Source organism: Neobacillus mesonae, assembly GCF_001636315.1.
Taxonomy (GTDB): Bacteria; Bacillota; Bacilli; order Bacillales; family Cytobacillaceae; genus Neobacillus; species Neobacillus mesonae.
Window position 1 is genome coordinate 1,276,374 of record NZ_KV440949.1, and the last position, 57,671, is coordinate 1,334,044.

The following is a 57,671-nucleotide window of genomic DNA, read 5'->3' on the forward strand; positions in this document are numbered from 1 at the left end:
AAGGGCTTAGCAGGACACCAAAATACATGTAGTCACCTTCTATCCTCATTTTAATATTGCTCCTGAAATGGACCGCTTTGTAAAACAAGCCCAAAGAATTCCTGAAATTCAGGGATATCCTCTTCTTGTATTCCAAGCTTTTCCGCCCAGTGATGCTCGCTAAAGGTATCATCCTGGCAGAGCAGTACCATCTTTCCTGTCTGAATCGAAGTTACCATCGCTTTTCCGAAAAAATGTTCTGAATAGCCAATCGCTAAATCATAGCGATGATTATTTGAAATAAGACAAAAGTAGTGCAGCAGCTGACGCTCTTTCTGCTCGGATAAAATTTCAAGTTTCATTCATTTATACCCCCTTATTTGATTAATATTTCAGCCAGCCTCTCAGTCTTGAAGCTTCAGCTAACTTCCCAATTCCTTCAATATAAGCTGCAATTTTCATATTGACATTGTACTTTTTCGCTGTGTTATAAACATTTTCAAAGCTTGCATTCATTTTTTCTTTCAGACGAGCATCGACTTCCTGCTCTGTCCAATAGAAGCCTTGATTATTCTGGCACCACTCGAAGTAAGAGACCACTACTCCACCGGAATTGGCTAAAATATCAGGAACAACCAAAATGTCCCGTTTATCCAGTATTTTTAACGCATCCTTTGTCGTAGGGCCATTTGCCGCTTCAATGATTATTTGGCAATTTATTCTCTCGGCATTATATTTGTGGATTACCCCGGAAATCGCTGCAGGAATTAAAACATCACATTCTCTTTCTAATAACTCTTGATTCGTAATGGAGTTGTCAAAACGGTTGGATACGATGCCATAGGAGTCTCTATTTTCCAACAGGTATGGAATATCCAGACCCTTCTCATCATATAAACCACCCAATACATCGCCAATGCCAATGACCTTAGCCCCTAAATCATATAAATATTTAGCAAGATAGCTGCCGACATTACCAAAGCCTTGGATGATAATCCGGGTATCTTTTAAAGACATTTTTCGTAAATCACAAACTCGCTGTAATGTATACAATACGCCTTTAGAGGTTGCTGTCTCCCTGCCTTTAGAGCCGCCAAGGGCTATCGGCTTGCCAGTAATGAACCCAGGTGAATCAAATTCACGAATGTGATCATATTCGTCAAGCATCCAGGCCATAATTTGCGAGTTCGTATACATATCCGGAGCGGGGATATCCTTAGTCGGTCCGACAATTTGACTTACTGCTCGCACATATCCCCTGCTCAACCTTTCCAGCTCGTCCTGGCTCATCTTTCGCGGATCGCAAATAATCCCGCCTTTTGCCCCGCCATAAGGTAAATCCGTGATGCCGCATTTTAGGCTCATCCAGCCCGCCAAGGCCTTTACCTCATCCGCTGTTACATCAGGATGAAAGCGAATGCCTCCTTTAGTCGGCCCCGCAGCGTCATTATGCTGGGCACGAAACCCTTGAAAAACTTCAGTTTGACCATTATCCATTCGGACAGGGATGCTGACCTCCAAAAATCTCATTGGTTTCTTTAGAAATTCAAATACCTGCTTTGGATAATTCATGATTTCAACGGCTTCCCTCAGCGTCTCCTGAAATTCAACGAGCGCGTTATCCTTCTCTGTTAAAATCTCTTCCTTTTTGACATCTAATGAATGAATAGTCATGATTAACACCTCAATTTTGAATTGTTATAAAGATATTAAGCAATTTCCGTGCCAACATAGAAAAGCGTTAATTGACTACATTTTTTAGGACTTTTCCACCAAATATTGCATAACTGAATAAAAACCCTATGTAAAAATGACTTTATTATGCAAATTTGAATAATTTCAGACTGCAAAAAAAACGCATTCCATTGAATGCGCTTTCTATTTTATCAAGATAATTTCTATCCAACTTCTTCAAAATGGAAATCTGATATTTTAGTTTTAAGGATTTTCGTTTGAAAAACCATGTAAAGGAGCCCAATCACAATCCAGGCAATGCCGCCAATCAGAGCGTCCAAATGCAAATTGGACCACAAAACTCCTGTTAAGCCTGTACCAATTACTGGCATAATAAGATAAGAAAAAAGTTCTTTGCCCGTTTTATACCTTTTTAAGCGGAACACAAAGTGTGCAATGACCGACAAATTAACAAATGTAAAGGCAATCAAGGCCCCGAAATTAATGATGGAAGTGACCAGCTCTAAGCTTGGGGTAATAGCTAGTAACGAAATAATCCCAACTAAGACAACATTAAAGGCGGGAGTTCTAAATTTTGGGTGTACATAACCGAACAGTTTTCGCGGCAGCATCCCATTTCTCCCCATTACATATAGAAGCCTTGATACACTTGAATGGGATGCTAATCCCGATGCAGCAGTAGCGGCAAAAGCACCGGCAATCAGAAACAGCTTAAACAGGGTGCCGCCAACATATAAGCCGATTTCAGGCAGGGTATCGTCCGTTACCTTGAAGTTTGAAATATCCGGGAAAAGAGCCTGCGCGAAAAACCCTGTAACAAAAAAGATCGCTCCGCCAATAAAAACTGTTAGCATAATGGCTTTTGGCATTATTTTTTGATCTACAGCTTCCTCTGCGTACATTGTAACGGCATCAAAGCCAATAAACGAGAAGCAAACCACCGTCGCCCCCGTTAATACAGCCCCTAATTGAACATTGGCGTGAAAAAGCGGCTCCGTTGTAAAAATCGTTCCTTGTCCCATCCCCTGCGACAGCTTAATAAAGGCTAGGACAATGAAAACTACAATCAAAATAATTGCAAACAAAACAAGCATTGAATTTAAACTTGATGTTTTTCCGATCCCCCAAATATTCACCAAAGTAATAATCGCAACATAACTAAGGACCCACACCCAGGCGGGAACACCTGGAAATATCGACTCCATATAGAGCCGAATAATTAAGGCATTAACCATTGGAAGCAGGATATAGTCAAGCAATGCGGCCCACCCGACGATAAAGCCGAGGTGCGGGCTCATTGTCTCTCTTGTATAAGTATAAGCCGATCCGGCGCTAGGAAAAACCTGCACCATTTTCCCGTAACTAAATGCTGTAAAAAGCATAACGGTTAACGCTGTAATATACGCCAGCGGAACCACACCATTGGTTTCTTTGGATACAATCCCAAAAGTATCAAATGCTATGGTAGGTGTCATATAACCTAATCCAAGACCAACAATTGCCCATAGGCCTAGTGAACGTTTAAGGGTAACATTCTCCAAATAGTATCAACTCTCCTTTTTTGAAAATTCAATATATACTCTTGCAAGTTTTGTGCCATGGTAAAAAAAGGAGGAGAAGCAATTTAACTTCTCCTTCATGCTTGTTATAGTGATGTATTTCGATCGGCATCCTCGAAAGCAAAATCAGCCGTTTTGATTTTAAAAAATTTTGTTTGAAATAACAGATAGAAAAATCCGATAATGACCCAAACAATGCCGCCGATAAGGGCATCAGCCTGCAGGTTAGCCCAAAGAATCCCCGTGGAAGCGGCTCCAAGAATGGGCATAACTAAGTAGGAAAAAAGATCTTTCCCGGTTTTATATCTTTTCTGACGGAAGATAAAATACGCAATAACAGACAAGTTAACAAATGTAAAGGCAATCAAGGCACCGAAGTTGATAAATGAAGAGATTAATTCTAAGCTCGGAGCAATGGCAAGCAGGGAAACAACCCCTACAAGGATGACATTAAATGCCGGGGTCCGAAATTTTGGATGTACATATCCGAAAAGCCGCTTTGGCAGTACGCCGTTACGCCCCATTACATATAACAGACGGGATACACTGGCATGTGAAGCAAGACCCGATGCAACCGTAGCAGCAAAAGCGCCGGCAAGGAAAATAAGTTGAAAAAGTGTTCCTCCTACATATAAGCCAATTTCAGGTAGCGTATCGTCAGTCACTTTAAAACCTGAAATATCTGGAAATAACGCCTGAGCAAAATAACCTGCCACAAAGAAAATGGCCCCGCCGATAAAGACCGTTAACATAATGGCCCGCGGCAATGTTTTTTTGTCAACAGCTTCTTCAGCATACATTGTTACCGCATCAAAGCCAATAAAGGAGAAACAAACCACTGTTGCCCCTGTTAAGACTGCACCAAGCTGAACATTGGAATGAAAAAGCGGATCCGTTGTAAAGATTGTTCCTTGTCCCATCCCTTGAGAAAGCTTAATAAACGCTAGGACAATAAATGCGCCAATTAACACTATTTCAAATACGACGAGTAGGGAATTTAAATTTGATGTTTTCCCCATACTCCATACGTTAATAGCAGTAACTGCTGCAACGTATGTAACAACCCAAATCCATGCCGGGACACTAGGAAATACTGAAACCATATAAATCCTAATAATCAAAGCATTAACCATTGGCAGTAGAATATAATCGAGCAATGCCGCCCAACCGACTAAAAAGCCAAGATGCGGATTCATCGTTTCCCTTGTATAGGTGTACGCTGAGCCTGCACTCGGAAAAACCTGTACCATTTTTCCATAGCTTATTGCCGTAAACAACATAACCATCAGTGCTGTAAGGTATGCTAGCGGAACAACTCCATTTGTTTCTTCTGAGACAATTCCAAAAGTATCGAATACGATGGTTGGTGTCATATAACCTAATCCAAGACCAACAATTGCCCATAACCCTAAAGACCGTTTTAGCGTAGTATTGCCCAAATTTATCAGCCTCCTATTCTTAAAATCAACAATGTAACCCCTTACATTACATCTATAATAAAAAAACGTTTTTCTAAGCTTCCTCCTCTCTTCATAATTAATTAAATAACTATTTAAAATAGTTGCAATTTTCGTACCAATATTACTTAGCCATTATTTTAAGGACATTGCAAAAAAACTCAAGCATGGATTATGTATTTTTGCATAACTTACTCCGATTTGCATAAATCTTTAAGCAAACAAAAAAGCAGCGATCACATCATATTCGCTGCTTTTTTCTGTATAAATATTTTCATTTTTACAAAGCCTATTTTTAATCCATTATTTTGCAAAGACATGGTTCCCAATTTTTACGGTAACCTGGCGTGTTGCCACCCACTTACTTACTGAAGTCTTTGGGTTATAGAAAAATAGGGATCCGTTGCCTTGGCCTCTAAATGCAAGTGCTTCATTTACTGCTTGTTTAGAAACTGCATCAGCTGATTTATTGATGGCGCCATTCATCACTGGTGTAAACGCATAGTGACCGCCGGATTTTTCATAGATTACGCCACGAACTGTGTTTGGAAAATCAGCGCTTGCTACGCGGTTTAAAATAACCGTTGCTACCGCTACTTTTCCAGCATATGGTTCACCTTCAGCTTCCGCACGTACAAGGCGTGCCATTAAGTCTTTTTCAGCCGCTGTAACTGAAGAATTAGGGATTACTAGAGTTTTACCTGCATTTAGATATGAACTTGTTGCCTTGTTTGCTTGCATTAATGATTTAACCGGTACCCCAAATTTTACCGCGAGTTTCCAGTACGTTTCACCATATTGAACTTTATGAGTAGTAGTCGCAGCTTCTGTTATACCATTTAACGTAAATGCTGACATTGATAAAATTAACCCTGCTGAGATTAATAGTTTTTTAAATTTATTCATTTGATAACCTCCTAGTTTCGTTCGTCTCTCTACATTCAAGGCTATCAGTTGTAACATACTTATTCATTAGCCAAAAAGTGGCAAGTATAAAAAAGATAGATTCATAGTTAATATGATAATGTTTATCCAACCCTTGGAATTTTTCTCCTCTATCATTTTAATTCCGATGTTTTCCCACCTAAGGATAATTAAGGATACTTTATTACAATTTGTTTCAACGGTGTAACACAGGGTCTGTAATATAATGGATGTAACCTTCACTAAATTGTCATGTATTTCATTGAATGGAGGAAGGATATTCATCAAATATTTGGTAATTATATATAGAGAAAACGAAAAGGAGGTTTCTTTAAGATGAACAATCAGTTAGTCAATGTTCTAAATAAGCAAATCGCCAATTGGTCTGTCCTGTATATGAAATTACATAACTACCACTGGTACGTTAAAGGTGAACAATTCTTTACTCTTCATGCTAAATTCGAGGAATTTTATAATGAGGCCGGAACTCATGTGGATGAATTAGCTGAACGCCTGCTGGCAATCGGCGGCAATCCGGTTGCTACAATGAAGGAATGTTTAGAAATTTCGTCTATTCAGGAAGCTACTAGCACAGAAGCTGCAACTGAAATGGTTCAGTCTGTCATCAATGATTTCTCAATTATCATTGGGGAATTAAAGGAAGGCATGAGCCTGGCCGATGAACAAAATGATGAAACGACAGGTGACATGCTGCTTGCCATCCACTCCAGCTTAGAAAAGCATGTTTGGATGCTGACAGCGTTTCTTGGAAAAGCAATATAATAGAAGAAAAGCATTTTAAGGCCCAGCTATTCCCAGTTGGGCTTTTTTGCTTAGCTTGAAACAAATTAGAATAATTATTAAAAAGGTTTGACTTTTAAATAGTAATTATATTATTATTAATAATAAGAAAAGGATTAGGAGGTTTTCATAATGGCCAACCCAGAAATTATTGTGTATAGCAGTACAGGCTGTCCTTATTGTGAAAAAGTTAAAACCTATTTAAAGGAACATGGGTTTGAATATGAAGAGCGTAACGCTTCTATACATAAAGAATATTTTGACCAACTAAAAGAACGAAAAATTTATGGCACCCCCGCAACATTTATTAATGGAAAGCTTGTGTTAGGATTCCAGGAGAAAAAGTTTATCAAGCTGCTCGGACTTTCAGAGGCTGAAGCTAAACCGGCAGCAGCTGCCCCTCAGCAGGAAAGCAACGAAGAAAATGCCAATTCAATTTTTAAACCGGTAACGGATCGAGTCCTTGAAGAAGTATTTGACTTTGTAACAATTGGCGGCGGCCCAGCCGGAGCATCCGCAGCTGTTTATGCGGCCCGCGGCAAAATGAAAACTCTTGTTATTGATAAAGCGCCAAAAGCCGGCACACTTGCCATTACTCATAAAATCGCCAACTATCCAGGTGTCCGTGAAGAGCTGACCGGGCTAGAACTGTTAACAAGAATGCAGGCTCAAGCAAAGGATTTCGGGGCAGAATTTATACGCTCCAATGTTCTTTCGGTCGATTTTTCTGATGAGATCAAAAAGATTGAAGTCGCCGAAGGAACAATTAAAGCGAAGAGTGTCTTTATTGCCGTCGGGGCAAAAGCGCCATCCAGCAAAATTAAAGGCGAAGAAGAATTCACCGGGCGGGGTGTAAGCTATTGTTCTACCTGTGATGCTGCTTTCTATCAGGATCAAGTTGTTGTTGTAATGGGGGACAATGAAGAAGCGGTTCATGAAGCAGAAACACTAGCAAAGTATTGTAAAACGGTAAAATTATTAATCCCTGTTGTTAAATTAAAAGGCGATGTTGATCTTTCCGGTTTAGAAGCTAAACCAAATGTTGAAATTTATAAGCGCCATCGCATCAGGGATATTCAAGGGACAGACAGCGTTGAGAAAATCGTCGTTCTAAATGATAAAAGGGAAGAAGAAATTTGGGCTGTTGATGGTGTATTCCTTTACCTTGGCGGCTTGAAACCAGGAACAGACTTCTTAAAAGATGCTGTAAAGCGTGATGAAGAAGGCTATGTTGCGGTTGATGAAAATCTTCGGACAAGCGTAGACGGGGTTTTTGCCGGCGGTGACGCCCGTAGAACATTGGTAAAACAGGCTGTTATTTCTGCAGCGGACGGTGCAATTGCCGCCCTTGGTGCAGAACAGCATGTCAATAAACGAAAAACACTGCGTCCACAGTATAGTTAAATTTGAAGAGCTTCCCTGTTTGGGGGAAGCTCTTTTTTTATGCAACAATTGAGGAGAAGTATCCGACAGTTGGCACGTTCTATCCGACAATTAGCGAGCGCTATCCGACAGTTGGCCGTTCTATCCGACAATTAGCGAGCGCTATCCGACAGTTAAACACAACACCCCTTATCCAATATTCCTTGCATTTTCCTTTTTAGGACTCTTAACCTGCTCTAGCTTCGACCAGTTAATCGTATTTTCAAGCACCACTGAGAGGATAATTCCCATTAACAATCCGCTGCTTATGAGCGGCCGGACAAGCATTGGAATAGAACCAAACATTTCCGCGGGAATATTCATGATAGCCATCCCTAATAAGACAGGTGCAGCAATTCGATAGATTGTTTTTTGCGAAAAACGGATCCCCTCTAAATTATTGAGGGCCCCGCTAAATAATTGCAAATAGGCAACGAATAGCACCGCATCCCCGACACTGATCGGCAGCGTTGAAAATAGATGACTAAGAGATGGTACCAGACCAAGAATCATAAACATCGCAGCGCCAATAATCATCGGCAAACGCTCAAAGATAAGTGTTGATTGTAAAAATCCTAACGAGGACACATATGGTGCATATGGAACCATTCCGAATATGCCCGAAACGACTGAATTTAATCCAGTTAGAACAAATGATTTACGATATTGCTTATCTGTAGTTGTCGTTCGAAGCAGCGGCTCCACCCCTTTAACTGATGCGATTGTATTCGTCGTGTTCACTAATCCTGTGAGTACCGCCATAATAATAAGACCTAGGCTGAAGGTTGGCTTTCCCCATGGAAATGGGTTAAAGAGTTTCGTTGTAACATGTTCGTCAGCTGCCTCGGCAGGGAAAAATAATACGTAAATAATCCAGCCCGTAACTATTCCAATTAGAATCGAAAAGTTTCGAATTGCTTTTGGTCCCTTTATATTAAGCCATACTGTTAACACGATTAGGAAAATCGATAAACCTGCTGTTGGAATATGTATTTCATCACTTGTCGTCAGCCCTAGCATCCCTTTAGTAAAAATAATGATTAATTGGCTGGCGAGTAAAAAGAAGACGGTACTCATTACAACAGGAGTAAATAAACGCCTCAATACATTCCCGATTCCAAGCGCCCCTAGGATCGTGAGGAGAATACCCGAAAGGATAATCCCCACGGCAAGCCCGCCGCCAAGTTCCGATACACTAATCCCTGCTGCCGAAGCCGATGCACTTAGGCTTAAGATGGCGCCCCACCATAATCCAGATTGTCCTTCCATCAGCGGGTACCGATGGCCAAAAACGGCCTGGAGAATACAAGCTGCTCCGGTAAAAATAAATGACCTTTGCAAAGCGCTCGCAACTTCAATAGATGATAAATCAAATGCATCTCCGATTGTCAGCGGGATCACCACGGTATTAGCAAACATGAAAAACAGCCATTGAAGCCCCGCTAATAACTGGGTTGTTTTTGATAATGGATTCATTGCCTCTCCTCTCTTTTTTATAGTTATTTTTGTTTTCTACGTTACACTATTTGTTTAGCGTTTTAAAGGGAAAAATTTACTCTTCTTCTATTCTTGAAACAAAAATACCACAGCACCTTTTGGTCTGTGGTATTTTACGGAAAGAGTCTATTCCTTATGACTGCGAGCCAACGCTGCCATACAAATTGTGATAATAGCAAATGCAACAAAGGCGAGCAATGGAATGGTTATAAAACCGAGCCAGTTAATATAGTCCTTTGAGCACGGAACTCCTGTCGTGCACATTTCAAACTGTTTTAACGCAGGCACCTTTTGCAGCAATGTATGGTAGCCGCTGATCAGCAGACCAATGATAGATACTGGCAGGGCATACTTATAAATCCCGGTGTCATTGCGGTAAACTGCTATTCCTAAGATAATCGCAAGCGGGTACATAAAGATGCGCTGGTACCAGCACAGTGTACATGGGATAAAATGCATGACCTCGCTAAAGTACAGGCTTCCAAGTGTTGCAATAATCGCGGCAATCCAGGAGAGCAGCAGTGATTTGTTCATTCTACTTCTCCTTCGCCGCTTTTTCTACCATTTCCTTCAAGTCATCCATCGTTTTTCCTGTGAACATCTTGCCGTTTACAAACATTGTCGGTGTTCCAGTTACACCAAGTTTTCCGGCGTAATCCATATCCTTTTGCCAAGCATCCATAGATTTTTGTTCCTTAAAGTTTTTCACTACCTTCTCAACATCTTTCTCGCTGGCCATTTCTTTTAGCGTATCAGTTAAGAATTGTTCGGTAAAAATATCTTGCTTTTCAGCTTTGGTGTCTTCCGGCTGTTTTTGATAGAGCAATTCATGGAATTTCCAGAACGTTTCGTTTCCCAGCTCTTGAAAAACCGATTCGGCAAATTGGGCTGAACGTTTGGAATCAATATTAATAAATGAATCATTCATAAAATAAAACTTTGCTTTCCCTGTATCCACAAGCTCTTTTTGAATCATAGGGACAACATTATGGGCAAAGTCTTTACAAATCGGACATTTGTAATCCCCAAATTCAATAATCGACACCGGTGCGTTCTCGTCACCAAGAAACGGCTGATTCGAGTAATCAATATCATTAGTTTTCGTCGTTGCCTTATCCTTCTTATCGGATTGATTACTTAAAAAAATAAAGGCCAACAAACAAACAGCCACTAAACCAATCATCCAAAAAACAAATTTAGATGAGGATTTTGCTGCTTGCTTCGTGTTTTTCTTCTTATTTGCCATGATCAAACTCCTTTTAAAAAACTTATATACAATGAGCCATAAAAATTTTGTCTCAGATAGTTTAAATATTACCTATCTCCGAAAATATTGCAAATAAAAGGGTTTCTTTCCTAACAAAAAAACGCTTCTTTAAACACTGTTCTTCTAAAAACTTAATTAAAATACCCGATTTGCCAAAAGTAACAAATCGGGTATTTTATTAATGTAAATTTCTAATTTCAAGTCTTGAATTTGAAAATCAATTGTTGCTTAACCAGGCATCTGCCCAGTCAGCATGGTCGTTTCCGTTACCGTTTCCAGCATCCCCGACAACTAACTTCAATTCTTTTTTACCAGAGATATCAACATCTACAAATTTTGCAGGAGTATAATAATTCATTATCCCACTGTCAAATACCTTATTCCCATCAAGAAACACCTGGAAAACAACTGTTCCGCCTTTACCACTAGCTTCCTGATCGATTCCTACATACGAATTAAACCGTTTATAATTTATGTTTGATATATCATAGGTAATCTCAGATTTTGCATGAGTTCCTATACCCTTTTTATAGAAAACCAGCCCACTTGGTCCTAACAATGAAAGTGGATTCCCATCAATACTTTTATCCTTCTGAATCTGTGCCCAGCCTACAGTAGCTTTTACCCATGGAATATCACTAAGATAGACACCGCCAACAACCACCTGAACTTTGGACGAAGCAACTTTGGTATCCCCTATTAATACTGAAACTCCAATTTCGCCCATTCCTTGGTAATCATTAGGCGTAGTAACCTCAAAAGATAAGGTCTCCTCTTGTCCTCCAAGTAAATCAAATGCCTTATTCAATGGTTGAGCCTTCCATCCCTCAGGTAGTTCCAATTCTATACTCCCTGGTACCATAGTTTCATTTAGTTCGTTTTGAATCTTTACATTTATTTTTGTAGAGCCACTTGTTCCATTAATTGAATCCGGATCGGCTTTTGCCGAAATAATAGAAACTGCAGGTGTTATTTTTATTTCATTGGAGTCAATTAATGTTCCACTATCGGTTTTGATGCCAGCCATAATCGAATAGTTTTTTGATACCGTATTGTTTGGAACATTCAACAAAGCCTCCACAGAACGAGTTTCACCGGGTTCAATAGTTTCAAAAGCTACCTTCATAGGTTCAACTTTCCAACCTTCGGGAACTGTAAATTCAATCTCACCTGGAGAGGACGGTACAGAACCAGGGTTTGTTAAATTCACTTTGACTTTAGTTGTACTTCCAGCTGTTAAACTACTAGGAGACTCCAGTTGAATATTGATCAAAGATTCAATTATATAGGTTTTCCCTGGTTGGGTTTTAAAAGTAATTGTGTCACCATCCTTGATAAATTTCATTTTTTTATGATCCCCGACCCTTATTACTGAAATTGGAGAGTTAAACATAGGGCTTTTTAATTTTGCTTCATTACCGTCATCAGATGATAACTTTACTTGGGTTGGCTTACCGTTTTTCCATGTGGCATCCACTGTAAATGCCCCCCGTGCTCTAAGCCCTTTATAAGAACCATCTTTCCATGCTCTAGGGAGGGCAGGCAATAGATGAATAGAGTCAGCATGGCTTTGAATTAACATTTCAGCAATTCCTGATGTTGCGCCAAAATTTCCATCTATCTGAAACGGAGGATGGGTATCAAACAAGTTTGTCAATGTGCTTCCAGTAAGTTGTCCCTGGAGAATTTTATAGGCATGATCTCCATCTAACAAACGTGCCCATAGATTAATTTTGTTTGCCTTACTCCAGCCGGTCCCTTCGTCACCACGATGATTTAAGGTTACTTTTGCGGCCTCTAACCACTCAGGTGTGTTGTGATTTATCATTGTTCCTGGATAAAGAGCTACAAGCTGGGACACATGACGATGTTGTTCAGCAGGATCGTCTATATCATCTTTCCACTCTTGAACCTGACCATATCGGCCAATCTGAATAGGAGCAAATAGCCGGTCCCTTTGTGCTATTAGTTGTTGTCGGAATTCCTTATCTGTATGCAAAATCTCACTAGCCTCGATTACATTTGAAAACAACTCATATACCAACTGCTGATCAAATGCACATCCATCAGAAATACCTCCTATTTCTGGAGACCAGCATGGTGAAACCACTAACTTTTTATTTTCATCCTCCACTAAAAATTTACTATGAAATTCTGCTGCTTCTTTAATTACTGGATAAATCTTTTCTTTTAAGTATTTTTCATCATCAGTAAACTTATAATGATCCCAAAGATTTTGAGAAATAAAGGCGTTTGCACTTGGTGCCCAGCCCCAGCCGAGGCCCCAGCCTGGAGCAGTAAATCCGAATGGATTATTCATTGTATTAACTGTCCATCCTCCGCCTGTAACCCCAAAGTGTTTTTCTGCCGAAACCCTTCCAGGTTCTCTTAACGAATCAACATAATCCACTAATGGAATTGCCGTTTCTGAAAGATTGGTTACTTCTGCGGGCCAATAATTCATTTGTAAATTGATGTTAAAATGATAATCGCTATCCCAAGGAGGTGTATTTGAATTATTCCATACTCCTTGTAAGTTAGCAGGGAGCGAGCCAGGTCTAGAGGATGCAATTAGCAAATACCTCCCGTATTGAAAGAACAATTCTTCCAGATACTTGTCATTTGTTTTACCGTAATTTGCTAATAATTCATTTGTTGGAATCTGCGGCTCTTTTCCACCCAAATCAAGGGCTACGCGATTAAACAATGCATGATAATCTTTGATATGAGTAGACTTCAATTGATCATACGACTTTTCAGATGCAGTTGCGATAATTTCCTCTACCTTTTTATTAGGATCTTCTCCTTTGTAATCGGGATATCTATTTTCATAATCGGTAGCCGCCGTCATAATTATTGTAAGAGCGTCAGCATTTGTCACTTTAATTTTGTTATTTTCTGGAGTTAGCGTGCCTCCTTCGTTTAGAACTTTAAACTTTGCTTCATAAACCATTCCGTTATTAGCTACTTGACCACGGATTGTAATCGTATTATCGGCTGCGGTAACAGTACCTTGCTGTGAGCTGGTTGGTCTTACATCAAGAGTAAGTTTTCCCAGCTCACTGGCAGTTAGACGCATAACCATGACATGGTCTGGATAGCTTGCAAAATATTCTCGTTTATAGTCAACATTCTCATAGGTATAAGCTACATGAGCCATACCATCATTAAGATTTAAATCCCTGCGATAATTTGAAAACGAGGCATTACTTGGCAAAGCAAAATCTAAATAAATGTCGCCAAAATTCTGGTAGTCACCAAATCCCTTTTGTAAGCCTGTAAGAAATTGAGAAGATTCCCTTTCAGCTCCGCCTTTATCACCTTTCGCTAACTTTTCTCGAATACTAGCTAAATGGTCAGCAGCGCCTTCACGATTACCATATGTGTAGTCACTAGAACTATTCGGACCGCCAGTCCAAAGAGTTTTTTCGTTGAATTGAATACGTTCTTGTTTTACACCGCCAAATACCATTCCACCCATATACCCATTTCCTATCGGCAATGCTTGGGTTTCCCAGTTAACAGCAGGTTCACGATACCAGAGTGTAAGGTCCTTAGTGGATTGATGTAAATTCTGAGAAGAACTAGATGAAGATTGTGCTGCTTCTACATTGGAACCAATGCCGCCAAAAGAAGAGAACAATAGAGTGCCAGAAAGTATGCTTCCTATTAATAAATTTTTTATTTTCAAATTTTCACCCTCCTAATAAATGGTAGATATTTTAATAGAGAGGAAGTCTTATAAGAAGCCTTCCTCTACTTATCTTATTTATTTACCGACGATTCAAACCGACCAAGCGCCTCCTGTAATGCTTTTACTGCAGCGTCTACTTGTCGTTGTGTTGCAGCCCGATCTTTTTCTATCTTCCGTGCTTCTTTTACTGCCTCTCGGAGAGTTTTCTCAGACCACTTTGGATACTCGCCAATATCTGTTCCTTCCTTAGAACGACGGAGAACTTCATTCACTTTTTCAACGAGCGAAGTTAAATCAGCCTTTTCTCCTTTTACATTAATGGACGACTTAAACGTGTCAAATGCTTCCTGTAATCCTTTTTGTGCATCATCGATTTGCTTTTGTGTTGCAGGAACCTTTTCAACTTTTTTAGCTGCTTCAATTGCATCACTAAATGGCTTCATCGATTCGGAAGGATATTCTCCGATTTTATCTCCTTCTACCGCTGTTTTATAAACATTTTGCACGGTTTCAATTAAAGCAGTAAGCTTAGCTTTATCTCCTTCGACATTTATTGAAGTCTCAAACTTGCTAAATGCCTCTTTTAATGCTTCAATCCCGATATCCACCTGTTCCCATGTAGCAACTGGGTCAATCATCAAATCGTTGGCTATAGAAATGGCTGATTGAAGGGCATCCTTTGCTTCCTTAGGATACTCACCTACATTTACTCCTTCCGTTGCTGAAGCAAGAACATTCTGTGCCTCTTGAATAAGCGAATCCAACTCAGATTTATCTACCATTTCTTGACCTTCGGGAAGAGTTTGATAGAAACCAATTTCAGACATATGAACAGGGCCTCTTGATTTTAAAATGCGTACCCGGAATTCCTTTCCAGAAACTGGAGCTGACAGCAAAATGATTCGCTTATACCCAATCGCCTGGTTTGTATAAATTTGCTTCCAATCCCCTGTTTCCGTACGAACATCAATCGCAAATGATTCTACTTGTTGACCATGATTGATGTCTTCTTGTAACACAACCTTATCAATAGTGACATCCTTTTCAAAACTGAATGTAATCGTGCTTGGCTGCTCGGATGCAGTCTCCCACGAAGTATTGTAAATTCCATCCTTAACAACGTTTGGATTTGCACCTTCAGCACTATTAGTAGCTTTGATTGTCGCTTTTTTGGTATAGTTTATTGCAAAATCTCGTTTAATCGATTCATGCCATTCTTTAAGTCTGGCTACATCTGACTCAGCAAATTTTCCTTCCTTATTAGGAGGAATATTTAGAAGAAGCACCGAGTTTCGAGCAACTGATTGATAATAAATGTTTCTAAGTTGTGCCAAAGATTTAGGCTGCTGATTAGCATGGTAAAACCACCCCGAGCGAATACTGACATCTACTTCTGCAGGCCACCACGTCAAATACTTCATTCCATTTGCTGCTGCATCTGTAAGCGCAGTCCTGCTGCCTAAATCCGGGGACTGATAGGAAGGATAGTAATACTGTCTTCCATCCGCATCTGTTCCCGCCGCAAGAACACTCCATTCATTTTCCCGAGCCCAGCCTGACTCATTGCCAACCCAGCGTACATCTGGTCCGGTAACAGCAATAACTGCCTGCGGCTGAAGCTCATTAATTAGTTTATAGTAACTGTCCCAATCGTATTTCTCATAGGCACTGCTAGGAATATGACCTTGGGCACCATCGAACCAAACCTCATCAATCTCACCATACTGTGTTAGTACTTCATACAATTGATTGAGGAAGAATTGGCCGTAATCGGTGGCAGATAATTTAAAACTCGGGAATTCAGATTTTCCAGCACGGTTATCTCCTTCAACCATGGTCGGGATAGTCCGTTCTTTCCGGGTACTCCCATTTCCAAAAATGCCATCAGTATATGCCTTGTGGTCTGCAGGTGATAAATACACACCTACTTTTATTCCATATTTTCTCATCGATTGAACAAACTCACCCAATACATCGCCTTTACCGTCTCTCCAACTGCTGCCGGCTACGCCAAATTTCGTATACCTGGACGGATATAACAGAAAACCGTCATGATGCTTTACCGTAAGGACAGCCATCTTAAAACCACTTTCCTTCAACGTCTTTGCCCATTGATCGGTATCAAGGCTAGTCGGCTGGAACTTATTAGGATCCTCGTTGAAATTACCCCATTCAACGTCGTAATAGGTATTAATTCCATAATGCAGGAAAGCGGTTTGTTCATACTGCTGCCAAGCAACCTGCTTTGGTGTCGGACGAACATATGATGCTTTTGCAGCTATAGCGGCTGCGCACTCTCCAGGTTTTATTTGAATGCGGTTTCCCGGTTCCAAGTCAGTCGGCACGACACATGGCCCTCCCAGTAAACCAAGTGAATCCGTTCTAAAATCTCCTTCCACTTTGGCATAAGCTGCTCCGTAAACCTCACCAGCAAGACTTGTTGCCTGCGTTTCAGCAGCGGTTCCAGCAAAGCCAATCGTGTTATGGTCGGCTTTTGGCAGTTCCGTTAAAGTAATGGTATCTCCCAACTGATTTTGTCCCCACCACAGGCTGACCGATGCCTTATTGTCTCCATTATTTCGATAAAGCATTGAAAGATGGATGAAACCTCCAGTAAGTTTTCCGGAAATATCCGCTGTTCCTACTATTTGATTATTAACTAAGACATCAAGCGATTCACCCTCGAGTGAGCGGCGAACGATTACTGCCCCGCCTAGATCGATGAGAACCCCGCCCAGCTTAATAGAATCAGGATTAGCAACTATTTCAGTAATGGAATCCTCAGCAAGGTAACCGCCAGCTTCAATAGAAGTGGCTGGATTATATACGATGCGTGAATGGTCACCAGCCATTTTAATCCGGCCAAGTCCGGTAATGGTTCCACCGTAAATATCAACTTTTCCTTGGATGTTTTCATCATTTGAGGGCTGATAGTTTGTTCCATCCAGAGAGCTGATTCCAAACACGGATAAACTTCTTTCAACACGTGATAGTTTCATTGTTTTAAGAAGTGTGGGAGTAAAATCTTCTTTAAATGCTGTGACCACTACCCGAGTAAGAGATCCTTTAAAGCCACGGTCCGCTCCCCCCGGGTGAACTTCATTACCAAAACCAATTTCCGCCTTTAAGTCGCCAGCCCGTGGAGGTTTTCCCAGGGATGAGGATACCGATGGCTGTTCAACCCCATTCAAAAACAGACGTAGTGTTGCACCTGTTACTGAAGGCTCATACACAATGGCAATTGCATGATCCTTTCCGGCTGCAGGTGCAGCAATACTTTTTTTATGAGATGTCCATGAACCACTATTATTAACATCGAACCCATATTCGAGGGTAGTAGCGGAAGTATATCTAACGTAAATGTTTCCTCCAACTGAAATTAATGTATTATAATTCTCAGGACTCGCATCTGGTCTAAACCTAGTTTCCACTACAAAAGACTGGTCTACCGTATTTTTTCCAAGAAATGATACCCTTGGATTAAAATCAATGCCACTCTTGCCGCCATTGAGAATTAATCTGCCTTGATCGATTTCCTCATTTCCCGTCCTACGTGTTAACCCTCCATCCATAATTTCTCCAGTTGGATTGGTGTAATTTTTTTCGGTTGAAAAAACTCCCCCAAATCCCACATCAAGAAACTCACCACTAATTGTCTCTTGTTCCTCCGTTTGAATTACCATTGTTTTAAGAATTGATGGATGAAAATCCCCTTCGAAACTTGTGACTACCGTACGCGATAGCAATCCTTTAAACCCACGGTTTAGACCGCCTGTATGAACTTCATTTCCAAAACCAATTGCGTAAGAAGTATTTGCTCTTGGTGGTTTTCCGTTTGTAGAAACAGCAGCTGGGAGCTGTTGATCATTCAGATATACAAGAAGTTCCGCTCCGCTATCAGTAGGTTGATAGATTACTGCAATTCTATGATCCTTTCCGGCTTCTGGAGCTGGAATACTCTTTTTTATAGAGGTCCATTTACCATTATTATTCACTTCAAATCCATACTCTAACTCAGTTGCAGACCTGTATCTGACATAGATATTACCACCGATCGAAATCAAAGTATTAAGCATGCTTTGACCCGAATCAGGTTTAAACCCAGCCTCTATAACAACTTTTTGATCGACCGTCGAAGACCCAAGAGATACTTCTGGGTTAAAGTCAATACCATCAGTACCACCTTTTAAATTTACACCCTGATTCTCTATTATTTGTTCTGTGCCTGAACGCCGAACTAATTTACTATTAACATTCTCATCTTCTTCTTTTGTGTAATCTTTTTCTGTAAATTGCCCTTTAAACTTTACATCCAGTAATCCCTTGCTAGTTAAAGCAGCAGCTGTCGACTTAGGTGAAAATGGAAAACCCGAAGTAACCAATAACATGACCAAAAATGCAATTAAAATTTGTTTACTTGATTTTATTGTGCATCTTGCTCCTGCTATTTTTTTTCTGAAGCTTCTCGAATTAATACCAATAAACACGTATTACATCCCCACTTTCTTTTTAAATTTTCCAAAGCAAAATCAAATCACTCGGAAGCGCTTACCGGGAATTATAACCAAAATCTTATTAAAGCTGATTCATAATCATTCCCCCTCAAATGGGATTCCTCAAACAAAACCAAGATTTTTACTCTTATAAATGGAGTAAGAATTAATAAAAGAGGTTTCTTCAATTTTTATTTGTACCTAGTTGTGTTTATTTATGTCTGAATTCATATTATCATATGTTTGTTTTATTTTGAATATTTTTTATTATTAATCTTTTGTGCTATCTATTAATTCTTTCGACATATTTCATAACTTAAAATCAAGCCACATGCATGAAGAATGCCAAAACAAAAAGCGAGTGGAAAAATAGCATTTCTCCACTCGCTTTTTGTTTTGGTTGAATTAATATATCCTGGGCAGATTGTAATCTAATCTACAATTCTTATCTTAATCATTTTTTCTGAAAACTGCTTTTTTGTTTGCTCGTCTATTTTTGAATCAGTAATTATAGAATCGATGGCAGATAATGAGGCAATTTGAGAAAAAGCACGTGTTCCAAATTTACTTGAGTCAACCATTAAGATTGTTTCATCGGCAATTTCCATCATTTTTCTCTTTAATAATGCATGGGATTCATTAGAGTCACTTAAGCCTTTATCTAAATGAATTCCCTTACATGATAGAAATGCTTTATTAACATGATACATACTAAGCGAACGTTCAGCTAGTGGTCCTATATATGAGAGCGAATTGGTTGATAATAGGCCACCAGTAGAAATTACTTTAATTTGTTCTTTTGGACTCAACTCGATTGCCGCCTTTATCGAGTTTGTCAAAACCGTTAAAGGCATATCCGGCAATTCCTTCGCAACATACCACGCTGTGGTGCTAGCGTCTAATATTATTTGATCCCCTTGCTCAATAAGACGAACAGCTTCCTCTGCTATTGCCTTCTTTTCAGCGGCATTCGTAATTTCTCTTTCTAAGTAGGAGGTCTCTTTTTGCTCCTTCTCAATACTGACTGCCCCGCCATGGCTTCGGACCAACAAATTCTCTTTTTCAAGTTTCTCCAGGTCACGGCGGATTGTTTCTTCTGTGACTGAAAAAATTTTACTCAACTCCGAAACCCTAATACTTAACCGTTCATTCACTAAATCTACAATCTTCCTTTGCCTTTCAGCTACAAGCACTAGTCCCGCACCCTTCCTCATAAAAACCACTTATTTTCTTTTGTATGCTTTTATTTATATGTTTATTTTTATAAATAATATATCATATCTTTTGAAAATCTAATAGGTTCCCAATTAAAAATTACTACTGCTCCTTTGCGTCTGTATATTTCGAGAAAAAATGACCCCAGCAATTTGGAGTCATCTTTGTAATAGCATTTTATCTCGTAAATGCGGCAGGTACCCCACCGTCAACTGTTATCATACATCCAGTTGTTTTAGCTGATTTTGATGAAGAAAAAAAGGCAATTGCTTCCGCAATATCGCTTGGGTATATATTTACAAGCAATGTAGTACGTTTACGGTAATGGTCTTCTAATTGATCAGGATGAATACCATAGGCTGCAGCCCGCTCCTCACGCCATCTCGATCCCCAAATAGCAGAGCCTTGGAGAACCGCATCCGGCAGAACTGAGTTCACACGAATTCCAAATTCCCCTCCTTCTGAAGCAATACATCTTGCCAAATGGGTTTCCAGAGCTTTTACAGAACTGTATGCAGCTGCATTTTTTCCGGCATAAACAGAGTTCTTCGAACCAACAAATACCATACTGCCCCCAATGCCCTGCTGTTTCATTTGCTTAAATGCTTCACGTGCAACCAAGAAGTAGCCCGTTCCTAACACATTCATATTTAAATTCCATTCTTGAAGTGTGGTTTCATCAATTGGACTAGATGTAGCAAGACCTGCATTATTTACAATAATGTCTACACCACCGAAATTAAGTGCTGTTTGGCCAAAGGCTGTTTGAACCTCTTCTTCTTTAGTAACATCCATTTTTACCGCAATTGCCCGGCCCGTCCCATATGTTTCATTAATTTCAGCTGCTACTTTTTCTGCCCCTTCCAGATTTAAATCAGCTAAGACAACATGTGCACCTTCAGATACTAGACGGCGAGCTGTTGCACTGCCAATTCCGCCTGCACCACCGGTGATAAAGGCTACTTTTCTAGAAAATTCGGCTTCAGCCAGAGCAAGAGATAGTTTATATAATTCTAATGGCCAATATTCCACATTAAAGGATTCGTTCTCACTTAAAGAAACAAAGTTTCCTAGTGTTGTAGAACCCTTCATAACTGCAATAGCCCGATGGTATAGAGCGCCGCTTACCCTTGAATTCACAACATCCTTACCCGTATTTACCATACCTAATCCAGGAATAAGAATGACACGTGGGGCCGGTTCAAACATTTTGTCCCCTTCATGTTTGTTGCGCTCAAAGTATTCCTTGTATTCCACTTTAAATCTAGCTATACCTTCCCTAATACTGGTAATTAATGCTTCTACATCCTTTGTTTGCGGGTCCCAATTAATATAAAGCGGGGTACGTTTTGTATGAACTAAGTGGTCTGGACAAGCCGCTCCAACCTGCGAAAGTTCAGATGCAAGCTTACTGTTTACAAATTGCAGGACATCCGCGCTACGGTCATAGGTTAACAGCATTTTCGTATCGCTGCTGACTTCACCCCGGACTACAGGCATCACTTTTGCTAAAATAAGAGCAGCTTCCTCATGAGAAAGAGATTCATATTTTTGTCCTCCAAATAGCGTTTCTACATTTATTTTTTCATTTATATACTGTTCAGCCTCATTAATAATGTTAATCGTTTTATTGTAGGATTCCTCTGACGTTTCACCCCAGGTGACAAGACCGTGTTTCTCCATTAATACGAGCTCGGCATTTGGATTATTTTTTACGCCTTCTGCAATCATTTTGGAAAGGGTGAATCCAGGGCGAATATAAGGAACCCAAACAAAACGATGTCCAAAAATCTCTTCAGCCAGCTGCCTGCCGTTGTCTGCACAGCAAAGACTAATAATAGCATCCGGATGAGTATGGTCAACATGCTTAAATGGCAGGAAAGCATGCAATAATGTTTCAATGGATGCCCTTGGATGCTTGCTGTTGATCATGCTATGGGAGAGATATTCAACCATTTCCTCGTCAGACATTTCATCCCGTTCCATTAATGGCCTAATATCCTCCAGCCTTAGTCCTGTAAAATTTCCGGCCGTCATCGTCGCTAAATCAGAGCCACTGCCCTTTACCCACATTACTTCTATATCACGTCCGCGGAAATCCTTTTCTATCGTCTTCATCGATGTATTACCGCCACCCCAATTACATACAGCACGATCAGAGCCAATTAAATTGGAACGATACACTAATTCTTCTACACCCTTTGTAATTTGTGCAGCCTTTTCAGTATCCCAATAATTCTTAACCATCCGTATCCCTCCGATTACATTTGTATTCCTCTGTTTTATTATAAGATATTTCTGTTTATTTTTGAATATAAATTTTATTGTTTTGTTTTCTTTTATTTTTTGTGTATTAACCTTTTGTTTATTTGAGGTTATGGTCCTTATCCTTGTTTTAATTCTTTTAAACGTTTCATTACATTATTTTCACCACGACCGAAATATTCCTGTAAATGAATATATTCCTTATACAATTTTTCATAGATTAAAACATTCTCTTGGATCGGCTTAAAGGTTTCCTCTTTAAGCTTCGACATTTTTCCGGCTGCTGTTTCAATAGAATCATAGCCTCCGTTCTGGCTTCCGGCTGCAACAGCACCAAACATAGCCGCCCCGATAGCTGGAGTAATCGTAGAGTCAGAGATTTTTATTTCCATATTGGTGACATCAGCATATATTTGCATGAGCAGCTTATTACGGTGTGGGAGGCCGCCACAAGCGTACAGCTCCTTTATTTCTACCCCATTATGACGGAAGGTATCAATAATCGAACGGGTTCCAAACGCCGTGGATTCGATTAAAGCTCGATAGATTTCTTCTGGTCTTGTTGATAACGTGACACCTACGAGCAGGCCTGTTAAATCAGCATCTACCAATGGAGTTCGGTTTCCATTATGCCAATCTAAGGCAAGCAGCCCACTTTCACCTGGTTTAAGAATGCTTGCTTTTTTCTCTAATAATGAATGAACAGATAATCCTGCATTTTCGGCTTCTTCTTTAATATATGCCGGGACATTTTGGTCGACAAACCAAGCAAATATATCACCGACAGCTGCTTGGCCGGCTTCATAGGCAAACAGTCCGGGAATGATTCCATCCTCTACAACCCCGCTTATTCCCTCTACATACACTTCCTTATCACTTAAAAGCATATGACAAGTAGATGTCCCCATTACCAAAACCATACTTCCAGTGCCTGTTACCCCTACCCCTGGTACTCCGGCATGTGCATCAATGATCCCCGCAGCAACTGCAGTACCTGGACAAATCCCCATTAATTCCGCCATTTCAGCCGTCAATTCACCGGCTTTCGTTCCTGTTGGAATTACCTCACCTCTTAGCTTAGTTTCATATAGGTCCTGTAATTCCGGATGAAGCTGCTTTAAAAATTCCGGTGAAAGATAGCCTTCTTTTTTATGCCAGGTGCCTTTATAACCGGCTGCACAGCTATTACGTTTAATAGAACCGGTCAATGTGGATGTGACCCAATCAGCCGCCTCAAGAAAATATTCAGCCTCGTTGTATATTTCCGGTGCTTCATTTATAATTTGCCAGACCTTTGGCAGCATCCATTCAGAGGAAATCTTCCCCCCATATCGCTTTAGCCATTCTTCTCGTTGCTCTAGGGCGATTTGATTAATTTGATTGGCTTCATCCTGGGCAGCATGATGTTTCCATAGCTTAACCCATGCATGGGGATTTTCTTTATACTGTTCTTTGAAACAAAGAGGTTCCAAATGGCCATCAGTCGGTAAAATAGTGCAAGATGTGAAATCAATCCCTATGCCAATTACATTTTCCGGGCTGATTCCAGAGGCTCTGATGACTTCGGGCACAGAGGTGGAGAGTACTGTTAGATAATCATTCGGATTTTGCAAAGCAAAATCCTGGTCCAAGATAATGGAGGAATGAGGCAAGTGTTGGTCTATTACCCCATCCTTATAAGCTGTGACATGTGTCGCAATTATTTCTCCAGTAGAAACGTCCACAAGCACGGCCCTTCCTGATTCCGTTCCATAATCGACACCGATAGCATATTTTCTAGTATTCATTAAAAAACCTCTTTTCGATTGTGGTTTAAAAGAATGGAAACTTCTTATAAAAACCCCTGAACATTGATCAGGGGTTTTTATTCCAGTATGAGATTAGCGATACAATGGACCAAAATTTTGACAAGCTCTAAAATCTGATCCTTCTACATCCTTCGTGCCGAACATTCCCCAAGCGCTTGGTCTAAAAATCTCAGCCTCTGGGACATTATGCATATTGACAGGAATTCGTAGCATAGATGCCAGTGTAATAATGTCACCACCGATATGACCATAGCTCATGGCACAGTGATTAGCTCCCCAACTGTTCATCACTGAATAAACATCTTTGAATACACCTTCACCCGTTAAATTTGGTACAAACCATGTCGTGGGCCAAGTCGGATCTGTACGATTATCAAGCTGATCATGCACCTCATTCGGCAATTCAACGGTGTAACCTTCAGCTAATTGCAGGACCGGTCCTAGCCCTTTCACAAGATTGATTCTGGCAATGGTAACAGGCATGCTGCCTTTTGTTAAGAAATCACTTGAGTAGCCTCCCCCTCGGAAGTACCCTGTAGAGGATGGTCGCCATAAAGTGGCATCAAGACATTTCTGTGCTTCCTCCTCATCAATTTCCCAGAACGGTTTCATGGCTGGTTTTCCGTCCTTGGTTTGTTCTCCGGTTCCATCGAGGGCTGCTGGACCTGAGTTAATCAAATGAATAAATCCATTTTCCGCCAACCCTTCAGGCTTATACCCGGTCACACGTTCTACTGCATTCGGGCTCCAGTAGGTTCTAACATCGGCAAATACTTGCGCTGTATTTGTTAGCAGATGACCAAAAAGCATTGTCACTCCATTTAAGCTATCATTTTCTGTTGCAAGGAGGTAAGGAGGACGTATACCGTTCCAATCAAAGGAGGAATTTAAAATAGCTTCCATAAAGTCGCCATTTGGGAAATGGTCTGTCCATTGACGTTGTCCTTGGAACCCTCCAACAATGGCGTTATGCCCTAACGCTTCTTCCCCATAACCGATTTCTGCTAGCTTTTGATTTCCAACCATTAAATCTCTTGCAATCAACGCCATCTTCACGCTTATTTCCCAATCGCGATCTTTTTCTTCTCTGGACCGCTGCATATTCTCTTGATTATGATCCGGACCTTCCTTGCAATTTTCTTTCACCCAATTTAACGCTCTTTCATACTCTTCTTTATCATAGATTTCTTTATCCATACGTCTAATAAATTCCGTACTATCAATATATTCATTTCTCATTCCTAGATATTCTTGGAAGAAGCTTTCTTGAACCATACTGCCTGCAATCCCCATGGAAACGCTTCCCATTGAAAGATAAGATTTACCTTTCATCGTAGCAACTACAAGACCAGCCTTTGCAAATTGCAGCAGTTTTTCTTTTACATCATCCGGAATCGTTGTATCCCCAACATCTTGAACATCCTTGCCATATATACCAAAGGCAGGGATCCCCTTCTGATTATGAGCAGCAAGAACAGCAGCTAAATAAACCGCACCAGGTCGTTCGGTTCCATTAAAGCCCCAAACAGCCTTCGGAATGTCAGGAGTCATATCCATTGTTTCAGAACCATAGCACCAGCATGGTGTAACCGTAATGGACACCCCAACACCCTCTCGTGCAAACTTTTCAGCTGTCTGCGCCGCTTCTGCTACTCCACCAATACAAGTATCGGCAATGACACATTGAACCGGCTCCCCGGTATAATGTTTTAGATTTTCACTTAAATATCCAGCAACCAATTTTGCGAGGTTCATGGTCGTTTCTTCTAATGATTCTCGAACACCATTTCTTCTTCCATCAATTGTAGGTCTGATCCCAATTTTAGGTAGTTGGCCATAATATCTATTCTTAATTACGCTCATAAAAAAAACCCCTTTTCTTAATGTAATAACTTAATAAATCGTCCATAGGCATCATGCCAATCTGCTTGATTTTGCGGTTCGTAGGTTCGTAGCTGAAAGGACTGCTCAACAATTTCCCGCCCTTCCTTCAAATCCTTTATTTCTCCGAGGGCGATCCATTGGGATAGCGAATTTCCAATCGCACTTGCTTCAACAGGACCGGCAACTACCCGGCGATTAGTAGCATTGGCGGTAAATTGACATAAGAATTCGTTTTGAATGCCGCCTCCGCCCATATGAATCACCTCTATCCGCTTGCCTGTCAAATGTTCCAATCGTTCAATCACCCAGCGATATTTGAGGGATAAGCTTTCTAATATACAACGCAGGAACTCTCCTTTAGTTTCTGGTGGCTGTTGAACTTTTTTAACACAATACTCCCTTATTTTCTTTGGCATATTCTCCGGGTTAAAGAATTCAGGATCGTCCGGATCAATCAAGCTTTGAAATGGTTTTGAATTCCGAATTAACTGTCCCTCTTCTTCGTATGTAATGCTTATCCCTTCATTTAGCCATGCTGCCCGACATTTTTGTATGAGCCATAATCCCATCGTATTTTTTAGCAGGCGGTATTCTCCATCAGCTGTTCCTTCATTAGTAAAACCCCATTGCAACGCTTCCTTCGAGACGACTGGTTCACTTACCTGAACCCCCATCAAAATCCACGTTCCGCAGCTCATAAATGCTGCATTCTCTACCTTAATCGGTAATGCCGCGAGCGCACAGGCTGTATCGTGACCGGCCCCTGCCACTACTTTAACAGGTGAAGTACCTACTTCCTGATTGACCGAATCGAGAGTAGAGCCAATGATGGTTCCGGTCTCAACAATATTAGCCATTAAATGCTTGGGGAAATTTAGCGCCTCCATTATAGAAAAGTCCCAATTGCGTTGTTGAAAGTTATATAACGATGTCGTGGTACTAATGGTATATTCATTAACCTTCATACCAGAAAATAAATAACTTAATAAATTGGGTGTCAGCAAAAGAGTCTCCGCCCTTTCCAGCAAACCTGGATTGTTCTCCTTAATGGCATTCAGCTGACAAATAGTATTGATTGCTGCCGGCTCAACACCGGTTCGAGTGAAAAGTTCTTCCTTTGGTATGGTTTTTACTATTTCTTTTAAACTTTCATTTGTATGGGGATCTCTGTAGGAATATGGATTTCCCAAAAGCTCTCCACTAGCAGAAATTAAACCAAAATCAACGCCCCATGTATCGATGGATAAACTTTCAATCGTCCTAAATCCCTTTTGGATACTTTTAACCATTCCATTTTTCATTTCTTGATATATTCTAAGAATGTCCCAATAATAGTGCCCGGTTAACTGTACGGGTTGATTTGGGAATCGATGGATTTCATCCAAATGAAGGTAATTTCCATCAAATTGACTAACCATTAATCGGCCATTTGATGCTCCTAAATCGAAAGCCCATACATTTTTCATTGATTCACTCCCTTTGGAATTTTACTTAGATTCCTTCAATAATTCTGATCGATATTTTTCAGACGATAGATTTCTTAAGGCTTGACATTCTTCTTCAGTTAAAATTCGCGGAACCCCTACTGTAGAAGAGATTGTATAAACCTTCGCCGCTTCCTCTATGATTTGCAAAAAGAAATAAGCTTCCTTCATGGACTTTCCGACTGTCAGAACTCCATGGTTTCTCATAACAACGACGTCTGTATCCGGAATCACCTCGGCGACGGCATCCGCCAATACCTCAGTCGTTGGAATTAAATACTCTAAATATGAGACATTCCGAATCATTGCAGGAAAGTCTGGAAATTGACATGGGATATCTTTACCCGCAGAAGAAACACCTACTGAATAACTTGGATGAGCATGGAGCACGGCTGTTATATCAGGGCGTTTACGAAAACATTCTAAATGCATGAGAACCTCAGAAGAGGGCTTTAAATTGTCTAGAATTTCTCCAGTTTCAATATCAACTCGTACCCATTGATGAGCTTCAATTTCCTGTAAATCAAAGCCGCTTGGAGAAATATACATGATATTTCCATCACGCATACTCAAATTCCCACCTGCTCCCACCACTAAACCTGTTTGTACAATTTTATCAGCATACTGCTTTAAATCCTTTATTACATTTGACAACATTCTCACCTCATTGATCTTTTCTATTAAATTGGTTCCGAGATTGGTCTCATAAACAATTCTATAATTCTACTTTTTGGGGATTGTTCCAAAATAAATAAAATAGCCTTTACTACATCCTCTGCATCAAGAAAGTCATCTAAAGCAGGATCATTCAATGTACGACCTGTTCCCATCGCAAAGTTGGTGTTAATTCCTCCGGGACAAACGCTGCTAACTTTTATCCCATACGAGCGCACCTCGTGATCCAAGGCTTGAGCAAAGCCCACTTGTGCAAATTTCGTAGCACAATAGATGGTTTCATTTGGAAGGCCTTTCTTTCCCGCAACAGAGGCAACATTTACAATATGCCCATATTTGTTTTTCTTCATAAAAGGAAGGACAGCTTTTGTAAACAGGAAGGTACTCCTCATATTGCTATTCATCATCACGTCGTAATCCTCAATGCTAAGGTCGTCGAGTGGACCATATCTACCTACGCCGGCATTATTTACAAGAATATCAACTTTCCCGAACCGCTCTTTGGCAATATGTATGGCCTTTTCAGCTGTCTCTACTACTGAAACATCTCCCGATAATGCGATAAATGTCGATTCAGCACTATTCTGAATTATTTTTGTTTCAAGATTCAGATCATGTAAATCTTCCTCATTCCTTGAGACTCCAATAACAGAAACCCCTTGTGACAGCAGCCTTTTGCTAAGTTCCCTGCCAACTCCCTTTCCTGCACCGGTTACAATTGCGACTTTTCCTTTAAGTGTCATCTATAATTCCTCCTATTCTTTATTACTATCATAGACACATACAGAACAGATATATCTCACAAACCTCAAAAGAAAAACAAGTAAGTGTAAGCGTTAACAAACAAAAAGTAAAAAAGAATTGTGAATTTATTTTTATTTATCTTTACTTGTGTTGATTTTATCAAAAATAACAAAAGAACTCAATATTTTTGTAAAAATAAAATAATTTAAATCAACTTATCTTAGTGAACAAATTTGTTTTAGAATCGACAAAAAAGATGCCCCCAAATTGAAAGCATCTCTGTAATTTTTATTCGTAAAGAACAGCTTTGATTTCTTCATTATCAATATTAGATTTATCATAGTAGAAGAAACCAGTGTCAATATTTTTCTCAACTTCCTTACCATTGATGGCATCGACTGCAGCCTTTACCGTTTCATAGCCAATACCAATTGGATTTTGTGTGATGGCTCCTGCCATTAAACCACTCTTAATAGCATCAATTTGTTGTTTACCTGAGTCAAAACCAATAATTACAACGTCTTTTTTATTCATTTCAGATACAGCATTAACTACACCAATGGCTGATCCTTCATTTGTACCGAAAATACCCTTAAGTTTTGGATGTGCCTGCATAATAGCTTTTGCTGCATCAGTAGATTTCAGGTGGTCACCGCCACCGTATTGAATATCTACAATTTTAATATCAGGGTATTTTTCTTTGATTCTATCAACAAAACCGTCACGACGTTCAATTCCTGTTTTACTTACCTGGTCATGTGCCACTACCGCGATTTCGCCTTTTCCTCCAATTAATTCAGCCATTTTATCTGCAGCAAGAGCAGCGGCTGCACGGCTGTCAGTGGCAGCTGTTGCTAAAGGCAGGTCGCCTTCTACACCGGAGTCAAAAGCAATAATCGGAATATTTTTATCTTTAGCTTCTTGTAATAGAGGAATTGCCGCTTGGCTGTCAAGCGCCGCAAAGCCTAGAGCAGCTGGCTTTTTATCAAGCACTGCACGAAGCATCTCAATTTGCTTATCTACTTGAGATTCACTTTCAGGTCCTTCAAATGTAATCGTAACATCAAACTCCTTGGCAGCCTTTTCAGCTCCTTGTTTTACAGCTTGCCAAAACTGATGTTGGAAACCTTTTGAAATAATAGCTACATAAGGTTTACCGTCTTTCTTATCGCCAGAACTAGTATCCCCAGTACTGGAATTTGTTTTGTCAGAAGAGCAGGCACTTAAAACTAACGAGAATAAAAGCATTGCCCCTAAGAAAATACTACTTACCTTTTTCAAATGATATACCCCCTAAAATTATTAATATATTATTCTCTAATGAGAGTAATACCGGAAAATTTATTTAGACTTTTTATTTCTTAAGACGTCTGCATAAACAGCTATCAAGATTACGGCACCTACTACAACTGTCTGCCATTCCTGTGGAACAGATAAAATTCGAAGACCATTTGTTAGGACACTCATAATTAAGGCGCCAATTACGGTTCCTAGAATTGTCCCTTTACCACCGCTTAATGAAGTTCCACCGATAACTACAGCTGCAATCGCTTCCAATTCATATCCTTGACCTAAGGCCGGTTGTGCTGAATTGAGACGTGCAGCCATCACAATTCCAGCAACACCAGTAAAAATGCCGGCAATTATATAAATAATCACTTTCCACTTATTCACATTCACACCCGATAGGCGTGTTGCTTCTTCGTTACTACCAATAGCAAATGTATATCGGCCAATAATTGTTTTATTTAATAGAATCGCCCCAATGATTGCCATTAGAAAGAAGATCACTATTGCGTTTGGAACTCCTGGAATAATATTGCCCATTGCTATTTTGGTGAAGCCGGGTATAGCAGTAAAATAGATTGGTGCAGCACCAGAAATGACTAGCGCAAGCCCTTTTGCAATCATCATCACTGCTAGTGTAGCGATGAACGGAGGGATTCTCATTTTTGAAATAGCTAAACCTGCTAAAAGTCCCGCTACCGCACCGGTTAAAATCCCGCCAATCACTCCGATAATAACAGGGAGCCCCATACTTGTAATAAAGATACCCGCCATGACCGAACATAGAGTCATAACCGTTCCGACAGATAGATCGATTCCGCTAGTAATAATGATAAATGTAGCACCTAAAGCAAGGATCCCAATGACAGACGTAGAAAGAAGGATTCCTATAACATTATCAAATTGAAAAAAATTCGGCGAAGCGATCGAAAAGAATATAAAGAGAACGATTAAACTTGCAAATGCTAAAAACTGCTGAATGGCATTTGACTTCATTTGGATTTTTTTCTTATCATTTGAAACTAATTGTGTCTCCATCATTAACACTCCTTAGAAAATCAAGTTGCAGACCACTTACCCTACTCGTTTTGTCGCAAGTGACATAATTGATTCTTGACTAATATGTTCATCATTTATTAACTCTCCAGTAATCCTTCCCTCACACATCACAATGACTCTGTGACTCATTCTTAATATTTCAGGGAGTTCCGAAGAAATCATAATAATCGATTTCCCTTGTTCAGCTAGACTGTTTAATAACTTATAAATTTCATCTTTTGCCCCAATATCGATACCACGGGTAGGTTCATCAAAAATTAAGATATCGGAATTTCTCGTTAACCATTTCCCAATGACAACCTTTTGCTGATTTCCACCAGATAGATTTTTAACCAGCTGGTGAACCGATGGTGTTTTGATTTTTAAGGATTCAACCATCTCGTTAGCTTGCTCGCTTATTTGTGACCCCTTCATAAAGCCAGCGCTTAAAAAATCCTGCATAGACGCAATGGCCACGTTTGCCTTTATATCCATCTCAAGCATTAAACCGTACTGTTTTCGGTCCTCTGATAAATAACCAATTCCGTGGTAAACGGCATCAGTTGGACTTTTGATGGACACCTTTTGCCCTTTAATTGTAATTTCACCTGAATCAATTTTGTCTGCACCGAATATGGCCCGGGCTACTTCCGTTCTTCCAGCCCCCATTAGACCAGCAAATCCAAGAATTTCACCTTTGCGAAGTTCAAAGCTTACATTTTTTATACTGGTGCCCCTGTTCAAATTTTTCACTTCAAGCACTTTCTCGGAACTATTATTTTTAATCTCAGGTTTTTGATTTTGATAAATTTGACGACCAACCATCATAGAAATGATTTGGTCCACTGTGGTCTCCTGAGTATATACAGTGCCTACATATGTACCATCCCGCATTATCGTCACTCGGTCGGTAATTTTCTTTAATTCTTCCATTCTATGAGAAATGTAGATAATGCCCACCCCGTCATGACGTAACTTTCTAATCATGGTAAATAAAGAATCAATTTCTGAATCGGTTAATGCGGCTGTCGGCTCATCCATGATAAGAACCTTCGAGTCAAAGGAAAGTGCTTTCGCAATTTCAACCATTTGCTGCTTCGCTACTGTTAGATTTCCAATTCTTTCACGAGGATTCAGTTGAATATTTAACCGATCAAATAGCTCTTGAGCCTGATCATTAAGCTTCTTCTCGTCTAATAAAAGGTTAAACGCTTTTTTAGGCTCTCTTCCAATAAAGATATTTTGAGCAACAGTAAGATCCGGGGCTAGATTTAATTCCTGGTGAATAATGCTAATGCCTAAGTTTTGCGCGGTTTTCGTGTCTGGGACCTCAATTTCTTTTCCCTGATACAAAATGGATCCTTCATCCTTTTGATAAATCCCTGTTAAAATTTTCATTAAGGTAGATTTCCCTGCACCATTTTCACCCAAAAGCGCGAGAACTTCTCCTGATTTTAATTCTAAGTTGACTTTTGATAATGCTTGTACCCCAGGGAAAGCCTTGCTAATCCCCTTCATTTCAAGTAATATTTCACCCATCCTTACCACCTACTATCTCATCTAATCTTGAAATCGTTTACATAGAAATTAAAAAAATAATCGAAGTAAAGCAATATAAATCCAAATTTTCGGTACAAAAAATATCTTTCATTTTGTTTATTTGTTTTTATTTTAATCAAAAAACAAAATAAAATCAATTCTGTTTATTAAAAATTTTAAAAATATTATTCCATTATCCCTACATATATAATTGATCATTTCATACTTTAGACCTGTATGAATGTTTTGGACATATCTTTTATCTTTTTTAAATATGGACTCTCTGGAATGGCAGAGTTTGTGATGATGGCATCTATTTGATTTAATTGACAGATTGGTGAAAATGCTTTGACACCAAATTTACTTTGACCGACCAACAAAAAGGATTTGTTAGAGATTTCGAGCAACTTTTTCTTCACTAATGCCTGTAATTCATTTGAATCACTTACGCCCCATTCTGGGTCCACTCCTTTACAGGAAAAAAAGGCTTTATCAACATAATAATTAGACAATCCCCTTTCTGCCTGCGGCCCAACAAATGATAATGAATCAGACCATAACATGCCACCTGTTAAATGAACAGTTATTTTCCTTTTACTAGATAACTCTGTTGCTACCTTTAAGGAATTCGTTAGAACCGTCAGCTGAATATCAGGCAATGCTTGGGCCATATACATTGCCGTAGTACTGGCATCTAATATGATTCGATCATAAGGTTCAATATAGTTTAGAGCGATTTCTGCCACTTGTTTTTTTTCTTCGATATTCATCACTTCCCTTTGAACATAAGGTAGTTCATTAGAGGACTCCTTCGTTCCCACAGCTCCGCCATGTGTTCTTCGAAGATATCCTTCCTTTTCAAGCCTTTCCAAATCTCTACGGATCGTTTCTTCCGTTACACTGAATAGTTTGCTGAGTTCGGAGACTCTCATACTCCCCCGCTCATTTACCATTTCAGCAATCTTATTTTGCCTCTCAATCACAAGCAAAAAGCTTCCCTCCCCTCATTCATTCTTCATCCACCACTACACCCTTTTTCAACATTATATTCGCATATAGAGCGTTCTCCCCAGTAGCAACAATGGCGTAAGCTTTTTTAGATCTCTCATAAAAATCAAATCGCTCCACCATTTTAAAGGAAGAAAAATGTGAATCATATTTTTGTATAACTGCACAATAATCATCCCAAATTTTCGGCTGAGTCGCATCACCTTCTACTACCTGCATGAGTGAAACCGAATGGTCACTGTATGTATCTAAAGGAAAAAATTTCAAAATTGCCTCTAATAACTCTGGTACTCCATGGCCATCACAACGAATTAATCTTTCAGCATTCGATGCGGCAGGAAAGTTTCCGTCTGCTAAGACTATTTCATCACCATGACCCATTTCCATCAGTATTTTTATCAGTTCTGGACTAATAATCTTGGGAATCCCTTTTAACATCACACATTCCCTTCCTGTCTATATATTGTTTACTACTGTTTATTTCCGTTTATCTTTATTTTATATGAAAACAAACATTTTTTCATCAATTTTTTATAATTTTAAAACATTACTAAATATTTCACAAAAAAGCCTAATACTATCAGTTAGGAAACCGATCGGTATTAGGCTTATTCATCCACATATCTTAATTTGCGAATTGGAAATCTTGTATACGATGATATAATTCCTTAAATTGTTCAAATTGTTTTTTGTATACGATACGATGGTGCTCAATTGGGGTAAAGTGTTGACTTGTCTTTATAATAGAGGTTGCAGCCATAAAACTAGGATACATTCCGATTCCTACTCCACCCGCAATGGCTGCTCCAATAGTTGTTGCTTCTGATGCATTCCTTTTAATCAGTATAGGCTGACTCAAAACATCACTAATAATTTGGATAAAACTCTCACTCTTTACGAGCCCGCCAATCATGCTAATTTCTCTTTCAGCACCATCATAATTGATGACTTCATAAATACTGCCGAGAGAGTACGCAATTCCCTCTAGCACCGCTTTTGCCAGATCAAAACGATGATGCTCTAAACTCATCCCAAAGAAACTTCCCCTGGCTTTATCATTCCAAATAGGCGAACGCTCCCCAAGCAGATAGGGATGGAAAATCAATCCCCGCGAACCGGCAGGAACTTGTTTCAACTGTCTTTCAAATTGATCATACTCAGGAACAACCTTTACTTCATCCCAGTCGACAATAGAAGATAATTGTTTCATCACCCACTCATAAGCTCCACCTGCTGTTTGCATCGTGCCCAGAACATTATAATAGTGTGGATTGAGATCACAAATAGTAAAGACGCGCTTTTGAGGATCAATAAACGGGGTATCTACTACTTTTGATACCCATGCGGTTGTCCCCATACTAATATATGTGTCCCCCTTGCTTACGCAGCCTGAGCCAACAGTGGCACACGCACCGTCTCCTCCACCAATAACTACGGGTGTCCCTTCAATCAAACCCGTTAATTTGGCCACACTTTTTTGGACATAGCCCACAATCTCAGTAGACTGGACTGGATTGGGCATTTTCGTAACATCTAAAGCTAATTCACTATATAAAGAATCTTCCCATCTTCTTGTGCTAAGATTTAACCCTCCTGTTAAGGAAGCGTCCGAATAATCGGTCACCCCTAATACTCCCGTCAGTTTATAGGCTAGATAATCTTTAGCTTGCAGAAAAAATCTAGCTTTTTTATAAACTTCAGGTTTCCTATGTTTTAACCAATATATTTTTAGTAATGGATATCGGGAATCAATCCGGTTTCCAGTAAGTTGATAAAACTGGTCTTCACATACTTTGTCATATACGTCCCTTTCAATTTCACTGCTTCTTGTATCGGCATGAATCATGGAGCGCATTAAAGGTTGTCCGTTATCATCAACCGGCAAACAGCCATTCATATGCGCGCTAAAGGAAATTCCCGCAATATGAATAGGATCAATCTTTTCCAGCACTTGTTTAGTCGTTTCAAGGAAATTTCCCCACCAATCATCAGGATTCTGCTCAGCCATTCCTCCTTGTGAATAGAGGGTGGGGTACTTCCTTGTAGCGGATGCTACAATTTCCCCATTTTCACTATAGACAACACATTTATGGTTTGTCGTACCGAGATCATGAGCAAGAATGTACGCTGGCATCGTTATCCCTCCACTGATTGACTCATCAGCTTTTCTTTATATTCTTTCCAATCATGGTTGAACTGGTTTCTTCCAATATCGGTCATAGGATGATGAAACAGTCCGCTAAATATCTTATATGGCATCGTAACGGCTCTTGCACCGAGCATCGCCATCTCCACAATATCATGTGTACCCCTTAAACTAGCCCCAATTACTTTGGTATTGAATTTCTGTGTTTCATAGACACTAACAATCTCTTTTATTAGTTGATACCCCGACCAGCCAGTATCGTTCACTCTTCCTACATAAGGACTAACATAGGCGGCACCAGCTTTGGCAGCCAATATCGCCTGAGAAACAGAAAAAATCAACGTCATGTTTGTATCAATTCCCTCTTTGGATAGAGCATGGCAAGCGTTAAGACCTTCTAAACCCATCGGAAGTTTAATGACTGGCCTACTAATGACGGAAACCATTTCTAAGGCTTCGCTTATCATGTCTTGAGCCGTATCACTTGAAACCTGATACCATACCTTCCCATTCACCATTTCATTAATTTCAGCGATTACTTCCTTTGGAGGCAAATTTTGTTTTGATAAAATTGTTGGATTGGTAGTCACTCCATCTAAAATAGACAATTCTGCCGCTGATTTAATTTCTTTTAAATCTGCTGTATCAATATAAAATTCCATTAAAACCATCCCTTCTTCCTAAATAATTATTTTAAAATTTAAAAATTTTTATTTACTTTTGTTTTATTATATTACATCTTTATTTATTTTTGAACATTTACAAATAAAAAAGAAATATTTCTATATAGCAATATTTCTTTTTTACGGCTATTTGATTGACTGATAACAAGCCTCTATTACTCTCATATTTTGAATCGTATTTTCAGAACTATAAGAAGGGAGTCTGTCCTCTAAAACTGCTTGTGAAAAATGTTCGATTTGTTTTCTGTACTGATCCGCTATTATTTTTTCATTACGAAATCCTTGCTCGGAGTATATTAGGAGCAGTCCCTCACCATCGTTTAAATCCGGACGGAATGCCCTAGGAACAACCACGCGGCCTTTCGTACCAACAATCTCATATTCATGTCTAAAAGCCATATCCATACCGCAATCAAAAACAGCATTTAGACCATTTTCAAGCTTCATATAAACAACTGCAGACAAATCCACACCTGATTGAGGATCAATATTGGCAATTACTTTAATCTCCTCTGGCTCAGACTTAAGGAGGTTTCGGATTGCATGAATCCCATAACACCCTACATCATAAATGCTGCCGCCGCCCATTTCATTTTTCATCCTGATATTGTTTTGTTTGTCTCCCAAATTAAACGAGAAACTTGCTCGCATGAATCTTAAATCACCAATTTCACCTGATTCAATAATTTCTTGAACCCGTTTATGCTGCGGATGAAATTGGTACATAAAAGCTTCCATAAACTTTACATTATTTTGCTTGCAAACCTCCACCATTTCCAATGTTTCTTCGACTGTTAGGGCTGCTGGTTTCTCACAAAGTACATGCTTTCCATATCTAGCTGCCTCGATTACCCATTTTTTATGTAAATGATTTGGTACTGGAATGTAGACAGCATTAATTTCCTGATTCTGTAGCATTTCTTCATAACTTCCATAATAATTTGGAATGGAAAATTTTAAAGCAGTTTCCTTCGCTTTGCCGCTTAAACTTGAAATACCATGAATTTCCGCATTATTAGCTCGTAATATTGCTGGCATTACTTGAGTTTGGGCAATATCTGCCGTACTTAATATGCCCCATTTTACCTTTTTCATTTACATATTCCCCCTTAATTCATTTTAAACTCCATCTTTACTAATATTATATATTTTAGATAATTCAAAAAGATAGGGTTTAATATTTTTATTATTTCTTATTCAAAGCCAAGGTTGTTTTTTTATAAATTCCCGCCAAGTTTGATAAAATATAACAAATAACAATCTTGAGGAGAAGTTGATAATGACAGAAAGCAAACTAAAAGGATTTATTGGAACGTACACCAAAGGAGATAGCAAAGGAATATATTCCTTTACCTTAAATACGCAAGAGGGAAAAATAGAGGATATTCGGGTGGCTGCTGAGTTAGAGAACCCCACCTATTTAGCCATTAGCCGTGACAATCAATATCTTTATTCTGTTGTGAAAGATGGAGAAAACGGCGGCTTAGCAGCATTTTCTATCAGCCCATCAGGGGAATTGACAGAAATTAACCGCCAGTTGTCCCTTGGTGCATCTCCATGCTACGTGAGTGTTGATGGTAAGAATAAGTATGTTTTCAGCGCTAATTATCATAAAGGGTCAGTAGAATCACATCTTATTAACCAGGAAAATGGCTCTGTTCTACCGGCAGTTTCTACAATGAAGCACGAAGGCCGCGGTCCAGACCCAAGGCAGGATAAACCACATTCCCATTATGCTGACTTAACTCCGGATGAAGCATATCTTGCGGTGGTTGAACTGGGAATCGATGCCTTAATTACATACAAGGTAGAAGAAGATGCTACGCTGACAAAGGTTAAACTGCTTCCATTAAAGGCCGGAAGCGGTCCGCGTCATTTAGTCTTCCATCCTAACGGCAGATATGCCTATATCATGACCGAATTCAGCTCAGAAGTAATTGGACTCGATTATGAAAATGGGCGTTTTTCTGAAAAACAATACATTTCCACCATTCCTGAGGACTTTAAGGAAAACAACCAAGGAAGTGCAATCCATATTTCTTCAGATGGCCGTTTTGTCTATGCCGGCAATCGTGGACATAACAGTATAGCAGTGTTCAGTGTGAATCAAACAACTGGAGAACTAAGTTTTGTGGACCGAGTTTCTTCAGAAGGTGACTGGCCTCGGGATTTTGAACTGGATCCAAGTGAACAGTTTATTGTCGGGTCTAATCAGGAATCGGGGAATCTTGTGTTATATAGAAGGGATGAGGAGTCGGGAAGACTGACGTTACTCGATGCAGATATTTCGGTGCCTTATCCGGTTTGTGTGAAGTTTTTGGATGCGTAGAAAAAGCTCTAGGGATAAAATAAAGTTTATCCCTAGAACTTTTTTATTTTGGCCATTGGAACTGTTATCTATCAGCCTGCCTATTCTTAACCCTTAAAATCTTCCATACTGCTGTGGTTAATTGCCGATACTCCTTCTTTTATAAGAACCTTTTTAATTGTTAAAATTAAAATTTTTAAATCAAGGAAGAGCGATTGATTCTCTACATACCAAACATCTAATTTGAATTTTTCTTCCCAGCTAATTAAATTACGTCCGTTTACCTGCGCCCAGCCGGTAATGCCCGGTTTCACCTCGTGCCTTCTCGCCTGCTCTTTAGTGTATAATGGTAAATATTCCATTAAAAGCGGCCTTGGTCCTACGAAACTCAAGTCTCCCTTAAAAACATTGAAAAGCTGCGGCAATTCATCCAAACTATATTTTCTTAAGAAAATTCCTAATGCCGTTAATCTTAATTCTTCGGGGATTATTTGCCCATTCTTATCCCTTTCATCTATCATTGTTCGAAACTTATAAATATAAAAAGGCTTTCCATCAAGTCCCGGGCGCATTTGTTTAAAAAGAACAGGGGATCCCATTCGAATTCGTATCACCACACCTATTATCACCATGAATGGTAAAAAGGCTAGTATCAAAATGATTGATCCAAGTAAATCTATGAATCTTTTCAAATTGAAGCCCCCCTTTATTTCATTACACTTTTACCTTTTTAAAACTATGAGAATTTAGCAAAATTACATCATCAAATTTAATCATGGTTGATCCTTCTGAGTAATTTCCAATTTCAGTTTTATTACTAATTCCTTCAAGATTTCTTATTAAATTACGAACAAAATTTTGTCCTGCTTCATGCGCATGAGGATATCCTCCGCCAAATCGTGGATTTATTTCTGAAATGACAAACCCCTTTTTTGTTTTAAAACAATCAATATCTATAGGGCCAATTGGGCCTAAAACTTTTACCAACTTGTCAATTAAAAGAAATAAACTATCATCACTGATGGCAACAGACTTATCAGTTTCTCCTGCCCTCATCCTAATTTTTTTCTTACTGAAAATATTTACAGGTTGGAAATTGATTAAATCAACATAGCAATCAACCCCGTACTCAAGTCCTTCCATAAATGGCTGTACAATTAAAGAGCCATCATCTTTCCATAAAGCCTGAAGTTCTGCCATAGAATGAATAATGGCTATACCAATGCTTGCACTCCCCATCCTAGGTTTTAAAATCAATGGAAATTGGAGAATGTTGTTATAAATAGCCGCTTCAATCTCATTAAGGTTTAAATAGGTTGGAATCGCTGGCAGTTGATGCTGCAAAAGAAATTTGTAAGTGCGATGCTTATCAAAGCAAATCTCTACCACATCTTTATTTGATACAATTATTTTAATTTGTTCTTTCTCCAGAGCATCCTTTGCCTCTGCCAGGAGACTTAATTCTGGATCGATAAGACTTAATACGGCATTGATTTCATACTTTTTGCATAGGTATTTGATTTGTTCTAAATATGTTGGGTCGGTGATGCGTGGAACCACTTCAAAGCAATCGGCAAAATGTAATGCAGGCGCTGACGGATCACAATCAATTGCAATGATCTTACCGCCAATTTTACCTAACTCCTCTTTAAAATATCTAACTAGTTTAACTCTCCGACCTGCACTGCATAATAAAATATTCATATCCATCCCTCAGATTCATTATTAAAAAACATAAATATCTTCATTAAAAAACTCATTGATACTTTCTTTTTTACGTACGATAAAATAGTCATCGCCGTCAAAGGCTGCAATACACGGCCTTTCCTTAATAAATGGAGGATTGAACACAATCGTATACGCCCCAACGTTTTCAAAAAAGATATAATCGTCTCTGAATGGCAAATCCCCTAGGACATCATGTGCTAAGTAATCCTTCTCCATACAGGTATAACCAACGATGTTATATGCTGCAATTTTTTTTTCATCATTACTTTGCCTTACAATTTTCATTGGCAGATTAAGTTTATGCATGGTTGGCTTAATATTGTGCACGCTGCCATCAATAAGAACAAAATATTTATCCTGAACTTTTTTTGTCTCAATTACCTTAGACACAAATCTAAATGTATTAGCCACCATTGAAATTCCTGGTTCTAATATTAAATAAGGCTTCTTTTCATACCCAGTAAACTCAGCATTCATAACGGAACAAACAGCATCTGCATAATCATCAAAACTTGGAGCTTGCATATTAAAGGAAGCAGGTATCTCTCCATAAATGCCTCCGCCAATATCAATATATTCAACGGAATCTGCAATATTTTCTTTCGCTAGTTCACAAAGCTTCTTTGTTATTTCATGGTACGTTTCGACCTTTCTTCCGCTTGTAGAAAAATGCCCATGCAACCCGGCTATTTGAACATTTTCAAATTTATTCAGTTGATCAATGGCATATTGAAAGTTTCCATTTGTAACACAAATTCCGAACCTGCTTACTTCATATCCTTCTTGAAGAACGCTTCTTCCATTATTACCAATGTCAAAGTTTACCCTAAGCCCCACCTTTATAGGTTTATCCTGTTTTTTCAAACAATATGTCTTTACATAGTCTATTTCATAGAGGGAATCAATATTTATAATGCTTCCATTTTCCAAAGCAAATTCAATATCTTCATATGATTTTACTGGCCCATTAAAAATAATTTTGGCCGGTTTAACTCCTATTTTCAGGGCCAAATCATACTCTAGCCGCGAAACAACCTCAGCATATGCGCCTAATTGATCTAATTCTTTGCATAAAAAAGGCAAATAATTTGTTTTATAGGAATATCCAATCACAAACTTTTCGTATCTGCTGCTAAAGGCATTATTAATTTTTTGATAGTTGGATCTTAATTTATTTACATCAAGCAAATAAAAAGAAGACCCAAACTGTTGAGCCAGTTGGGCAGTTGTATAATGATCCATTATTAGAGTTGGTTGGCCTGCCCTATCAATTTTGCTTTCTTTCCACCTTTTAGCTAAGTGATTCATTAACTATTCCCCCATATTAGCCATTTGGCTGTAATCCTTTCTCTCAAGCTTTATCCGTTCAGCAAAATATTGAATAACAGCATAATCCGTGGAATCATCAAATTTCCGTGCAAAAAAGCGATCGGAATTTTTAATCGTGTGAATATCTAAACTGGTTAGGTCCTGTGGTGAGTTTCTTTCACTCAATGTCTTTCCCCATTTAAAGAAAAATAAATTATTATTCATCACTTCATCTTTATAAGGTGAATTCATGATCAGTGTTTGGAAAAAGCTTTCATCTGGCACTAATGTATTTTTAAAATAGCTATAATACCACTTGTTTTCTTCCAAAAATGTAAGCATGTAGCGGGCAATTTCAAGTGGAATTGTAAACCACTGTGAACCTTTATAGAAAGAGAATTCACTAGGCCACATACCCATATTAGGAAACAGATTAATTCCTTTACGATATAAACTTATTAATAATCTTCTATATAGTCTAATTGGGTGAATCGTGGTGTATCTTCTTCTGGTAAATTTCGGCCAATTGATTTTCATTAGGCTTAATTCCCCATTATTCATTTTTCGATAAGTCATAAAAATTTTTTCGGAGTGCACTTGTAAAAAATCTTTTAGGCCTTCTTTTACTAACAAATCCTGACCACTTCTTAAACAGATAAAATCATAGTTTTTATTAGCAGCGAGGACCTCCTTCAATAATAAAAGAGTTGCATCAACCTGGCTTATATCACCCCATTCACAATTGATGGATTCCGATAAAACGGTAACATTTGGATGTGGAATGATTTCACCCTTAATTTGTTCATAACATTTTTTATCAATATGAATGAACACGTCTGCCTGGTCTTCAGCAATTAGCTGTTTAAGAAACATATTCACTTGATTAGGGCTGCGGTGAATTTGCAGTATAAACGCAGTACGAGGTATAGAACTCATTAGCCATTCCCCTTTTCAAAAATCCCTTCTTGAGTTTTTATATTCACGTTAAAATATCCCTTCTTTGCCCTCCAAACATGGTATTTCCTCAGGCTTGCCTTAGGGATGAACATAATGATTAAAGGTTTGAATGCAAGCAATCTTTTTAAATAGGGTATATTTAGCCGTCTGCAAGCATCCAATCTAGCTTTTGTTTCCGTAATCCTAAATTTTCTGCTTTTTCTTTTGTATGAGTTTTGGTCTTCCCTATAATAAATCAATGGTTCTTGAATATTATGGAGACTGCAGCCTTTCTCATAAAACTTTAACCATAGATCATAATCTTCCAATCTTTGTTTTGTTATATAATTATCAGAATATCCACCGACTTCTATTAACTTTTCCCGTTTCATCATGACTGTAGGATGAATAAATGGCGTATCGAGAATCATAACATGCTTACCGGGTTTTAATTCCGGCTGTCTGATTCCCCATACACCATTATCATCAAATAAATAAACTCCTGACCCGCAAGCGGCACAATTATGGTGGTCCATGTATGTCACTTGTCTTTCAATACGGCTTTCAATCATAATATCGTCACCGTCATGCCTCATAATATAGTCACCATTACAAAACTGTAGACATTTATTTAAAGTTCCAGGCAAACCTAAATTGGAATTATTCTTCAGCAGCTTAATCCTCTCATCCCTCTTTACATATTGGTTAGCAATCTCTAAGGTATGGTCAGTTGAGCCATCGTCACACATTACCAATTCCCAATTCTTATATGTTTGTTTTTCGATTGAACGGATTGCATCATCTAATGTCTTCTCGCAATTATAGATCCCCATTATGATTGAAACCCTTTTATTCATCCTCCCAGCCCCTCAATTAGTATAAAAACTACACTCCAACTTCAGAATTAACTATTTAGAGATTGTTTGAAATATATGTCTTTCATATCATTAATAACTGTATCAAGTGAGTACATTTTAATAAGCTGTGTATTATTTTCTGAATAAGTTTGCCTTAGCTCTGTTGAATAGAATAGCTCCAATATTGCACTGGCACAGGCTTTTGTATCACCAATCCCGATAACAATTCCGTTTTGGCCGCTTTTCACCAAATCCCGATTCCCTCTGCAATTTGTTACGATTAATGGCAGACCAGTTGCCATTGCTTCCATTACATTAACGGGCAATCCTTCCTGCCGCGATGAGGAAATGGCAATATCAGAAATTGCCATTAAATTAGCAATATCATCTCGTTGACCTAAAAATTCCACATGACCCTGTACATCCAGCTTCACTGCCAAATTTCGATAGGTTTCTAATAAACTGCCATCACCCGCAAGCAGCAGCTTAATATTTGGTACCTGACTTTTTATCATACTGATTGCCTCGATTAAAAGATCCTGATTTTTTCTAAAGCTAAGTTCCCCTGCATAAATTAGGATGAAGTCTTCATCCCGATAGCCATATATTTGCCGCAGTTTTTTTTTTCTCTCGGGTGTTTGGGGCAGAAACTTGGATAAATCAAGTCCTACACCGTTAACTTTATAAATAGAATTCCGTTTTCTTAATTTAAGGCGTTTGGCCGCATGAAAGTCTTCGTCATTCATGGTAATGATTCCATCTGTCCATTTTGCAACAAGCCTTTCCAGTGCATAGTAGACAGCCCAATTTTTCTTTGGGGCACCTTCAAAAAAATGAAACCCATGTGCAGTATAAAGAACTTTTATTTTAATTCTTCGACAAGCTAATCTTGTGATGAAGGATGCAACTGGGGTATGCACGTGCACTAAATCATAGCCATCTTCTTTTAAAATTTTTTTTATTTCCTTATAAGCTATAAGGTTATCCCTGTTAAATGGATTTCGTTGAAAAGTAACTTGGTGAACCCTGCAGCCTGCTTGAACTAATTCAGAACTAACTGCTTGAACAGTGTTAAAAGCAACTCCAACTTCATTACCATTAGCAATCAGATATTTTATATGTGGGATTAAAAAAGAATTGACAGTATCCGATATTGTAGTGACATATAAGATTTTCATTAAATCCCCCCATTAGAATCATTCCCAAAAATATATTTACGAAAATTCGTAAGTCCTTATAATTCAAACTATTCATCACTGCCAAAATTCAAGAAACTTTTCTTACCCTTGAGAAATTTCGAAAACGATTTTTCATTTCGTCTATGAAACTATTTACCTCCGGAATTTTCATAAAAAAGATTAGAACAAAATAAAAAGCCATCCCAACAACTACGGATGCCAATAAAGCAAAGGGCAATCCTATATTATTGATTAGATGGCTAAATGAAAATTTACTTACCACTCCCATAATGAGGGCAGCAAATCCAATTTTGAAAAAGGACTGTGTGAATAATTTAACTCCAAAACTTCCAATCCTTCTCCATAACTGAATGAACAACAACAGTGAACACAAAATAACCGAGATACTTGTAGCAAGTGCAAGACCTCCGATCCCCATGTATCTTGAAAGAATAAAATTCAATCCAATATTAACTCCTAAAGCAATGGCCGCGTTTACCATAGGTGTTTTTGTATCTTGAAGAGAGTAAAATACGTTAGACAAAATCTCTCTTAAGCTTAAACCAATAAGACCAATAGCATAGTAGAAAAGGGCACTTGCGGTCATTGTTATTGCTTGTGTATCGAATTCCCCTCTCCCGTATAACAACTGAACAATGGGTTTAGCAAAAATCATATAACCTACTGTAGCCGGCAGGACAATAATGGTTATAACACTTATTGCCTCTGATAAATGCCCTTTTATTCCCTCTATATTATTTGTTACAGCCATTTTGGATATTTTTGGATACAAGACCGTGGTAATCGATGAAACTATAACCCCTAATACAACTAAATAAATGGTATTGGCATAATTCAAAGCAGAAATGCCCCCTACGGAAATATAGGAGGCAATGGTACGGTCAACAAGAATGTTAATCTGCGCTACTGAAGAACCAAAAATAACTGGAAGTGCTAAAAGCATCATCTTTCTTAAATGATAATCCTTTATATTTAATTGCAGCTTATATCGATAATTATTTTTATATACATAAAAGTATAAAAGGATAAATTGTGCTCCAGCTGCAATTACACCACCCGCCGCTAATACATAGATATTAGTTTTTGAACTTAAAAAAAAGGACCCAATTACAATAAAATTTGCTGGAATCCCAATAATTGCTGGTATTAAAAATACTTCTTTAGTTTGAAGAAAAGCTATAAATACATAGATCATTCCGGTGAAAAAAATACTTATCAATGAAATTTTGGTAAAATTGACTGCTAAATCTAATGTTTCCCCGCTAAATCCTGCCGCGAACAGCTTTACAATTGTTTCCGTATTCAAATAACAAACAATAAATATAATCAAACAAATAGCCAATACTAAATTTACCAAATTATTAGTATAAATATTTGCCTTTTTCGTTCCTTCAAGGTCTTCGATCCGTGAGTAAAGCGGAATGAATCCAGTTGATATCCCTTTTCCAATAATGGCAAGGATGACAGTTGGAATGGTTAAGGAGATTAAATAAACATCACTTATCGTTGATGCCCCATAAAAATAGGACAAAACTATATCTCTTATAAAACCTAAAACTTTTGAAAATAATGTTAATAGCATTAGGAGGATCACTGTTTTTTTCATTTAATCGCCTTCTATATTCCAAATTCTACTAATAAATTTTTATATCTATTTAGATATGTTTGTCTGTCCACCCAATTAAAATGAATCCCACGAACCTGCAAGAAATTTAGAAAATACAAATGAAAATAATCCAATCTCCATTCCGGTCTAAATGACAGCTGAAAAATTGAAAAAATTTCGATTAGCTCCTGATCAAATCCCCCATTAAGGTACCTATTGAAATATTTATAATTATTGTTCATATAAATCTCAATCCACATTAAATTAAAGAAATCATAAAAAAAGATAAGTTCATTAGAATATTCCCAGTCAATATAATATATAAATACTTTTTCTTCTTTCTTAAGGAGAAGATTCCCTGTCCATAAATCTCCATGTACCATTAAGTTTGGAAAACTCATTAGCAATATTTCCTGATTCATCTCTCTCCTAATAAAATCTATTTCTTCATTATTTAACGTAGAATTAAATACTTCTTTTGGAATAGTGAAATAGTACTTCCGTTTCTGTTTACAATCACAAAAATATTCTTTATAACGGCAAAAAATATCTTTCATTATATTGAAGCAATCCTCATCTCTCCAGGTTTCGGAGGGCTGGCATATGATTAGTTCCTCCATGATTAATAATTCCCCAGCATTTGTCCCTAAGATTTCAGGCATTGGAAAATGTTGATTAAAATAATGGTAATTGTTAATCACAGATTGATAATCTTTTTCTTCACTGAATACGGAAAGCACTTTTTTATGTGCAAAGTCAAAAATCTTTTTGTCACTATATCCATTTGTACTTCGAATCGGCAAATAAACTGTTCCAGTGAAATCCTTTATCGCCAATTCCCTTTCAGGAATAAATATACTTTTCCTAAAAATTGTTTTTTTTAATAAATATATTAAAAATCTGGTTGTGGCTTTCCTGTAATAATCATGTTTAAGGATTTCTGATGTTCTCTTTTGTGTTATTCTGTCATTTCTTGTAATGTACTTTATTGAGTCATCAAAAACATAGTTCCCGGGGCTCATAAAATTACCATTTTCCAAAAAACAAGTCTTTAGTTTTTTCTTTTCGTTAATAAAATTTCGAATTTTCCTTATCATGTTTACCACCGAAATTTTTAGATTTGGATTCCTGAATTCATCCTTTTATTTCCATTTAAGGAAAATACCAATGCCCCGAGGAATAACCAAAGTACCCGTGCATTATTCAATGAAATGGCCAATGAACCGATTAACAAGATGAAGATCATATCCCTTAAAATGATGTTTAAATCAGATGCTTGATTGCGGTACCTTGTTGCTTTCCCAAGTAAAAAAAACACAAAGGAAAAGAAAATAACCGCGAACGGAATTCCCCATTCAGCAGATATTTGTAAAAATGTATTATGGGCTACATTATTATAATGAAACATCTCCCAAGCAATTGTTGTATACGTTCCAATCCCAATTCCAATTACTGGGGATAATTGGATGACTTGAAGGGCTGCCCTCCAAGTGTCTTCTCTCCCGGAGCCGCCTTCAGAAATGGCACTGATAAAATCTGAAAAAAGCAAATGTATCCTTGAAAATGAAGGGATTGCTGAAGATAGATAAGAGAAAATGATTTGGAATGAATCAAAAAATACTAGGATCGTTACCACCAAAGATATGGTAAAAAACAATTGAAAGATTAAGGTACTTAATTTCTTTCTTGTCAGAAAAAAATATTCAACTGTCCTTAGAATAAAATAACTAAATAACGTAATTATTCCTGTCTTGGATCCTGAAATTAAGACTGATAATATCATAATAAAAACAGCTAAAATCTTGTATCGCGCTTTTATCTTTTCTGACCTTGTAAGATAAACAAGTGCGGTAATTTGAAGCACAGAAAAATAATTTGGGTCAATCATTAGCCCTTTAAATCTTGTTTCTCCAAAAAATAAAATCTCTGAAAAAACTCTAATATTTAAAATGGTTATGACTATTCCTGCCATGCCGATGAAAAGGCCAAAATATGAATACCACCTGACAGCAGGTTTCAATAAGTTTATAGTTGCTAAATTATAGCCAATAATAAAATAACTAAAGGTTGCCAATAATTTGGTATAATCACTGATGATTCTAATAGAATTTGGTGCAATATCATATTTTATCGGAATATAAAAATATGCAGTTGCCAGAACAAGAACCGAAATAATTAAGAAAAATAGTAACGGTCCAATAGGCATTAATAACTGTTTGTTTAACATTAAAAACAGCAATATAAAGAGACAAAAAAGATCGGCAAAAGATATGTTTACACCAAATACGACATTAGATTGATGCAATAAAATAGAGGTAAAAAAAATAGAAAGGATAAAAAAGATATTATTTTGTTTTTTTAAAGTGTTAGATTTTATTGTATTTATCACTTTTCTGTACACACATCCTTTCTATCTCCCTCAAAACTGAAACTTTTAATTGTAATGACCGTAATAATTAGTTTTTCTAGCAGCTACCCCATTCAAAACCACACCTAATAGAAATGAATTTGCTTTTTCCAATAAATCTTTAGCTTTTAAAGCTCGATCTCTTTTTGTTTTTTTACTTGATACTACCAGCACAACGCCGTCACATTTATTCGCCAAATTTTGGGCATCCGTAACAGCAAGTAACGGTGGAGTATCTAAAACAATATATTCATACATTTCTCTAAGTTCTTTTAACACAAAATCTAATGAGCTTGAACTTAATAATTCAGAAGGGTTTGGGGGAATTGGGCCGCTTGTTAACACCTCCAAATTTGTTATATTTGTTTTAATAACAGCACGCTCAACGTTCATTTTCTTTGTCAAAATACTGGTCAATCCCTCTATATTACCGATATTAAATGAGTAATGAACAGAAGGTTTTCTTAAATCCGCATCTACAAGAAGCACCTTATTTCCCTGCTGTGCAAGGACAATTGCTAGATTTGCTGCCGTTGTAGATTTTCCATCGGAGGGTTCTGGTGATGTTACAACAATGGACTTAATTTCTTTATCTACAGATGAAAAGTTTAAATTATTTCTTATTAATCGATATTGTTCGGTAATAGGTGATTGGGGATTATTATAAGCAATTAGGTGTACATTTCTATTAACTTTATTTTTTAGTTTACGAGACAATGGTTTCCTCCTCCATTTTCTGACCCTTCAAATCACGGATCCCCTTTTTATGAACACGTGGAATTTTTTGAATAGAACCAAGGACGGGCAGCCCAAGATACTGCTCGACATCCTGGTCGTTCTTAAGTGTATTGTCAAAAAGCTCCCACAGCAAAGCAGTTCCGATTCCAGCTAAAAACCCTATTACTATTCCAATGGTAATATTAAACAACGGTTTCGGTCTTACAGGCACTGGATTATTCTTTAATTCCGCTTTTGCAAGAATACTGACATTATTCACACTCATAATATGTTGGATTTCATTCTGAAAAGTTTCCGAAATGGTATTTGCCATTTCAACAGCCTTTTCTGCATTTGTGTTTTCAACAGTTACCAAAAAGATTTGTGAATTATCCTGATTATTTACTTTAATTTTCTGATTCAGTTCCTCCCAGCTTATATTTATGTTAAGTTTATCAATAGCTTTTTCTAAAATAGCCGGACTCTTAATAATACCGCTATAAGTATTGATTAAATCGACATTGCTTTGCAATAACGTATAATCAATCTGGTTTTCTATGGTTTTCTGATTCACAAGTATTTGTGTTGATGCTTGATATACAGGTTTCAATACATAAAACGTGACCGCCGCACTAACAACACCGGTACCAAAAATGAAGAGACTAATTAACTTCCAGCGTTTTTTCAAAATCTTAAATATATCGATTAAATTGAGGGTACTCTCCATAAAATCCTCCAAATTTTTTCCTCGTGAAAGGGTAAACTTGTTTATCCCGATTCTTCTTTCTCGTTCTTCCACTTAATAAATTCAATTAACGTTTTATATTGCTTTAATTGCTCCTTCTCCACTCCCATATCCTTTAATTCAAGGATAAACTCGGCCCATTCCTTTTCGATATGATGAAGGGAGTTCTGGTCTGTACCGTTTTTTAAAAGTGTCATCATATCAACATCAAGTACCTTAGCAATCCGTTTAATAATGGCAAGAGAAGGATTCTGGTTCAAATTTCGCTCCATGTTACTAAGGTATGATTTCGAAATGTTCGTCTTCTCCGCCAGTTCAGTTAAGGTATAACCCTTTTGTTTTCGAATCTTTGCTATTCTTTCTCCAATCATCCGAGTCCCTCTTTATTTCCGACTTTTATCCTGTACCCAGTGAATTTCTAATACATCGAATCACTCTCATTTGATCATCCCTTGTCATATTGGATCCTGATGGTAAACATATTCCTGTTTGAAAAAGCTTTTCCGAAATGTTTTCGCTCCAGTTATGCTGATAATATTGACATTGCTCAAAAAGTGGCTGCAGGTGAAGCGGTTTCCATATATGTCTTGCTTCAATATTCTCCGCTTCTAATATTCGTAATAACTCGGCCGCAGATAAACCTGCAGCCTCTTCATTAATGGTTAGGGCCGTCAACCATCTGTTTGAAAACGTTTGTTGTAATTCCGGCATAAAGGCAATAGCAGAAATATCGGCCAATTCTTCCTGATAGGTTTTAAAAACAGCTCTTCTTGCTTTTACTCTTTCATGCAAAACCTTAAGCTGGCCCCTGCCGATTCCGGCTAAAATATTACTCATGCGATAATTAAACCCAAGCCTGCTATGCTGATAATAGGGGGCTGCGTCCTTCGCTTGAGTTGCCAAAAAGCGGACCTTATTCAGCGCTTCAACATTATTGGAAATAAGCATTCCGCCGCCTGAAGTGGTAATGATCTTATTGCCATTAAACGAATAGATGCCAAATTCCCCGAAAATGCCGCTAGCCTTACCTTTGTACAATGAGCCGAGAGATTCCGCCGCATCCTCTATAATTGGGACATTATATTGATTACAAATGGAGACTAGTTCATCCATTTTGGCCGATTGTCCATAAAGGTTGACAATGATGACAGCTTTAGGAAATTTTCCCGAAACTGCAGCCTGTCGAAAAGCTGCTTCTAATGCAACAGGAGACATGTTCCATGTTTCCGGCTCCGAATCAATGAAAATAGGTATCGCACCTTGATACAGAATTGGATTTGCGGAGGCCACAAAGGTTAAACTGGAGCAAAAAACAAGATCTCCTTTTTGCACTCCCAATAATAAAAGCGCCAAATGAATGGCGGCTGTTCCCGAACTGACCGCAACAGCGCCATTAACACCTACAATCTCGGCTATCTCCCGTTCAAAAGCATCAACATTTGGACCTAATGGAGCAATCCAATTCGTTTCGATGGCTTCATTAATATAGTGCATTTCTATTCCGCTCATATGAGGAGGGGATAGAAGAATTCTTTTCTTCACGGTTGTTTGTGACATCACCTTCACCTCCTAGACCTTAATTTTTAGGCTGATGATTAAATAGAAATTGATAGGGCTTCATTTGAATGGATGTTTCTATTAGCAATCATTAACAGCATTTCCCTCAGCTCTTCCTTCTCTAGACTTTGAAAATGTAGGAGTAAATGGTTAATTTCTTGAATAAATAATTCCGAAGTTTTACCAACATAGATTTTTGGATAAATTTGTTCCTCATTTACTTCATTCTCATTAAGTAATTCTTCATAAAGCTTCTCCCCTGGTCTTATGCCAGTAAATTCGATTCCAATCTCCTCAACGGTGTTACCCGATAATCGAATTAAATTTTGAGCAAGATCAACAATTTTTACAGGATCCCCCATGTCGAGAACAAAGATTTCCCCACCATTTGCCAGGGCACTTGCCTGAATGACAAGTCTTGATGCCTCTGGGATTGTCATAAAATAACGAACCATATCTGGATGTGTGACGGTAATGGGACCGCCTTTTTCTATTTGCCTTTTAAACAAGGGAATGACACTGCCCCTGCTTCCTAGGACATTACCGAAACGAACAGCAACAAATTTCGTTTTGCTTTCTTTGTCCATTGACTGAATAATCATTTCTGCAAGCCTTTTGGTTGCACCCATTACACTAGTCGGGTTAACGGCTTTATCCGTTGAAATCATGACAAAGGTTTTGACACCATGCCAATTAGCTGCATTCGCCACATTGATTGTCCCAATAACATTATTTTTCACAGCTTCATCAGGGTTTCGTTCCATTAAAGGTACGTGCTTATGTGCTGCGGCATGGTAGATCACCTCAGGCAGATAATTCCTTATAATGGAATTCATCTTCTCAGCATCCTGCGTATCGGCAATTTCCGTGATAATCTTAACTGGACTTTCTTTTAACTCTCCCTTCAGTTCCATTTCAATTGAATAAATGCTGTTTTCACCATGTCCTAATAGAACTAAAGTGCCCGGATTAAATTTAATAATCTGGCGGCAAATTTCCGAACCAATAGAGCCGCCTGCCCCTGTCACCAAAACCGTTTTTCCGGTTACAGATTTAGAAATAGCTTTAATATCTAACTCAATTGGCTCTCTGCCCAAAAGATCTTCCACTTGTACATCGCGAAAATGATTAACGGATACTTTTCCTGTTACCAAATCCTCCAACATTGGCAAAATTTGCGTTTTAGCTGAAGTTTTTGTACATTCTTCAAAAATAATATTTAGCTCTTTTTTACTTAATGAAGGAATTGCGATAATAATATTTTCTATTTCAAGCTGTTTTACAACTTGTTTAATTGAAATAACACCACCTACAACTGGAACACCTAAAATATGAAGCTTTTGTTTGTAAACATCATCATCAATAAATCCAACTGGGAATAGATCAGCATCCCGGTTATTTAAAAGCTGTCTTGCAACCATGGTCCCCGCAGAACCAGCTCCGATAATCAATGTTCTTGTTTTATTAATGTTCTTGTTTTTAACAGGATCGCTGCACATTCGCCAACAAAGCCTGAATCCGCCGATTAACAAAATGTGAAGTGCCCAAGTGACCGCCAGAAGTCGAACATAAATCTCAGCAAAAACTATTTTCTGTAAGAGAGCAGCAATAATAATAGAAAAAGTAACGACCTTGAAAATAATGACCAGTTCTCCAATACTGGCATATTCCCATGCCTTTTTATAAAGTTTGAAAAAAAATGAGAAGATATGATGACATAAAAGTATGGATAAAGAAGTGATGATAATCGGTATGGTTACAACATTAGTAGTGGCGTCAACTAAAAATCTGCTAAAAAAAATAGCGGTTAAGACAATGCAAGAATCAGCAAGAAAAAATAACGACAGCCTTTGTAGATAGGTCATAATCTCTCCCCTTTAAAAAGTACTGCAGCATACATGCATAATTAAAGATTTTGATTATCAGGCTTTTTTAAGCACGGCTAATCAAAATCCTTAATTTTTATAAGGGCATCTAACCCTTCCTCACATCACACTTTTGACGACTTGCGTCTAAGGTTTAATCCAACCCACAGCATGACCGAGTGCCTCCTTTGATATCGGCTAGGAGACATCACCACAAATAACACTTTAAAAGACAAATTGTTCAGTATATAAAACTAATAAACTAAAAAAAAACGCAGCTAATTATTTCTTTTTTCTCCGCTGGTTATTTCTTTATTAAGAACATTATAACTCCTTTGAACTAGAAAAAAAATCCTATTTCTATTTACTTTATTCGACTAAAATTGAAAAAATTGAAGAATTTTGTTCCCTTTAAGGAACAATTGTCATTGCATAGGAGAAGCATTTCTCTTTCTGGTAAATAAAGTGGGGGAAAATTAATTTGACACCACAGCTTTACTGTAGTAAATTTAATAAATAATCTAAATATTAAATTCTTATCAAGAGAGGTAGAGGGAAGGGCCCGATGAAACCTCAGCAACCTTCAATGTTTTTTCATTGAAAAGGTGCTAAGTCCTGCAAATGACTAATTTGCAAGATAAGAAGAATGACAATTGATCGCATATGCAAAAGTCTTCTTCTTATAGAAGGCTTTTTTATTTTATCTAGGGAGTGTGCACTATGTACAAAATTGATACTAAACTTGCTCAAATTGGCAATCGCAGTGAGACAGCGACAGGAACCGTGAATCCGCCGGTTTATTTTTCAACAGCATACCGCCACGCAGGAATCGGGCAATCCACCGGGTTTGATTATTCACGAACAGGGAACCCAACTCGACAGCTGCTTGAAAAAACAATTGCCGACCTCGAAGCCGGCGACCAAGGGTTTGCTTGCAGCTCCGGCATGGCAGCAATTTTTACGATTCTATCATTATTCCAATCCGGTGACGAATGGCTGGTAAGTGAAGATTTATATGGCGGCACCTACCGTCTATTGGAACAAGGATTTAAAAAGTGGGGCCTGAATTGTCACTATGTGAACACATGTTGTCCTGAAGAGGTTGAAAGCAAAGTCACACCACAAACGAAGGCCATTTTCCTTGAGACACCGACAAATCCGCTTATGCAGCAGGCAGACATTGCCGCCATCTCGGCAATTGCCAAAAAGCACGGAATTTTATTAATTGTTGATAACACCTTCTACACCCCGCTCCTGCAGCAGCCAATCAAGCTTGGTGCAGACATTGTCATTCATAGTGCGACGAAATATTTAGGCGGCCATAATGATGTACTTGCCGGACTAATAGTTGCTAAGGGTGAGGAGCTTTGTGCGTCACTTGCCTTTCATCATAATGGTGCCGGGGGTGTCCTTAGCCCGTTTGATTCATGGCTGTTAATGCGGGGAATGAAGACCTTGTCCCTAAGAATGGAACGACATGAGAAAAATGCAAAAGCCATTGCGGAATTTCTCAAAAACCATGATGCTATTACAGATATTCTTTACCCTGGCCGTGGTGGCATGCTTTCCTTCCGAATCAAGGACGAAGCATGGGTGAATCCATTTTTACAGAATTTACAGCTGATTACGTTCGCGGAAAGCTTAGGAGGAACGGAAAGCTTTATCACTTATCCAGCAACGCAAACACACGCTGACATCCCGGAGGAAATTCGGATCCAGCAAGGTGTGTGCAATCGTTTATTGCGTTTCTCCGTCGGAATTGAAGATTCAGAAGATTTAATGAATGACTTAAGTCAGGCTTTTGCCAAAGTTAGTGAAGGAGTGACAGTACAATGACGAAGGAAGAATTCACTTTTGAAACAAGACTGCTTCATAATCAGCATAAAATGGACCCTCTTACAGGAGCGGTAAGTGTGCCGATTCAGCACGCCTCAACCTTTCACCAATTTGATGTTGACCAATTCGGAAAATACGACTATGCCCGCAGTTTAAACCCGACAAGGGAAGCGCTGGAGGATGTCATTGCCGAGCTTGAAGGCGGCGTGAAAGGATTTGCCTTTTCATCCGGGATGGCTGCGATCTCTACTGCCTTTCTTTTACTATCGGCCGGAGATCATGTGGTGATTACCGAGGATGTATATGGCGGAACTTTCCGTATGGTAACAGAGGTGCTTTCCCGCTTTGGCGTTGAGCATACGTTTGTTGATATGACTGAGTTGGAACAGGTCAAACAGGCCATCCGTCCGAATACAAAGGCTTTTTATGTTGAAACACCGTCGAATCCTTTATTGAAGGTAACAGACATCCGGGCAATCAGCAATTTAGCAAAAGAGATCGGCGCTTTAACCTTTGTCGACAACACCTTCCTGACACCAGCATTACAAAGACCGCTTGAGCTTGGGGCTGATGTTGTTCTTCATAGCGCGACGAAATTCTTATCCGGCCACAGTGACGTTGTCGCCGGACTGGCTGTTGTAAATAATGAAGACCTAGCTAAACGGCTTGGATTTTTACAAAATTCCTTCGGTGCGATTTTAGGCGTTCAAGATGCCTGGCTCGTGCTTCGAGGTTTGAAAACGTTAAGTGTCCGGCTTGAGCATTCACAAAAAGCCGCATTAATAATAGCAGATTTTTTACAGTCTCATCCGTTGATTGAAAATGTATATTATCCTGGACTTACCGACCATCCTCATTATCAATTGCAGCATGTGCAGGCACAAGGTGCAGGAGCGGTATTGTCATTTGAGCTTAAAAGCGAAGCGGCACTAAGGGAATTTGTTTCTGGCGTGAAGATTCCTGTCTTTGCCGTCAGCCTTGGGGCGGTGGAGTCTATTTTATCGTATCCCGCAAAAATGTCCCATGCAGCCATGCCGCAAGTGGAACGGGAAAAACGCGGCATTAAAAACAGCCTGCTCCGTCTATCGGTTGGTCTTGAAAATCCTGACGATTTAATCAAAGATTTTTCCCGAAGCTTGGATCAGCTCAGTCAGAATGAATTGGTTTTGCAGCAAGGAGAATGATAATGAATCTATTAGAAAAATTACAACAGGAAATTCTGATTGCCGATGGTGCGATGGGAACGCTCCTTTATTCATATGGAACAGGCAGCTGTTTTGAAGAGCTGAACCTCTCCCATCCGGAGCAAATCCAAACCATTCATCAAGCCTATATTGATGCCGGGGCTGATGTAATTCAGACCAATACGTACGCTGCCAACTATTTAAAGCTGCAGCGCTACGGTCTTGAGGATTCAGTAAAGGAAATTAACAGTGCAGCGGTACGGCATGCGAAAGCAGCCGCCAAATCACAAACATTTGTTCTTGGAACTATGGGCGGGAACCGCGGCATAAAGCCTGAATCGATTACAATAGAAGAAATTAAACGCAGCTTTCGCGAACAGCTATACTGCCTCCTGCTTGAAGGAGTTGACGGGCTGCTGCTTGAAACCTTTTATGATTTAGAAGAACTTGAAACGGTTTTAGCCATTGCCCGGAAAGAAACGAAGCTGCCGATTATTGCCCAAGTTTCGATTCAGGAGCCGGGAGTGCTGCAAAATCGCACCCCTATCAACGAGGCATTAAAAAGTCTGGAGGGACTGGGGGCTGATGTTGTCGGTCTCAACTGCCGGCTTGGTCCATACCATATGCTGGCTGCCCTTGAGCAAATTGAACTGCCGAAGCATGCGCTTCTTTCCGCTTATCCAAATGCCAGTCTTCCAGCCTACACGGATGGAAAATTTCATTATGAAGGCGATGCCGATTACTTTAGAAAGTCAGCACAAAGCTTTCGAAATCAAGGTGTTCGGCTTCTCGGCGGCTGCTGCGGAACAACACCTGAGCATATCAGAGCTTTCGCCACCGGACTGAAGGACCGT

Annotated in this window: 46 protein-coding genes and 1 riboswitch (2 of these 47 cut by a window edge); of the genes, 6 read left to right on the forward strand and 40 right to left on the reverse strand. The window is 38.7% G+C overall.

Features of this window, described 5'->3' with window-relative positions:
* The 6 genes from A6749_RS06445 to A6749_RS06470 form a co-directional block, all read right to left on the reverse strand.
* Positions 1-49, reverse strand: partial view of a biotin/lipoyl attachment domain-containing protein gene (locus tag A6749_RS06445; RefSeq protein WP_236719626.1) — the start only. 221 nt of this gene lie to the left of the window's left edge; only the first 49 of its 270 coding nucleotides appear in the window; its start codon is at positions 47-49; its stop codon lies off the left edge, out of view.
* 1 nt (position 50) lies between these two features.
* The gene (locus tag A6749_RS06450) at positions 51-341 is read right to left on the reverse strand and encodes an SAV0927 family protein (RefSeq protein ID WP_066386401.1); all 291 of its coding nucleotides are present in this window, start codon (positions 339-341) and stop codon (positions 51-53) included.
* Positions 342-363: 22 nt separating this feature from the next.
* Positions 364-1,653 (reverse strand): Glu/Leu/Phe/Val family dehydrogenase, encoded by a 1,290-nt coding sequence (locus A6749_RS06455; RefSeq protein WP_066386407.1) that lies wholly within the window; start codon positions 1,651-1,653, stop codon positions 364-366.
* Between the two features lie 224 nt (positions 1,654-1,877).
* A complete protein-coding gene (locus A6749_RS06460; protein WP_066386414.1) occupies positions 1,878-3,215 on the reverse strand; it encodes an APC family permease in 1,338 nt (445 codons plus the stop codon).
* A gap of 104 nt (positions 3,216-3,319) precedes the next feature.
* Complete coding sequence (locus A6749_RS06465; protein ID WP_066386420.1) at positions 3,320-4,672, reverse strand: APC family permease; 1,353 nt, start codon at positions 4,670-4,672, stop codon at positions 3,320-3,322.
* Positions 4,673-4,993: 321 nt separating this feature from the next.
* Complete coding sequence (locus tag A6749_RS06470) at positions 4,994-5,596, reverse strand: cell wall hydrolase (RefSeq protein ID WP_066386423.1); 603 nt, start codon at positions 5,594-5,596, stop codon at positions 4,994-4,996.
* Positions 5,597-5,950: 354 nt separating this feature from the next.
* Here A6749_RS06470 and A6749_RS06475 point away from each other — a divergent pair, with 354 nt between their 5' ends.
* Positions 5,951-6,397, forward strand: coding sequence for a Dps family protein (locus A6749_RS06475; protein ID WP_066386426.1), 447 nt, complete (start codon positions 5,951-5,953; stop codon positions 6,395-6,397).
* A 150-nt stretch (positions 6,398-6,547) separates the two neighbouring features.
* Positions 6,548-7,819, forward strand: coding sequence for an FAD-dependent oxidoreductase (locus A6749_RS06480; RefSeq protein ID WP_084797657.1), 1,272 nt, complete (start codon positions 6,548-6,550; stop codon positions 7,817-7,819).
* A 168-nt stretch (positions 7,820-7,987) separates the two neighbouring features.
* Here the strand turns inward: A6749_RS06480 and A6749_RS06485 are convergent, their stop codons facing one another.
* The 20 genes from A6749_RS06485 to A6749_RS06580 form a co-directional block, all read right to left on the reverse strand.
* Complete coding sequence (locus tag A6749_RS06485; protein WP_066386429.1) at positions 7,988-9,313, reverse strand: uracil/xanthine transporter; 1,326 nt, start codon at positions 9,311-9,313, stop codon at positions 7,988-7,990.
* Between the two features lie 147 nt (positions 9,314-9,460).
* Positions 9,461-9,868 carry a disulfide oxidoreductase gene (locus A6749_RS06490; RefSeq protein ID WP_066386434.1) on the reverse strand — a complete coding sequence of 136 codons (408 nt, stop codon included), beginning with the start codon at positions 9,866-9,868 and terminating at the stop codon, positions 9,461-9,463.
* A 1-nt stretch (position 9,869) separates the two neighbouring features.
* Positions 9,870-10,580: a DsbA family protein gene (locus tag A6749_RS06495; RefSeq protein ID WP_066386436.1), complete on the reverse strand. Its 711-nt coding sequence runs from the start codon at positions 10,578-10,580 to the stop codon at positions 9,870-9,872.
* A gap of 238 nt (positions 10,581-10,818) precedes the next feature.
* A complete protein-coding gene (locus tag A6749_RS06500) occupies positions 10,819-14,292 on the reverse strand; it encodes a glycosyl hydrolase family 95 catalytic domain-containing protein (protein ID WP_066386444.1) in 3,474 nt (1,157 codons plus the stop codon).
* A 74-nt stretch (positions 14,293-14,366) separates the two neighbouring features.
* A complete protein-coding gene (locus tag A6749_RS06505; protein WP_066386448.1) occupies positions 14,367-18,782 on the reverse strand; it encodes an alpha-L-fucosidase in 4,416 nt (1,471 codons plus the stop codon).
* Positions 18,783-19,219: 437 nt separating this feature from the next.
* Positions 19,220-19,981: a DeoR/GlpR family DNA-binding transcription regulator gene (locus tag A6749_RS06510; RefSeq protein ID WP_066400855.1), complete on the reverse strand. Its 762-nt coding sequence runs from the start codon at positions 19,979-19,981 to the stop codon at positions 19,220-19,222.
* 199 nt (positions 19,982-20,180) lie between these two features.
* Positions 20,181-22,250 carry a bifunctional aldolase/short-chain dehydrogenase gene (locus A6749_RS06515; RefSeq protein ID WP_066386451.1) on the reverse strand — a complete coding sequence of 690 codons (2,070 nt, stop codon included), beginning with the start codon at positions 22,248-22,250 and terminating at the stop codon, positions 20,181-20,183.
* A gap of 137 nt (positions 22,251-22,387) precedes the next feature.
* The gene (locus A6749_RS06520; protein WP_066386453.1) at positions 22,388-24,055 is read right to left on the reverse strand and encodes a ribulokinase; all 1,668 of its coding nucleotides are present in this window, start codon (positions 24,053-24,055) and stop codon (positions 22,388-22,390) included.
* A 93-nt stretch (positions 24,056-24,148) separates the two neighbouring features.
* Positions 24,149-25,939, reverse strand: a complete 1,791-nt coding sequence (locus A6749_RS06525) for an L-fucose isomerase (RefSeq protein ID WP_066386457.1) — start codon at positions 25,937-25,939, stop codon at positions 24,149-24,151.
* A gap of 17 nt (positions 25,940-25,956) precedes the next feature.
* Complete coding sequence (locus A6749_RS06530) at positions 25,957-27,426, reverse strand: rhamnulokinase (RefSeq protein WP_066386459.1); 1,470 nt, start codon at positions 27,424-27,426, stop codon at positions 25,957-25,959.
* A gap of 21 nt (positions 27,427-27,447) precedes the next feature.
* Positions 27,448-28,098, reverse strand: coding sequence for a class II aldolase/adducin family protein (locus tag A6749_RS06535; protein WP_084798038.1), 651 nt, complete (start codon positions 28,096-28,098; stop codon positions 27,448-27,450).
* A 26-nt stretch (positions 28,099-28,124) separates the two neighbouring features.
* Positions 28,125-28,862 (reverse strand): SDR family oxidoreductase, encoded by a 738-nt coding sequence (locus A6749_RS06540; protein ID WP_066386463.1) that lies wholly within the window; start codon positions 28,860-28,862, stop codon positions 28,125-28,127.
* 289 nt (positions 28,863-29,151) lie between these two features.
* A complete protein-coding gene (locus A6749_RS06545; RefSeq protein WP_127490021.1) occupies positions 29,152-30,111 on the reverse strand; it encodes an ABC transporter substrate-binding protein in 960 nt (319 codons plus the stop codon).
* A gap of 93 nt (positions 30,112-30,204) precedes the next feature.
* Positions 30,205-31,188 (reverse strand): ABC transporter permease, encoded by a 984-nt coding sequence (locus A6749_RS06550; protein WP_066386467.1) that lies wholly within the window; start codon positions 31,186-31,188, stop codon positions 30,205-30,207.
* Positions 31,189-31,224: 36 nt separating this feature from the next.
* Positions 31,225-32,727 (reverse strand): sugar ABC transporter ATP-binding protein, encoded by a 1,503-nt coding sequence (locus tag A6749_RS06555; RefSeq protein ID WP_066386471.1) that lies wholly within the window; start codon positions 32,725-32,727, stop codon positions 31,225-31,227.
* A 227-nt stretch (positions 32,728-32,954) separates the two neighbouring features.
* Positions 32,955-33,716 carry a DeoR/GlpR family DNA-binding transcription regulator gene (locus A6749_RS06560; RefSeq protein ID WP_066386477.1) on the reverse strand — a complete coding sequence of 254 codons (762 nt, stop codon included), beginning with the start codon at positions 33,714-33,716 and terminating at the stop codon, positions 32,955-32,957.
* A gap of 19 nt (positions 33,717-33,735) precedes the next feature.
* Positions 33,736-34,173 carry an L-fucose mutarotase gene (gene fucU / locus A6749_RS06565; RefSeq protein WP_066386483.1) on the reverse strand — a complete coding sequence of 146 codons (438 nt, stop codon included), beginning with the start codon at positions 34,171-34,173 and terminating at the stop codon, positions 33,736-33,738.
* Positions 34,174-34,360: 187 nt separating this feature from the next.
* Positions 34,361-35,869: a xylulokinase gene (locus A6749_RS06570; RefSeq protein ID WP_066386484.1), complete on the reverse strand. Its 1,509-nt coding sequence runs from the start codon at positions 35,867-35,869 to the stop codon at positions 34,361-34,363.
* Between the two features lie 2 nt (positions 35,870-35,871).
* A complete protein-coding gene (locus tag A6749_RS06575; RefSeq protein WP_066400856.1) occupies positions 35,872-36,543 on the reverse strand; it encodes a transaldolase family protein in 672 nt (223 codons plus the stop codon).
* 147 nt (positions 36,544-36,690) lie between these two features.
* Positions 36,691-37,659: a Gfo/Idh/MocA family protein gene (locus tag A6749_RS06580; RefSeq protein WP_066386486.1), complete on the reverse strand. Its 969-nt coding sequence runs from the start codon at positions 37,657-37,659 to the stop codon at positions 36,691-36,693.
* A gap of 184 nt (positions 37,660-37,843) precedes the next feature.
* On the opposite strand from A6749_RS06580, the gene A6749_RS06585 reads away from it, so the two are divergent.
* Positions 37,844-38,893 (forward strand): lactonase family protein, encoded by a 1,050-nt coding sequence (locus A6749_RS06585; protein ID WP_066386499.1) that lies wholly within the window; start codon positions 37,844-37,846, stop codon positions 38,891-38,893.
* A gap of 86 nt (positions 38,894-38,979) precedes the next feature.
* On the opposite strand, the gene A6749_RS06590 is transcribed toward A6749_RS06585, so the two are convergent.
* The 14 genes from A6749_RS06590 to A6749_RS06655 all read right to left on the reverse strand — a co-directional run bounded on the left by A6749_RS06590 (position 38,980) and on the right by A6749_RS06655 (position 53,797).
* A complete protein-coding gene (locus A6749_RS06590) occupies positions 38,980-39,564 on the reverse strand; it encodes a sugar transferase (RefSeq protein ID WP_066386503.1) in 585 nt (194 codons plus the stop codon).
* Between the two features lie 22 nt (positions 39,565-39,586).
* Entirely contained in the window at positions 39,587-40,576 is a 990-nt protein-coding gene (locus A6749_RS06595) for an ATP-grasp domain-containing protein (RefSeq protein WP_066386506.1), read from the reverse strand.
* 21 nt (positions 40,577-40,597) lie between these two features.
* Positions 40,598-41,908 carry a type III PLP-dependent enzyme domain-containing protein gene (locus tag A6749_RS06600; protein ID WP_330220440.1) on the reverse strand — a complete coding sequence of 437 codons (1,311 nt, stop codon included), beginning with the start codon at positions 41,906-41,908 and terminating at the stop codon, positions 40,598-40,600.
* A gap of 3 nt (positions 41,909-41,911) precedes the next feature.
* Positions 41,912-42,844, reverse strand: coding sequence for a beta-1,6-N-acetylglucosaminyltransferase (locus A6749_RS06605; protein WP_066386519.1), 933 nt, complete (start codon positions 42,842-42,844; stop codon positions 41,912-41,914).
* On the reverse strand, positions 42,844-43,701 hold the full coding sequence (locus tag A6749_RS06610; RefSeq protein WP_066386528.1) for a glycosyltransferase family 2 protein: 858 nt from the start codon (positions 43,699-43,701) through the stop codon (positions 42,844-42,846). The genes A6749_RS06605 and A6749_RS06610 overlap by 1 nt, the downstream gene beginning before the upstream one ends.
* A gap of 47 nt (positions 43,702-43,748) precedes the next feature.
* The gene (locus A6749_RS06615; protein WP_066386531.1) at positions 43,749-44,879 is read right to left on the reverse strand and encodes a glycosyltransferase family 4 protein; all 1,131 of its coding nucleotides are present in this window, start codon (positions 44,877-44,879) and stop codon (positions 43,749-43,751) included.
* An 88-nt stretch (positions 44,880-44,967) separates the two neighbouring features.
* Positions 44,968-46,506: a murein biosynthesis integral membrane protein MurJ gene (gene murJ, locus A6749_RS06620; RefSeq protein ID WP_066386534.1), complete on the reverse strand. Its 1,539-nt coding sequence runs from the start codon at positions 46,504-46,506 to the stop codon at positions 44,968-44,970.
* Positions 46,507-46,517: 11 nt separating this feature from the next.
* A complete protein-coding gene (locus A6749_RS06625) occupies positions 46,518-47,603 on the reverse strand; it encodes a phosphotransferase (protein WP_066386536.1) in 1,086 nt (361 codons plus the stop codon).
* A 17-nt stretch (positions 47,604-47,620) separates the two neighbouring features.
* Positions 47,621-48,733 (reverse strand): O-antigen ligase family protein, encoded by a 1,113-nt coding sequence (locus A6749_RS06630; RefSeq protein WP_127488406.1) that lies wholly within the window; start codon positions 48,731-48,733, stop codon positions 47,621-47,623.
* A gap of 207 nt (positions 48,734-48,940) precedes the next feature.
* A complete protein-coding gene (locus A6749_RS06635) occupies positions 48,941-49,630 on the reverse strand; it encodes a CpsD/CapB family tyrosine-protein kinase (protein WP_066386547.1) in 690 nt (229 codons plus the stop codon).
* Positions 49,620-50,357, reverse strand: a complete 738-nt coding sequence (locus A6749_RS06640; protein ID WP_066386555.1) for a YveK family protein — start codon at positions 50,355-50,357, stop codon at positions 49,620-49,622. Before A6749_RS06640 ends, A6749_RS06635 begins: the two co-directional genes overlap by 11 nt.
* Before the next feature lie 41 nt (positions 50,358-50,398).
* A complete protein-coding gene (locus A6749_RS06645) occupies positions 50,399-50,746 on the reverse strand; it encodes a helix-turn-helix domain-containing protein (protein WP_066386558.1) in 348 nt (115 codons plus the stop codon).
* A gap of 25 nt (positions 50,747-50,771) precedes the next feature.
* Positions 50,772-51,932 carry an aminotransferase class I/II-fold pyridoxal phosphate-dependent enzyme gene (locus A6749_RS06650; RefSeq protein ID WP_066386560.1) on the reverse strand — a complete coding sequence of 387 codons (1,161 nt, stop codon included), beginning with the start codon at positions 51,930-51,932 and terminating at the stop codon, positions 50,772-50,774.
* 38 nt (positions 51,933-51,970) lie between these two features.
* Positions 51,971-53,797 carry a polysaccharide biosynthesis protein gene (locus A6749_RS06655; RefSeq protein WP_066386566.1) on the reverse strand — a complete coding sequence of 609 codons (1,827 nt, stop codon included), beginning with the start codon at positions 53,795-53,797 and terminating at the stop codon, positions 51,971-51,973.
* 533 nt (positions 53,798-54,330) lie between these two features.
* Positions 54,331-54,441: riboswitch (SAM riboswitch) on the forward strand.
* 76 nt (positions 54,442-54,517) lie between these two features.
* On the opposite strand from A6749_RS06655, the gene A6749_RS06660 reads away from it, so the two are divergent.
* The 3 genes in view from A6749_RS06660 to A6749_RS06670 are tightly spaced (at most 2 nt apart) and all read left to right on the forward strand, a layout consistent with a single transcriptional unit that may run on beyond the window.
* Entirely contained in the window at positions 54,518-55,633 is a 1,116-nt protein-coding gene (locus A6749_RS06660; protein ID WP_066386568.1) for a methionine biosynthesis PLP-dependent protein, read from the forward strand.
* Positions 55,630-56,817 carry a cystathionine beta-lyase gene (gene metC / locus A6749_RS06665; protein WP_066386575.1) on the forward strand — a complete coding sequence of 396 codons (1,188 nt, stop codon included), beginning with the start codon at positions 55,630-55,632 and terminating at the stop codon, positions 56,815-56,817. Before A6749_RS06660 ends, metC begins: the two co-directional genes overlap by 4 nt.
* Before the next feature lie 2 nt (positions 56,818-56,819).
* A protein-coding gene (locus tag A6749_RS06670; protein WP_066386576.1) for a bifunctional homocysteine S-methyltransferase/methylenetetrahydrofolate reductase crosses the window boundary here: on the forward strand, positions 56,820-57,671 show its beginning. 1,011 nt of this gene lie beyond the right edge of the window; the window shows 852 of its 1,863 coding nt (coding positions 1-852); its start codon is at positions 56,820-56,822; its stop codon lies beyond the right edge, outside the window.

Excerpts from the sequence above, each read along its gene's own strand:
- A6749_RS06660 (WP_066386568.1), top strand. The coding sequence starts at position 54,518 with ATGTACAAAATTGATACTAAACTTGCTCAAATTGGCAATCGCAGTGAG.
- A6749_RS06640 (WP_066386555.1), bottom strand. The coding sequence starts at position 50,357 with ATGGAGAGTACCCTCAATTTAATCGATATATTTAAGATTTTGAAAAAA.
- A6749_RS06515 (WP_066386451.1), bottom strand. The coding sequence starts at position 22,250 with ATGGTTAAGAATTATTGGGATACTGAAAAGGCTGCACAAATTACAAAG.
- A6749_RS06605 (WP_066386519.1), bottom strand. The coding sequence starts at position 42,844 with ATGAGTTCTATACCTCGTACTGCGTTTATACTGCAAATTCACCGCAGC.
- metC (WP_066386575.1), top strand. The coding sequence starts at position 55,630 with ATGACGAAGGAAGAATTCACTTTTGAAACAAGACTGCTTCATAATCAG.
- A6749_RS06475 (WP_066386426.1), top strand. The coding sequence starts at position 5,951 with ATGAACAATCAGTTAGTCAATGTTCTAAATAAGCAAATCGCCAATTGG.
- A6749_RS06600 (WP_330220440.1), bottom strand. The coding sequence starts at position 41,908 with ATGAATCACTTAGCTAAAAGGTGGAAAGAAAGCAAAATTGATAGGGCA.
- A6749_RS06575 (WP_066400856.1), bottom strand. The coding sequence starts at position 36,543 with ATGGAATTTTATATTGATACAGCAGATTTAAAAGAAATTAAATCAGCG.
- A6749_RS06645 (WP_066386558.1), bottom strand. The coding sequence starts at position 50,746 with ATGATTGGAGAAAGAATAGCAAAGATTCGAAAACAAAAGGGTTATACC.
- A6749_RS06570 (WP_066386484.1), bottom strand. The coding sequence starts at position 35,869 with ATGCCAGCGTACATTCTTGCTCATGATCTCGGTACGACAAACCATAAA.
- fucU (WP_066386483.1), bottom strand. The coding sequence starts at position 34,173 with ATGTTAAAAGGGATTCCCAAGATTATTAGTCCAGAACTGATAAAAATA.
- A6749_RS06580 (WP_066386486.1), bottom strand. The coding sequence starts at position 37,659 with ATGAAAAAGGTAAAATGGGGCATATTAAGTACGGCAGATATTGCCCAA.
- A6749_RS06485 (WP_066386429.1), bottom strand. The coding sequence starts at position 9,313 with ATGAATCCATTATCAAAAACAACCCAGTTATTAGCGGGGCTTCAATGG.
- A6749_RS06555 (WP_066386471.1), bottom strand. The coding sequence starts at position 32,727 with ATGGGTGAAATATTACTTGAAATGAAGGGGATTAGCAAGGCTTTCCCT.
- A6749_RS06525 (WP_066386457.1), bottom strand. The coding sequence starts at position 25,939 with ATGAGCGTAATTAAGAATAGATATTATGGCCAACTACCTAAAATTGGG.
- A6749_RS06630 (WP_127488406.1), bottom strand. The coding sequence starts at position 48,733 with ATGTTAAACAAACAGTTATTAATGCCTATTGGACCGTTACTATTTTTC.
- A6749_RS06625 (WP_066386536.1), bottom strand. The coding sequence starts at position 47,603 with ATGATAAGGAAAATTCGAAATTTTATTAACGAAAAGAAAAAACTAAAG.
- A6749_RS06615 (WP_066386531.1), bottom strand. The coding sequence starts at position 44,879 with ATGAAAATCTTATATGTCACTACAATATCGGATACTGTCAATTCTTTT.
- A6749_RS06480 (WP_084797657.1), top strand. The coding sequence starts at position 6,548 with ATGGCCAACCCAGAAATTATTGTGTATAGCAGTACAGGCTGTCCTTAT.
- A6749_RS06595 (WP_066386506.1), bottom strand. The coding sequence starts at position 40,576 with ATGAATATTTTATTATGCAGTGCAGGTCGGAGAGTTAAACTAGTTAGA.
- A6749_RS06450 (WP_066386401.1), bottom strand. The coding sequence starts at position 341 with ATGAAACTTGAAATTTTATCCGAGCAGAAAGAGCGTCAGCTGCTGCAC.
- A6749_RS06455 (WP_066386407.1), bottom strand. The coding sequence starts at position 1,653 with ATGACTATTCATTCATTAGATGTCAAAAAGGAAGAGATTTTAACAGAG.
- A6749_RS06610 (WP_066386528.1), bottom strand. The coding sequence starts at position 43,701 with ATGAATAAAAGGGTTTCAATCATAATGGGGATCTATAATTGCGAGAAG.
- A6749_RS06585 (WP_066386499.1), top strand. The coding sequence starts at position 37,844 with ATGACAGAAAGCAAACTAAAAGGATTTATTGGAACGTACACCAAAGGA.
- murJ (WP_066386534.1), bottom strand. The coding sequence starts at position 46,506 with ATGAAAAAAACAGTGATCCTCCTAATGCTATTAACATTATTTTCAAAA.
- A6749_RS06545 (WP_127490021.1), bottom strand. The coding sequence starts at position 30,111 with ATGCTTTTATTCTCGTTAGTTTTAAGTGCCTGCTCTTCTGACAAAACA.
- A6749_RS06550 (WP_066386467.1), bottom strand. The coding sequence starts at position 31,188 with ATGGAGACACAATTAGTTTCAAATGATAAGAAAAAAATCCAAATGAAG.
- A6749_RS06530 (WP_066386459.1), bottom strand. The coding sequence starts at position 27,426 with ATGAAAAATGTATGGGCTTTCGATTTAGGAGCATCAAATGGCCGATTA.
- A6749_RS06540 (WP_066386463.1), bottom strand. The coding sequence starts at position 28,862 with ATGACACTTAAAGGAAAAGTCGCAATTGTAACCGGTGCAGGAAAGGGA.
- A6749_RS06495 (WP_066386436.1), bottom strand. The coding sequence starts at position 10,580 with ATGGCAAATAAGAAGAAAAACACGAAGCAAGCAGCAAAATCCTCATCT.
- A6749_RS06490 (WP_066386434.1), bottom strand. The coding sequence starts at position 9,868 with ATGAACAAATCACTGCTGCTCTCCTGGATTGCCGCGATTATTGCAACA.
- A6749_RS06655 (WP_066386566.1), bottom strand. The coding sequence starts at position 53,797 with ATGACCTATCTACAAAGGCTGTCGTTATTTTTTCTTGCTGATTCTTGC.
- A6749_RS06650 (WP_066386560.1), bottom strand. The coding sequence starts at position 51,932 with ATGTCACAAACAACCGTGAAGAAAAGAATTCTTCTATCCCCTCCTCAT.
- A6749_RS06520 (WP_066386453.1), bottom strand. The coding sequence starts at position 24,055 with ATGAATACTAGAAAATATGCTATCGGTGTCGATTATGGAACGGAATCA.
- A6749_RS06470 (WP_066386423.1), bottom strand. The coding sequence starts at position 5,596 with ATGAATAAATTTAAAAAACTATTAATCTCAGCAGGGTTAATTTTATCA.